57 protein-coding genes (1 of these 57 cut by a window edge) are annotated in these 56799 nt (G+C 61.4%); 31 read left to right on the forward strand and 26 right to left on the reverse strand.

Going from position 1 to position 56799, the window contains the following annotated elements:
- Positions 1–60 precede the first annotated feature (60 nt).
- Positions 61–270 carry a cold-shock protein gene (locus WH87_RS12540; RefSeq protein WP_046137439.1) on the forward strand — a complete coding sequence of 70 codons (210 nt, stop codon included), beginning with the start codon at positions 61–63 and terminating at the stop codon, positions 268–270.
- A 679-nt stretch (positions 271–949) separates the two neighbouring features.
- Here the strand turns inward: WH87_RS12540 and proC are convergent.
- From proC to WH87_RS12560, 3 genes are all read right to left on the reverse strand, one after another.
- Positions 950–1777 (reverse strand): pyrroline-5-carboxylate reductase, encoded by an 828-nt coding sequence (proC, locus tag WH87_RS12550; protein ID WP_046137438.1) that lies wholly within the window; start codon positions 1775–1777, stop codon positions 950–952.
- Positions 1774–2274 (reverse strand): type III secretion system chaperone family protein, encoded by a 501-nt coding sequence (locus WH87_RS12555; protein WP_046137437.1) that lies wholly within the window; start codon positions 2272–2274, stop codon positions 1774–1776. The genes proC and WH87_RS12555 overlap by 4 nt, the downstream gene beginning before the upstream one ends.
- A gap of 452 nt (positions 2275–2726) precedes the next feature.
- Positions 2727–2978, reverse strand: coding sequence for an accessory factor UbiK family protein (locus WH87_RS12560; RefSeq protein ID WP_046137436.1), 252 nt, complete (start codon positions 2976–2978; stop codon positions 2727–2729).
- A gap of 107 nt (positions 2979–3085) precedes the next feature.
- On the opposite strand from WH87_RS12560, the gene lgt reads away from it, so the two are divergent.
- The 5 genes from lgt (at position 3086) to WH87_RS12585 (ending at position 7395) form a co-directional block, all read left to right on the forward strand.
- The gene (gene lgt, locus WH87_RS12565) at positions 3086–3910 is read left to right on the forward strand and encodes a prolipoprotein diacylglyceryl transferase (protein ID WP_046137435.1); all 825 of its coding nucleotides are present in this window, start codon (positions 3086–3088) and stop codon (positions 3908–3910) included.
- Between the two features lie 170 nt (positions 3911–4080).
- Complete coding sequence (locus WH87_RS12570; protein WP_046137434.1) at positions 4081–5163, forward strand: class I SAM-dependent methyltransferase; 1083 nt, start codon at positions 4081–4083, stop codon at positions 5161–5163.
- The gene (gene pgeF / locus WH87_RS12575; protein WP_046137433.1) at positions 5160–5930 is read left to right on the forward strand and encodes a peptidoglycan editing factor PgeF; all 771 of its coding nucleotides are present in this window, start codon (positions 5160–5162) and stop codon (positions 5928–5930) included. Before WH87_RS12570 ends, pgeF begins: the two co-directional genes overlap by 4 nt.
- Before the next feature lie 112 nt (positions 5931–6042).
- Positions 6043–6975: a ribose-phosphate pyrophosphokinase gene (locus WH87_RS12580; RefSeq protein WP_046137432.1), complete on the forward strand. Its 933-nt coding sequence runs from the start codon at positions 6043–6045 to the stop codon at positions 6973–6975.
- Positions 6976–7035: 60 nt separating this feature from the next.
- Positions 7036–7395: a YciI family protein gene (locus tag WH87_RS12585; protein WP_046137431.1), complete on the forward strand. Its 360-nt coding sequence runs from the start codon at positions 7036–7038 to the stop codon at positions 7393–7395.
- A 66-nt stretch (positions 7396–7461) separates the two neighbouring features.
- On the opposite strand, the gene WH87_RS12590 is transcribed toward WH87_RS12585, so the two are convergent.
- Positions 7462–7890, reverse strand: a complete 429-nt coding sequence (locus tag WH87_RS12590; protein WP_156458217.1) for a hypothetical protein — start codon at positions 7888–7890, stop codon at positions 7462–7464.
- 251 nt (positions 7891–8141) lie between these two features.
- Between WH87_RS12590 and WH87_RS12595 the strand changes: the two genes are divergently transcribed.
- The 3 genes from WH87_RS12595 (at position 8142) to WH87_RS12605 (ending at position 11073) form a co-directional block, all read left to right on the forward strand.
- Entirely contained in the window at positions 8142–8759 is a 618-nt protein-coding gene (locus tag WH87_RS12595; protein WP_046137601.1) for a 50S ribosomal protein L25/general stress protein Ctc, read from the forward strand.
- Positions 8760–8831: 72 nt separating this feature from the next.
- On the forward strand, positions 8832–9533 hold the full coding sequence (gene pth, locus WH87_RS12600) for an aminoacyl-tRNA hydrolase (RefSeq protein WP_046137430.1): 702 nt from the start codon (positions 8832–8834) through the stop codon (positions 9531–9533).
- Positions 9534–9606: 73 nt separating this feature from the next.
- Complete coding sequence (locus tag WH87_RS12605; protein ID WP_052726172.1) at positions 9607–11073, forward strand: multicopper oxidase family protein; 1467 nt, start codon at positions 9607–9609, stop codon at positions 11071–11073.
- A 156-nt stretch (positions 11074–11229) separates the two neighbouring features.
- Here the strand turns inward: WH87_RS12605 and WH87_RS12610 are convergent, their stop codons facing one another.
- Positions 11230–14043 carry an autotransporter family protein gene (locus WH87_RS12610; RefSeq protein ID WP_046137429.1) on the reverse strand — a complete coding sequence of 938 codons (2814 nt, stop codon included), beginning with the start codon at positions 14041–14043 and terminating at the stop codon, positions 11230–11232.
- Between the two features lie 313 nt (positions 14044–14356).
- Positions 14357–15631, reverse strand: a complete 1275-nt coding sequence (locus WH87_RS12615) for a PQQ-dependent sugar dehydrogenase (RefSeq protein WP_407060047.1) — start codon at positions 15629–15631, stop codon at positions 14357–14359.
- Positions 15632–15808: 177 nt separating this feature from the next.
- Between WH87_RS12615 and ychF the strand changes: the two genes are divergently transcribed.
- Complete coding sequence (gene ychF, locus WH87_RS12620) at positions 15809–16906, forward strand: redox-regulated ATPase YchF (protein WP_046137428.1); 1098 nt, start codon at positions 15809–15811, stop codon at positions 16904–16906.
- 405 nt (positions 16907–17311) lie between these two features.
- Here ychF and WH87_RS12625 read toward each other — a convergent pair whose 3' ends face one another.
- Positions 17312–18235, reverse strand: a complete 924-nt coding sequence (locus WH87_RS12625) for a helix-turn-helix domain-containing protein (RefSeq protein ID WP_046137427.1) — start codon at positions 18233–18235, stop codon at positions 17312–17314.
- A gap of 162 nt (positions 18236–18397) precedes the next feature.
- Between WH87_RS12625 and WH87_RS12630 the strand changes: the two genes are divergently transcribed.
- The 5 genes from WH87_RS12630 (at position 18398) to melA (WH87_RS12650) (ending at position 25810) form a co-directional block, all read left to right on the forward strand.
- Complete coding sequence (locus WH87_RS12630; protein WP_046137426.1) at positions 18398–20494, forward strand: ABC transporter substrate-binding protein; 2097 nt, start codon at positions 18398–18400, stop codon at positions 20492–20494.
- A gap of 63 nt (positions 20495–20557) precedes the next feature.
- Positions 20558–21565 (forward strand): ABC transporter permease, encoded by a 1008-nt coding sequence (locus tag WH87_RS12635; RefSeq protein WP_046137425.1) that lies wholly within the window; start codon positions 20558–20560, stop codon positions 21563–21565.
- Positions 21562–22761: an ABC transporter permease gene (locus WH87_RS12640; protein ID WP_082092675.1), complete on the forward strand. Its 1200-nt coding sequence runs from the start codon at positions 21562–21564 to the stop codon at positions 22759–22761. The genes WH87_RS12635 and WH87_RS12640 overlap by 4 nt, the downstream gene beginning before the upstream one ends.
- An 11-nt stretch (positions 22762–22772) precedes the next feature.
- Positions 22773–24428, forward strand: a complete 1656-nt coding sequence (locus WH87_RS12645) for an ABC transporter ATP-binding protein (protein ID WP_046137424.1) — start codon at positions 22773–22775, stop codon at positions 24426–24428.
- A 14-nt stretch (positions 24429–24442) separates the two neighbouring features.
- Positions 24443–25810 carry an alpha-glucosidase/alpha-galactosidase gene (gene melA / locus WH87_RS12650; protein ID WP_046137423.1) on the forward strand — a complete coding sequence of 456 codons (1368 nt, stop codon included), beginning with the start codon at positions 24443–24445 and terminating at the stop codon, positions 25808–25810.
- 218 nt (positions 25811–26028) lie between these two features.
- Here the strand turns inward: melA (WH87_RS12650) and WH87_RS12655 are convergent, their stop codons facing one another.
- Positions 26029–26616, reverse strand: a complete 588-nt coding sequence (locus tag WH87_RS12655; RefSeq protein WP_046137422.1) for a LysE family translocator — start codon at positions 26614–26616, stop codon at positions 26029–26031.
- A gap of 56 nt (positions 26617–26672) precedes the next feature.
- On the opposite strand from WH87_RS12655, the gene WH87_RS12660 reads away from it, so the two are divergent.
- Positions 26673–27674, forward strand: coding sequence for an ABC transporter substrate-binding protein (locus WH87_RS12660; RefSeq protein WP_046137421.1), 1002 nt, complete (start codon positions 26673–26675; stop codon positions 27672–27674).
- Between the two features lie 26 nt (positions 27675–27700).
- Here WH87_RS12660 and WH87_RS19085 read toward each other — a convergent pair whose 3' ends face one another.
- Positions 27701–29242: a tryptophan halogenase family protein gene (locus WH87_RS19085; protein WP_052726171.1), complete on the reverse strand. Its 1542-nt coding sequence runs from the start codon at positions 29240–29242 to the stop codon at positions 27701–27703.
- Between the two features lie 751 nt (positions 29243–29993).
- On the reverse strand, positions 29994–31448 hold the full coding sequence (gene melA, locus WH87_RS12670) for an alpha-glucosidase/alpha-galactosidase (RefSeq protein ID WP_046137420.1): 1455 nt from the start codon (positions 31446–31448) through the stop codon (positions 29994–29996).
- 113 nt (positions 31449–31561) lie between these two features.
- Between melA (WH87_RS12670) and WH87_RS19635 the strand changes: the two genes are divergently transcribed.
- From WH87_RS19635 to WH87_RS12715, 9 genes are all read left to right on the forward strand, one after another.
- Positions 31562–32434, forward strand: coding sequence for an AraC family transcriptional regulator (locus tag WH87_RS19635; protein ID WP_046137419.1), 873 nt, complete (start codon positions 31562–31564; stop codon positions 32432–32434).
- 386 nt (positions 32435–32820) lie between these two features.
- Entirely contained in the window at positions 32821–33297 is a 477-nt protein-coding gene (locus WH87_RS12680; protein ID WP_046137418.1) for a MaoC family dehydratase, read from the forward strand.
- Positions 33294–33851 (forward strand): MaoC family dehydratase, encoded by a 558-nt coding sequence (locus WH87_RS12685; protein WP_082092677.1) that lies wholly within the window; start codon positions 33294–33296, stop codon positions 33849–33851. Before WH87_RS12680 ends, WH87_RS12685 begins: the two co-directional genes overlap by 4 nt.
- 31 nt (positions 33852–33882) lie before the next feature.
- Positions 33883–34227, forward strand: coding sequence for a hypothetical protein (locus WH87_RS12690; protein WP_046137417.1), 345 nt, complete (start codon positions 33883–33885; stop codon positions 34225–34227).
- 180 nt (positions 34228–34407) lie between these two features.
- On the forward strand, positions 34408–35427 hold the full coding sequence (locus WH87_RS12695; RefSeq protein WP_046137416.1) for a TerC family protein: 1020 nt from the start codon (positions 34408–34410) through the stop codon (positions 35425–35427).
- A 329-nt stretch (positions 35428–35756) separates the two neighbouring features.
- A complete protein-coding gene (locus WH87_RS12700; RefSeq protein WP_046137415.1) occupies positions 35757–35951 on the forward strand; it encodes a hypothetical protein in 195 nt (64 codons plus the stop codon).
- A 152-nt stretch (positions 35952–36103) separates the two neighbouring features.
- Positions 36104–36382, forward strand: a complete 279-nt coding sequence (locus WH87_RS12705; RefSeq protein WP_046137414.1) for a hypothetical protein — start codon at positions 36104–36106, stop codon at positions 36380–36382.
- Positions 36383–36495: 113 nt separating this feature from the next.
- Entirely contained in the window at positions 36496–36888 is a 393-nt protein-coding gene (locus WH87_RS12710; RefSeq protein WP_046137595.1) for a VOC family protein, read from the forward strand.
- 68 nt (positions 36889–36956) lie between these two features.
- The gene (locus tag WH87_RS12715) at positions 36957–37358 is read left to right on the forward strand and encodes a GFA family protein (protein ID WP_046137413.1); all 402 of its coding nucleotides are present in this window, start codon (positions 36957–36959) and stop codon (positions 37356–37358) included.
- 145 nt (positions 37359–37503) lie between these two features.
- Here the strand turns inward: WH87_RS12715 and WH87_RS12720 are convergent, their stop codons facing one another.
- The 5 genes from WH87_RS12720 to petA form a co-directional block, all read right to left on the reverse strand.
- Positions 37504–38037 (reverse strand): adenine phosphoribosyltransferase, encoded by a 534-nt coding sequence (locus WH87_RS12720; protein ID WP_046137412.1) that lies wholly within the window; start codon positions 38035–38037, stop codon positions 37504–37506.
- Positions 38038–38064: 27 nt separating this feature from the next.
- On the reverse strand, positions 38065–38259 hold the full coding sequence (locus WH87_RS12725) for a hypothetical protein (protein WP_046137411.1): 195 nt from the start codon (positions 38257–38259) through the stop codon (positions 38065–38067).
- A gap of 140 nt (positions 38260–38399) precedes the next feature.
- Positions 38400–39272 (reverse strand): cytochrome c1, encoded by an 873-nt coding sequence (locus WH87_RS12730; protein ID WP_046137410.1) that lies wholly within the window; start codon positions 39270–39272, stop codon positions 38400–38402.
- Positions 39273–39289: 17 nt separating this feature from the next.
- Entirely contained in the window at positions 39290–40540 is a 1251-nt protein-coding gene (locus tag WH87_RS12735; RefSeq protein ID WP_046137409.1) for a cytochrome b, read from the reverse strand.
- A gap of 14 nt (positions 40541–40554) precedes the next feature.
- Positions 40555–41121, reverse strand: coding sequence for a ubiquinol-cytochrome c reductase iron-sulfur subunit (petA, locus tag WH87_RS12740; RefSeq protein ID WP_082092678.1), 567 nt, complete (start codon positions 41119–41121; stop codon positions 40555–40557).
- Between the two features lie 206 nt (positions 41122–41327).
- Here petA and WH87_RS12745 point away from each other — a divergent pair, with 206 nt between their 5' ends.
- The 4 genes from WH87_RS12745 (at position 41328) to WH87_RS12760 (ending at position 44088) form a co-directional block, all read left to right on the forward strand.
- Positions 41328–41798, forward strand: a complete 471-nt coding sequence (locus tag WH87_RS12745) for a tRNA (cytidine(34)-2'-O)-methyltransferase (protein ID WP_046137593.1) — start codon at positions 41328–41330, stop codon at positions 41796–41798.
- Between the two features lie 20 nt (positions 41799–41818).
- On the forward strand, positions 41819–42691 hold the full coding sequence (gene hemF / locus WH87_RS12750; protein ID WP_197410806.1) for an oxygen-dependent coproporphyrinogen oxidase: 873 nt from the start codon (positions 41819–41821) through the stop codon (positions 42689–42691).
- Position 42692: 1 nt separating this feature from the next.
- Positions 42693–43841, forward strand: a complete 1149-nt coding sequence (locus tag WH87_RS12755; RefSeq protein WP_046137408.1) for an AAA family ATPase — start codon at positions 42693–42695, stop codon at positions 43839–43841.
- Positions 43842–43902: 61 nt separating this feature from the next.
- On the forward strand, positions 43903–44088 hold the full coding sequence (locus WH87_RS12760) for a DUF1059 domain-containing protein (protein ID WP_046137407.1): 186 nt from the start codon (positions 43903–43905) through the stop codon (positions 44086–44088).
- Here WH87_RS12760 and WH87_RS12765 read toward each other — a convergent pair.
- From WH87_RS12765 to WH87_RS12775, 3 genes are all read right to left on the reverse strand, one after another.
- Positions 44085–45260 (reverse strand): CCA tRNA nucleotidyltransferase, encoded by a 1176-nt coding sequence (locus WH87_RS12765; protein WP_046137406.1) that lies wholly within the window; start codon positions 45258–45260, stop codon positions 44085–44087. The two genes, WH87_RS12760 and WH87_RS12765, sit on opposite strands and share 4 nt — an antisense overlap.
- Positions 45257–45883, reverse strand: coding sequence for a CoA pyrophosphatase (locus tag WH87_RS12770; protein ID WP_046137405.1), 627 nt, complete (start codon positions 45881–45883; stop codon positions 45257–45259). The genes WH87_RS12765 and WH87_RS12770 overlap by 4 nt, the downstream gene beginning before the upstream one ends.
- A gap of 232 nt (positions 45884–46115) precedes the next feature.
- A complete protein-coding gene (locus WH87_RS12775) occupies positions 46116–46673 on the reverse strand; it encodes a GNAT family N-acetyltransferase (RefSeq protein WP_082092680.1) in 558 nt (185 codons plus the stop codon).
- Between the two features lie 350 nt (positions 46674–47023).
- On the opposite strand from WH87_RS12775, the gene WH87_RS12780 reads away from it, so the two are divergent.
- Positions 47024–47983, forward strand: a complete 960-nt coding sequence (locus tag WH87_RS12780; RefSeq protein ID WP_046137404.1) for a glutathione S-transferase family protein — start codon at positions 47024–47026, stop codon at positions 47981–47983.
- 141 nt (positions 47984–48124) lie between these two features.
- Here WH87_RS12780 and WH87_RS12785 read toward each other — a convergent pair whose 3' ends face one another.
- Entirely contained in the window at positions 48125–48595 is a 471-nt protein-coding gene (locus WH87_RS12785; protein WP_046137403.1) for an NUDIX domain-containing protein, read from the reverse strand.
- A gap of 116 nt (positions 48596–48711) precedes the next feature.
- Between WH87_RS12785 and WH87_RS12790 the strand changes: the two genes are divergently transcribed.
- The gene (locus tag WH87_RS12790) at positions 48712–49602 is read left to right on the forward strand and encodes a metallophosphoesterase family protein (RefSeq protein ID WP_046137402.1); all 891 of its coding nucleotides are present in this window, start codon (positions 48712–48714) and stop codon (positions 49600–49602) included.
- Positions 49603–49882: 280 nt separating this feature from the next.
- On the opposite strand, the gene WH87_RS12795 is transcribed toward WH87_RS12790, so the two are convergent.
- From WH87_RS12795 to WH87_RS12825, 7 genes are all read right to left on the reverse strand, one after another.
- Entirely contained in the window at positions 49883–50404 is a 522-nt protein-coding gene (locus tag WH87_RS12795; RefSeq protein WP_046137590.1) for an NAD(P)H-dependent oxidoreductase, read from the reverse strand.
- Positions 50405–50450: 46 nt separating this feature from the next.
- Positions 50451–51374, reverse strand: coding sequence for a nucleoside hydrolase (locus tag WH87_RS12800; RefSeq protein ID WP_046137401.1), 924 nt, complete (start codon positions 51372–51374; stop codon positions 50451–50453).
- A gap of 43 nt (positions 51375–51417) precedes the next feature.
- On the reverse strand, positions 51418–53022 hold the full coding sequence (locus WH87_RS12805; RefSeq protein ID WP_046137400.1) for an FGGY-family carbohydrate kinase: 1605 nt from the start codon (positions 53020–53022) through the stop codon (positions 51418–51420).
- 9 nt (positions 53023–53031) lie between these two features.
- A complete protein-coding gene (locus WH87_RS12810; RefSeq protein ID WP_046137399.1) occupies positions 53032–53760 on the reverse strand; it encodes an SDR family oxidoreductase in 729 nt (242 codons plus the stop codon).
- A gap of 15 nt (positions 53761–53775) precedes the next feature.
- Entirely contained in the window at positions 53776–54846 is a 1071-nt protein-coding gene (locus WH87_RS12815; protein ID WP_046137398.1) for an ABC transporter ATP-binding protein, read from the reverse strand.
- Positions 54847–54914: 68 nt separating this feature from the next.
- Positions 54915–56351, reverse strand: a complete 1437-nt coding sequence (locus WH87_RS12820; RefSeq protein WP_046137397.1) for an FAD-dependent oxidoreductase — start codon at positions 56349–56351, stop codon at positions 54915–54917.
- An 85-nt stretch (positions 56352–56436) separates the two neighbouring features.
- On the reverse strand, positions 56437–56799 hold the final stretch of the coding sequence (locus WH87_RS12825) for an ABC transporter substrate-binding protein (protein WP_046137396.1). Its footprint extends 921 nt past the window's final position; the window shows 363 of its 1284 coding nt (coding positions 922–1284); its start codon lies beyond the right edge, outside the window — the gene reads right to left on this strand; its stop codon occupies positions 56437–56439.

A 56799-nucleotide genomic window follows, 5' to 3' on the forward strand; every position in this document is an offset into this window, starting at 1 on the left:
GTCCGGGTCAATCCTGGCCGGGACTGCCTACAGCAGCGACTGCACGAGGGAACGCGCATCATGGCAACTGGCACCGTAAAGTGGTTCAACGGCCAAAAGGGCTTTGGCTTTATTCAGCCCGACGAAGGCGGGGCGGACGTCTTCGTCCACATTTCCGCCGTCCAGCGGTCGGGCCTGAACGGGCTCGATGAGGGGCAAAAGGTCAACTACGAGATCGTCAAGGACAAGCGCACCGGCAAGTCCGCCGCCGACAATCTCTCCCCAGCATAAGTTTCAAAGCCAATCCATCAAGGCGCGTTCCTCGGGAGGGGACCGCGCCTTTTTTGTTGGGGCGGACGTTGGGCGCCCCGTAGACCTCATCCTGAGCCCGTCGAAGGACGAGGTCGTAGCTCCCTCACCACCACCAACCACCGCTCCCTCCCCCGTCACCACCCGGCTGGTCCGGGTGGTCCATGGAGCGCACCACAAGATGGATTGCCCGGACAAGCCGGGCACTGACGGTGGTGGAGGTATGACGGATCAAATCCGTGGACAGCGACTGTCGGTGCGAAAGCGTGCGGTCTAAGGGACGACGCGACACAAGCGCCCATCCCCACCAACCGACCTCCACTCCCGCCCCATCGTCACCACCCGGCTTGTCCGGGTAGTCCATGGAGCGCACCACAAGGTGGATTGCCCGGACAAGCCGGGCAACGACGGCGGTGGAGGTGTTGGCGTGGAGATATGACGGATCAAATCCGTGGCCAGCGACTGTCGGTGCGAAAGCGTGCGGTCTAAGGGACGACGCGACACAAGCGCGCTTCACCACCAACCACCACCCCTCCCCCATCGTCACCACCCGGCTTGTCCGGGTGGTCCATGGAACGCACCACAAGATGGATTGCCCGGACAAGCCGGGCAATGACGGTGGCGTGTAGTGGCGTGTGAAATGAAACCGCGGCGGGGAAGCCTAACCCCGACCGAGTTCTTCGCTGCGGCGCTTGGCGGCGTCGACCGTCCGGCCGATCAATTGCACCAGACCATCCTGCTCGGCCATCAACACAGCAAGACCAGCCGCGGTCGTGCCGTTGGGCGAGGTCACATTCTGCCGCAGAATCGATGGTGCTGCGGAATCAGCCTCCAGCAAGGCTGCCGAACCGATCACGGTCTGACGCGCCAGTTGCTCGGCAACGGCATTAGGCAAGCCCTGCTGCTTGGCTGCAGCGGCGAGCGCCTCAACCAGATAGAACACATAGGCCGGACCCGAGCCGGACACAGCCGTGACCACATCGAGCTGGGCCTCATCATCAAACCAGACCACAGGCCCCGCAGCACTGAGAAGTGCCTCTGCGGCCTGCCGGTTTTCCGCGCTGACATCATCGCCGGCGACAGCGCCGGTAATGCCCTTGCCAATTTGCGCGGGGGTGTTGGGCATGGTGCGGATCACGCGGCCCATGTCCAGCCCAGCCGAAAGCCGTGCCAGATCAATACCCGCAGCGATCGAGATGGCCAGCGTACGCGGCCCGACGATCGGGCGCAGCGACGTCAGAACCGCATCGATAATCTGCGGCTTGACCGCCAGCACCAGCACATTGGGCAGCAGCCCCAGCGCGTCGGTGTTGAGCGTCAGGCCATAGTCTTCGGCCAGTTCCAGCGCAGCCGGACCGGGCGACGGGTCGACGAGAATAAGATTGTTGGGCGGCAGCCCCGCATCAAGCCAACCCCGCGCCAGCGCGATCCCCATCTTGCCGGCGCCAACCAGCATGACCGGACCAATGCTGGCCAGGTCGGCGCTCATGCCTCACCAACCGTTTCGAACATCACATGGCTCATCGCGTCAGCGGCAGTCTTGCCGGCCCACACGACGAACTGGAATGCCTGATAATAGAGATCGCAGCTATCGGTCGCTGAGCGCAGCAGCGCTTCGCATTGCTGGGGCGAGACTTCAGCGCCACCGGTCAAAAGGTGCGAGTTGCGGAACAGCACCACGCCTTCCTTGTTCCAGATGTCGAAATGACCGATCCACAGCTGCTCATTGATCAACGAAATCAACTGCTTGATCTCGTTGCGCCGTCCCTCTGGCACCTTGAGGTCGAACGCCGACGCGATGTGTAGCGATTCCAGATCTTCCATCCAGTTGAAGGATACGTGGTAATCGCACCAGCCGCCGCGGACCGAGATCGAAATCTCGTCGGCATCCTGCCGTTCGAAATTCCAGTCATTGATCGATGCGATGTGCTCGATGATGTCCACCGGGTGGACAACGCGATCGGGCTCGACTTGGAGGAGTGACATCGACGACTTCCGTCCTGACAACGCGTGGCTCAAGTTGATGCGACCAGAATCTGGCCGGCAAAATGGGGTACTCAGGGAACTGGCCGCACGCACGAAGGCTTACGAATCGTCCTGATGAAGAGACCCTACACCTCCCTTTTGATTCAGGGGACGCGAGGCAGGCCAAGGACGGTAATCTCTTGTGGATGATCAGGCAGGAAGTGTTAACAGACTGTTAACATCGAGAAGGACGAGACCCGCGCAAGACTTGAGGTTTCGTTTACTTTTCGGGGGCGCAAAATCACCCCGATTTGATCGTTTATTCCGATCATGGATCAATGCTTGTGCCAACTCGGCACAGATGTTGACCCGGAGGCCGGTGCGGCGGCGGCCGACACGTCGGGGTCACAGCCCCGCCGGAACGCAGCCCAGCCGGATCGGCCGGGCCACATCATTTTGCTTGTCGAAAAAGCTTAGTTCTTGGCTGGCGCGCCACGCAGCGCGGCAACTTCCTTTCGCAGCGCGTCGATTTCTTCGCCCTGCACCTGAACCAGCTCGCGCAGGGCGTCGAAGTCCTCGCGCTTGACCAGGTCCATATCGACCACGATCCGCTGCGCCTGCGACTTCACGACAGTTTCGACCTCGCGGCGAACGCCATCGGCAACACCGGCGGCCTCGTTCATAACGCGGCCCAGTCCGTCGAAGATCCTGTTGTTCTGGCTCATCGCAATTCCATCCTGTTTGGCTTTGGATGATATTTAGGTGATGGGGCCCGACTTGACCAGAGTGGCCGAAGCGGCAATGGTCCGCCGCAACGTCGCAGGAGCCAGCTTTGCCCTTCCCCGATATTGATCCAATCGCCTTTGCCATCGGTCCCTTCGCGGTGCGCTGGTATGCCTTGGGCTATCTGTTCGGCGTCGGCCTCGGCGCGCTTTATGGCTATCGCCTTCTGTCCAACAAGCAGCTCTGGGCCAAGGGTGAGCCGCCCTTTGAAGCCAAGGACATCTGGGACTTTGCCTTTTGGACCATGCTGGCCATCGTACTCGGCGGTCGCATCGGCTATGTGCTGTTCTATAACCTGCCCTATTACCTCTCCAATCCGCTCGAGATCATCAACACGCTTGATGGCGGCATGTCCTATCATGGCGGCATGTTGGGACTGATGCTGGCGGTGATCCTGTTCACGCGCAAAAAGGGTGGCAACTGGCTGAGCGGGCTCGACCTGATCGCCTCGGTCTCCACCATCGGCATCTTCCTCGTGCGCATCGCCAACTTCATCAATGCCGAACTCTATGGCGCGCCGACCAATGCACCCTGGGGCGTCATTTTCCCCACCGATCCACTGCAAGTGCCCCGCCACCCCAGCCAGCTCTATGAAGCCGCGCTTGAAGGCCTGCTGCTGTTCATCGTCATCCGCATCTTCACCCATGTGTTCCACAGCCTGCGCCGCCCCGGCATGGTCGCCGGCATTTTCGGCATCGGCTATGGCCTGGCACGGATCACCGTGGAATTCGTCCGTCTGCCCGACGCCCAGCTTGGCTACCTCTACGGCACCGGCTGGATCACCCAGGGCATGGTGCTGAGCGTGCCCATGGTCATCGCCGGCCTTGGCTTCGTGATCTACGCCGCCACCCGCAAGCAAAGTGCGCTGCGCTAGTTCTTCACCTCTCCCTTTGGGGGAGAGGTCGGCGCGCAGCGACGGGTGAGGGGGCCTGTCGCGGAACCACACCCAGTAAAGGCCCCCTCACCCGCCCTAAAGGGCGACCTCTCCCCCAAAGGGAGAGGTGATGTTGCGGCTCCATTCGAACTCATGCGAAACGTCTTGTTATGACCGAAACCGCCCCCACCCTGCCCGAACTCATCGACATGCAGATCCGCACCACCGGTCCGATGTCGGTAGCCACCTATATGGGGCTGTGCCTGACGCACCCGTCCAAGGGCTATTACAAGAACGCCGATCCGCTGGGCGCCAAGGGTGACTTTGTCACGGCGCCCGAGATCAGCCAGATGTTCGGCGAGCTGGTCGGGTTCTTCTTCGTCAACCTCTGGCAGCAAATGGGCCAGCCCAAAGAGTTCACCCTGCTCGAACTCGGCCCCGGTCGCGGCACGCTGATGGCCGATATGCTGCGCGTCGCCTGCCGCGCCGAAGGGTTTCGCGACGCGCTCGACCTCAGGCTGTTTGAGACCAATCCGACGCTGATCGCCGAGCAGAATGCCCGCCTCGCCGCCTATGATCCCAAATGGATCGACGCCTTTGACAAGGTCGGCGATGGCCCGCTGCTGGTGGTCGCCAACGAGTTTTTCGACGCCCTGCCCATTCGACAGTTCGTCCGCGCCGCCGATGGCTGGCATGAGCGCGTCGTCGGCCTCACCGAGGGCAAGCGCGCCTTTGGCATGTCGCCCACGCCTTTCCCGGCCGATGCCATGCCCGCTGCGCTGGCCAATGCCGTCCCCGACAGCATTCTCGAAGTGGCTCTGGCCGGTGCCGAAGTCGTCAACCGGCTGGCCGACACCATCTCGACCCAGGGCGGCGCGATCCTTGCTATCGATTATGGCTATGAGCGCACCCAGACCGGCGAGACGCTGCAAGGCGTGCGCCGCCACGCCTATGCCGACGTGCTGGAAGCCCCGGGCGATACCGACCTGTCCGCCCATGTCGATTTCGAAGCGCTGGGCAATGTCGCGCGCATCCAGGGCCTCAATGTCCAGCCGCTGCTCGGCCAGGGCGAGTTCCTCAATCGCTTGGGCATCAGCGACCGCGCCGCGACGCTCAGCGCCGCCAATCCGGGGTCTTCGGCTGATATCGCTGCCGCCAAGGCCCGCCTCACCGCCCCCGATCAGATGGGCACGCTGTTCAAGGTGTTCTGCGCCGCCAGCCCCGGCCTTTATCCTCCGGCCTTCACCGAATGACCCGCCCCTTCGTCCAAAGCCCCCGCCTCGGCGCTGTCGCCGAAATTCGCCACGGCTTTTTTGGCCGCGAAGGCGGTGGCTCGTTGGGTGAGTTCGCCTCCAACAACATGTCGACCAGCACGGGCGACAGCGCCGATCTTGTCACGGCCAATCGCGCCGGGGCCACTGCCGCGCTGGGTTTTGACCCCGCCAGCCTCTGCGTCCTCAAGCAGGTCCACTCGGCAAAGGTCGTCGTCGTCGACGCCATGCCCGCTCATGGCAATGCGATCGAGGCCGACGCCATGGTCACGCGCCTGCCCGCGCTCGCGCTGGGCATCCTCACCGCCGACTGTACGCCGATCCTGTTCGCGGATCCGCAGGCCGGCGTCATTGGCGCGGCCCATGCCGGCTGGCGCGGCGCGGTCGATGGCATAGTCGGCAACACCATCGCGGCCATGATCGACCTCGGCGCCCGGCCCGAGCGCATCATCGCCGCCATCGGCCCCACCATATCGGGCCCCAACTACGAGGTTGGCGAGCAGTTCCGCTCCGATTTCCTCGCGCTTCATCCCAACGGCGAGCATGTGTTCCACACCCCGCCCGGCGGCAAGGTCCACTTCGATCTGCCCCGGTTTGTCGCCGAACAACTCGGCGCTGCTGGCGTGTCGCAGATCGATTCTGTGGGGGGCTGCACCTATGGGCAGCCCGAGCGATATTTCTCCCATCGCTATGCGACCCATCAGCAAACGCGCACCGGCCGACAGATCGCCATCATCGGACTGACGTAATTCTTTCATCATCCGCCATTTGTCGCGTTGCGAGTCTCGTCCGCACCCGCTAAAGGTGCCCGCGAAACTGGAAACGCCCGGAATTCGGGCGCTGTTGAGACAGGATCGCGCAATGAAGCTGGTGACTGGCAACTCCAACCGTGCCCTTGCACAATCCGTCGCTAGCTATCTCGAATTACCCCTGACCGATTGTACGGTGAAGCGCTTCGCCGACAAGGAAGTCTATGTGGAAGTGCACGAGAACGTGCGCGGCGAGGATGTGTTCATCCTGCAGTCGACCAGCTTCCCCGCCAACGACAACCTGATGGAATTGCTGATCCTGACCGACGCGCTGCGTCGCTCGTCAGCCCGCCGCATCACCGCTGTCGTCCCCTATTTCGGCTATGCCCGTCAGGATCGTCGCGCCACAGGCCGCACCCCGATTTCGGCCAAGCTGGTTGCCAACCTGATCGCGGAAGCCGGCGTCAACCGCGTCATCACGCTTGATCTGCATGCCAGCCAGATCCAGGGCTTCTTCGATATTCCAACCGACAACCTCTATGCCGCGCCGATCATCACGCGTGACATTCTCGACAACTACAAGCTCGAGAACACCATGATCGTGTCGCCCGACGTTGGCGGCGTGGCCCGCGCCCGCGCTGTGGCCCAGCGCCTCGGCACCGATCTGGCCATCGTAGACAAGCGCCGCCCCAAGGCCGGCGTGTCCGAAGTGATGAACATCATCGGCGACGTCTCCGGCCAGGCCTGCATTCTGATCGACGATATCGTCGACTCGGGTGGCACGCTGGTCAACGCAGCCGAAGCCCTGCTCAAGGCTGGCGCCAAGGAAGTGTCGGCCTACATCACCCATGGCGTGCTCTCCGAAGGCGCGTCTGAGCGCATTGGCGCCTCCAAGCTCAAGGAACTGGTGGTCACCGATTCCATTGAAGCCACCCCAGCCCAGCGCGCCACGGCCAATATCCGCCACATGGGCATTGCCCCGCTGATCGGCGAAGCCATCGCCCGCACCGCCAGCGAGCAGAGCGTGTCGAGCCTGTTCGACTAACCAGCATCTCGCGCACCTGCTGCTCGGGGACTATGATGTCCGCCTGAGAGGAGATGCGCGATGAAATATCTGCTGATGCTCTATGCCGACGAAGCCGCCGGCGCTGCTATTCCCAAAGACCAGATGGACCGCTTCATGGATATGATGCGGGCCTATCAGAGCGAGCTGGAAAAGGCCGGGGCCTTTGTCTCGACCTCGGCCCTGCAACCGACCAGCGCCGCCCGCACGATCTGGACGGAGGGCGGCGCCTTGCGCAGTCATGATGGCCCCTACGCCCAGACCAGCGAACAGCTCGGCGGCTATTACATAATCGACGCCCCCGACATGGAGAGCGCGGTCAGGCTGGCGGGCAAATGTCCCGCCGCCACCTGGGGCAAGATCGAGGTGCGCCCCTATCACCCCGGCTACGCGCCGGGCTGATCGAAGCCAAAACAAAAACGTCCCCGGACCAGCCGAGGACGTTGCAATCACAGCAGGCACCCAACCCTAGAGATTGAGCTTGATCTTGCCCTTGGCAAACGCCGCCGCACAATCGGTCGCATCATGCATGATGTCGTCTTCGATCAGAGTGGTTTCGGTCATGCCCGGCCCGGTAAAGCGCAGGTCATCGCATTCGCCGTCCTTGGCGAATTCACCAGAATCATCGCCAAAGTCGGGCGTGCCATCCTCGGCCACGCCACGCAGGGACAGATTGCCCTTGGCGTAAGCCGCGCCACAATCGCTCGCGTCGCTCAAAATGTCGTCGCTGAGCAGCGGCGTCGCCGTCATGCCGGGCCCCTCAAACCGGGGGTCGTCACACTCCCCGTCATTGGAATACTCCCCGCTATCGTCGCCAAAGGTTACGGTGGGCGCTGCATAGGCATGCCCGCCCAAAAGCGCGAAAAGTGTAACGCCGACAACAAGTACTGATTTCATTGAAATGTCCTGACCAAGCCATAAAGTCGATTGCATGCACAGCATCGCCTTTTGGCGGCATTGTGTCAGCCGCCCCCGGCGCATGCGATTGACCCAGGATAATGCGCGCTAAGCCCTGTCCCCGCGCGACTTTGCTTGCTCCGCGCCCCCCTTTCAGCTATAGCCCGCGCCATGAAGCGCTCGTCACCCCTGGAGGACGGGCGCGTATGTTGTTGTGATGACACATACACCAACCCAGAATGGATATTTCCATGGCTGCGACTACTAAGGTGCTCAGTGCACAGGCGCGTGACGGAGTAGGCAAGGGGGCCGCTCGTGAACTGCGTCGTCAGGGACTCGTTCCTGCTGTTATCTACGGTGACAAGAAGGCCCCCGTCACCATCGCTATCGCGTACAAGGATGCACACAAGTACATCTACGCTGGCGGCTTCCTGTCCCACATCATCGAGCTCGATGTTGACGGCACCAAGCACCGCGTGATCCCACGCGACTACCAGCTTGACCCCGTCCGCGATTTCCCACTGCACGTGGATTTCTTGCGCGTCAGCAAGAACACCAAGCTCAATGTCCAGGTGCATGTGAACTTCATCAATGAAGAAGCAAGCCCAGGCCTGAAGCGCGGTGGCACGCTGAACATCGTGCACCACACGCTCGATCTGACCGTGTCTGCAGACAACATCCCTGAAGAAGTGACCGTCGATCTGACCGGTCTCGACATCGGCGATTCCGTCCACATCTCCAACGTGAAGCTGCCAGCCGGCGCTGTCGACCACAGCCACGAAGAAGACGTGACCATTGCGACCATCGTTGCTCCATCGGCTCTCAAGTCCGCTGGCGAAGCCGACGACGCCGAAGCCACCGCCGAGTAATCGGACCGCTTCGTTTCTGCTACAAGTTCGAGGCGGCCTTCGGGTCGCCTCTTTCATTTTCCGGAGTGCGCTATGAAGTTGATCGTCGGCCTGGGCAATCCGGGCAACCAATATGAAGGCAATCGCCACAATATCGGTTTCATGGCGCTCGACGCGATTGCGCGCGAGTACAACATTACCCAGTTCCGCACCAAGCATGCCGGCGTGCTCGCCGAAGGCAGCATTGGTGGCGAAAAGGTCATTCTGCTCAAGCCGCAGACCTTCATGAACCGCTCGGGCGACAGCGTTCAGCAGGTCGCCAAGTTTTACAAGATCGAGCCCGCCGACATCATCGTGCTCTATGACGAACTCGACCTCGCCCCCGGCAAAGTGCGCGTCAAGATCGGCGGCGGCAATGGCGGGCACAATGGCCTGCGCTCCATCGACCCGCAGATCGGGCTCAACTACAAGCGCGTCCGCCTCGGCATCGGCCATCCGGGCAAGGAATACGTCACCCACCACGTGCTGGGTGATTTCGCCAAGGCCGACAAGGACTGGCTCGACCCCCTGCTCGATGCCACCGCCAAGCACATTGGCCTGCTGCTCAAGGGCGACGACAACGGCTTCATGAACAAGTTGGCGCTGGCCGTCAAAGGCGACGAGCCACCACCCGAAAAAGCGCCCAAACCCGCGCAAAGCCATGTGCGTCAGGCACGCCCGGCCAAGCCTGATGCCAAGGTGCCCGAGTCTGGTCCGATGGCCGACATGCTCAAAAAGCTCTTCGGCGGCAATTGAGCACAGGCCCGATGGGTTGCGCGATCTGATCGCTAACCTATTGTCACCCCAATTGATTTGGGGGGACTACCTGATGGATTCAAAGATTTCTCGCCGGCACCTGTTGGTGTCCGGCAGCGCGATTGTGGCTGCCGGTATGGCCGGCCCTGCCCTGGCGCAACACAACCACCACAACAGCGGCGAACCCGTTATCGCGCCCGAGCGCAGCATCGCCCGCGTGGCCACGACGGCCGGTGACCCGCTGCAGTATCCCGAAGTCCGCCGCAGTGTGGATGGCGTGCTGGAAACGACGCTCCGCGCCGCCTATGGCCCGGTGACCATTGATGGCGCGCCCGCCATCGCCCGCACCTTTGAAGCCAGCTACCCCGCACCCACGCTTGTCGCCAGGCCCGGCGACACGCTGCGCATCAAGCTGATCAATGACCTCGACGAGGTCACGAACCTGCACACCCACGGCCTGCATGTCTCGCCCTCGGGCAAGAGCGACAACGTCTTCCTCACCATCCAGCCCGGCACCGAATTCGACTTCGAGATCGAAATCCCTGCCGATCACCCAGCCGGCACCTATTGGTACCACCCCCATGTCCACGGCCTGACCTATTCGCAGGTGGCTGGTGGTATGGCGGGCGCGCTGATCATCGAAGGTGGGCTGGATGACATCGAGGGCATAAGCGGCCGCGTCGATCAGCTGCTGGTGATCCAGTCGGCCGAGTTCGACGAGACCAACACCATCGTCCCCGCCGATATTCAGGACATCCACCGCCAGACCAAGACGATCAACGGCCAGATCAATCCAACTCTCACCATTCGCCCCGGCGAAGTGCAGCGCTGGCGGCTGGTCAATGCGACCGCAGAGAGCTTCCTGATGATCGGGCTTGAGGGCCACCCGCTCTATCAGATCGCCAAGGACGGCAACCCGATGACCCGCACGCTTAAGCTGGAGCGTCTACTGATCGAGCCGGGTTGCCGCGCCGACATTCTGGTCAAAGGCCATCAGTTCACCGGCAGCTGGGAGCTGCGCAAGATGCTCTGGCTGGGTTCAGACCGCCAGTTCGAGCCCGATGTGCTGCTGGCGACCCTCGTGGTCGAAGGCGAACCCGTCACCGACCACGTGATCCCCGACGCGCTGATCCCGCTCAGCGAAGACCTGCGTGGCCTCGAGGTGGATCGTCACCGCGAAATCCGTTTCGACGTGGATCGTGGCCCCGGCGGCACCAAGTTCCTCATCGACGGCCAGCAGGTCGATATGGGCCGCGTCGATCAGACCGTGCCGCTTGGCGCGTTCGAAGAATGGACCATCCACAATGACTCCACCGACTGGCACCCGTTCCACATCCACGTAAACGATTTCCAGGTCATCGCCGTCAATGGCGAGCCGGTCGATGAACTGCTGAGCTTTGAAGACACCCGCGGCCTCCCCCCGCTCGGTTCCATCACCATCCGCCACCGCTTCCTCGATTACACCGGCAAATACGTCTACCACTGCCACCTGCTGTTCCATGAGGATCACGGGATGATGGGGGTAGTTGAGGTGGTGTAGGCGAAGCATACCCCCACCTAGCCTCCCCCTGAAAAGGGGGAGGAACCGATCGAGGCTTGGGCACTATCGTGGAAACCCACTGCGCGAATTCCTCCCCCTATCAGGGGGAGGCTAGGAGGGGGTACTCCGATCCCTCAGCACAACATGGCAGCCCCCTCACCACTTGATGCTAAGCCCGATATTGGCCTCGAACGCGTGCTGGGACTGCCCACCAAGATTGGTGGTGTAGTCGCCCGTGGCAAACAGGCTAACCGTCTCCGACAGCCTAGCCACCACCCCGCCCCCCAGCTCCAGCGACGTTCCGCCGGTTGCGGTGCTGATAGCGTCGCCGCCAAACGACACCGTGTCGGTGCCGCCAAAGCCATGCCAGAGATTGGCCTTGAGATAGGGCTCAAGCGCGATATCGCCCAGCGTCACGTCGCCCTCCAGCCGCACGCCGATCCGGCCTGTTACGGCATCGTCGAGGCTGAACGACACCGGAGAGAACCTGTCCTCGGTGCTGTTGAGCCCGATATGCTGCCAAATCAGCTGCGCCTGCGGCTCCAGCCGCCAACCATCGGCCAGCGCGATGGGATAGCCACCCTCCAGCGACAGCGTCAGCCCGCCACCATCGAGCCCAATGCCGACGCCGCGCACCGAAGTGGCGTTGCCGCCATACCAGGTGCCCATGGCTACGCCATCGAGGTACCAGCCCTCTGGCCCGACATGGCTCCAATAAGCGCCGAGACTGGTGCCATTAATTCCAACTTTGCCCACGCCCAGATCATTCCAACCCAGCGCTTGGCCGCGAATATTGCCGTTCATACTGGTCACGCCAGCGAAGACGCCGAGCCGGTCGGTATGGCCGTTTTCGTTCTCCCAACCAGCAACATCGGCCCCCGCCTGAAAGCCGAACAGGTTCCCGTCAAAGGTGGGGGCAACCGTGCCGTCCCACTTCATCTCGACATCCTGCCCGAACACCCTGCCCCATAGGCCCGGGCGCTCCTGTTCCTGCTCCAGCAGGGACTGCCTGCCCCGCCGCTCGTGAAACGTGCCGAGCGTGGCCAATCCCAGATAGCGCGCGGATGGCCCCAGTGCCGAATAGGTCGGCACCTCAACGCGATACAGCGGCACCACGAGCCCGGCGACAGGCGTCGCCCCTGGCGTCGGCGCAAAAGCGGTCGTCCCCGGCAGCGGCGGCAATTGCGTCGGCGCAGCCGCTGGCGCCGGTGGCGCCACCAACGGTGGCGGAACCATTGGCGCTGGCGGCGCCTCCGGCACTGGGTCCGTAATCGTCACCGGCGGCGCCGGATCAACCGGATCAGGATCGGCGGGCGTTGCCTCAGGCGGCACAGGCGGCGCGGGCTGCGCTTCTGGTGGCGGTGGCGCTGGCGTCGGATCGGGCGGGAGCACGGGTGGCTCCGGACTTGGCTGCAGCGGCGGCACCGTTGGCGCCAATATCGGCGTCGGCGCGCCCGCTGGCGGGTTCACCAGCGTCGAGCGCAGATACCAGTTCTCCCCGCTCCCCGCCGACACCCCGCCCTTGAACAGGAAATATTCAAACGCCCCCGCTGCCACCGGCCCGCCCAGCGCAAAGGCACCATTCGAGGTCGTCGCGCCATTGATTGCCTGAACGACCTGAATACCATCCTGATTGGTCACAGCGCCAGCACCGCCGACATTGACCACGCCGATGCTGGTCGCGCCCGATGCCACGCCGCCCGAGATCACCAGCCGGTCCGACGCCGAGTTGTCCGCGCCCAACACCGTATCGAGCATGACCATACCGTTATTGCCGACATAGTTCCCATTGATGGTGAAACGGTCGCCCGCCGCGCCATTATTGCTGAGGTCAATTCGTCCCGCGTTGCTGACATTGGCCAGCTGCCCGCCAATCGCCGCGCTCACCGCTCCGTTGAACCCACCGCCATAAACGATGCTGGTCTGGTCGATCGACAGCGCCCCAGTGCCGGTCCCCGCATCGCCCAGAACCAATGTGCCATCGAATATGAGCTGGCTGGCATTGGTCAGCGCAATGCTTTCCCACGCCTGAAAGCGACTAACGCCCGGCGTCGCCACATGATCGAGCACCAGGCTATCCACGCCCAGCCCGCCCGTAATCGCCGGCGTCGCGCCCATATTGGCATTGGTCAGATTGGCCAGCCGCGCCGTGTCATTGTCAGCCCCCATGTCAATGGTGCCGTAGATGATGCCGCCGCCATCCCAGACGAAGCGATCCTCACCTGCGCTCATCAATACGCTGCCACCGACACTGCCGCCGGTCACCGTGACGCTGTCTTTGCCGCCGCTGACGCTGATATTGCCGCCAATCGTGCCGGCCGACAGGATGATGATATCGTCGCCGAACCCGGTTACCAGATTGCGGTCGATGATGCCGCCCGACATGTCGAAGATATTGTTGTCGAGCTTCATATTGACCCGGCCGATACGGCCCCCGGTCATTGTGGCGACGTCACCATCATCAAATGCGTCGATGATGCGCCCACCCGACATAAAGAACGTATCGCGATTGTCGCCCTGATTGAGCGAGCCAATCTCGCCCCCCGTCATGTGGAAATCGTCAATCCCGGCGCCTTGCTGGACATTGCCGACCACAACCCCGCCGGTGATGACAAAGCGGTCCGCACCCGCGCCTTGGTCGACGTCTCCGTCGATCCGGCCCGTATGCATTTCAATGAGGTCATTGCCAATGCCGAACACGACATTGCCCGCAATCACGCCTGTGCCACCGCCATTGGCAAGGGTGGGAAACAGCAGCGTGTTATTGCCGGTGGGATCATTGAGGCTACCGGCATAGGTGCCGAAGTCGCAGGTATAGGCATCAAGGTTGGGAACGTTTAACGCCGAACAATCGGCCCGCGCCTCGCCGGTGTGCCACACGACGACCGCCAGAGATGCTGAAATCAGCAGGATCAGGTGAGTTGACGACAAGGCAAGGCCAGTCAGTCGGCGTCGAGTGGGATACCGCATCGTCCCCCCAAAACATCACAATGTTTCAAGAGCAAGTGACGCTGCATGCCCTCGGGTAAGACTATAATCCCAAATATTGAGGACACACAACCCAAGGGCGTTTTGGGGCTGGGGCGAAGGATACCCCCACCTAGCCTCCCCCTGAAAAGAGGGAGGAATACGTTCCGTGCTCGGGCACGATTTCACCCAATCCACCGGCAGGTCCCTCCCCCTATCAGGGGGAGGTTAGGAGGGGGTACTCCGATCCCTCAGCACAAACAAAAAGGCCACCCCGCTCACACGGGATGGCCTCAAGAGTGAACCCCAACGCGACCTACGCCGCCGTCACCCGCCAGATCGCGTCACCCACGTCGTCCACCGCGAGCAGTGCGCCGTCCTTGGCGATCGCTACGCCGACCGGGCGTCCATGCGAGTGCTTTTCGTCGGAGGCAAGGAAGCCGGTGAGAATGTCGACCGGGGTGCCGGTGGGCTTGCCGTTGACGAAGGGCACAAAGATGACCTTGTAGCCGCTGAGCTTGCTGCGGTTCCACGAGCCGTGCTGGCCGATGACCATACCGGCGCTCAGTCCCGGCAATGTGCCCTCGGGCAACCAGCAGAGACCGAGCGATGCAGTGTGGCCGCCCAGCGCATAATCTGGCGCAATGGCGCGCGCGACCAGTGCCGTGTCCTGCGGCACGCGGTCATCCACCACGCCGCCCCAATAGCTATAGGGCCAGCCATAAAAGCCGCCATCCTGCACCGAGGTCAGGTAGTCGGGTGGCGTCTCGTCGCCCAGGCCGTCGCGCTCGTTGACCACGGTCCAGAGCGAGCCTTTGCTCGGCTCCCAGGCCATGCCCACGGGATTGCGCAGGCCGCCGGCAAAGATGCGGTTCTCGCCGGTCGTCAGATCGAGTTCATAAATGCAGGCGCGGCCTTCTTCGGCCTCCATGCCGTCATCACCAATATTGCTGAGCGAGCCGACCGCCACATAGAGCTTGCTGCCATCGGCGCTGGCGATGAGATTGCGCGTCCAGTGCCCGCCGGGCTTCATCGTCATCAGCGTCTTGCCAGCAGCGGTGATGCTGGTCTGGCCGGTCTCATAGGGATAGGCCACCACGCTATCGGTGTTGCCGATATAGAGCGTGCTGCCGACCAGGGCCATGCCGAAGGGCTGGCTGAGATCCTTCAAAAACACTTCGCGCACTTCCGGCACGCCATCGCCATCGGCGTCGCGCAGCAGGGTGATGCGGTTGGCGCTTGGGCGCGTGGCCCCTGCCCGGTTCATCACGCGGTTCATCGCGTAATCGCGGAACCCCTTCACATCGGCGGGGAGCGACGCAGACTCGGCCACCAGCACGTCACCATTGGGCAGAACATAGGCCCAGCGCGGGTGCTTGAGGTTAAGTGCGAACGGCGTGACCTTGAGCCCGGCCTTCACACTTGGCTTCTCGCCCGGGCCCCAGCCCTTGGCGGTTGGCATCTTGAGCATGGGCACCGGGCCCTGCGATTTGGGCGCAGGAATGGCAGGCGAATTGCCCACAGCTTGCGCAAACGCGCCCACATGGCGGCCGCGATAATAATACCAGGCTGCGGCGGCAAGCACTGCCACCCCGATAATCAGTGTAACGAGAACGGCCACTTTTCCCCCAAAGGAAGTTCGAAAACTTGTCTAGTAATGGCTAATAGGTCGCATGGGCGTTGACCGCAAGGTGGCGATGCCCCGCCACGCATTGACTTCTCGGCCCATCTCACCGATGTCAGGGCCAACAGTTTTCCGGAGTTCCCCATGGGTTTCAAGATGGGCATTGTCGGCCTGCCAAATGTGGGCAAGTCGACCCTTTTCAATGCGCTGACGCGCACCGCCGCAGCAGCAGCTGCCAATTTCCCGTTCTGCACCATCGAGCCCAATGTGGGCGATGTGCCGGTTCCGGACGCGCGTCTGGGCAAGCTGGCCGAGATTGGCAAGTCCGTGAACGTGCTGCCCGCACGCATGAGCTTTGTCGATATCGCCGGTCTGGTGAAGGGCGCATCCAAGGGCGAAGGTCTGGGCAACCAGTTCCTCGCCAATATCCGCGAATGCGACGCCATCGCCTATGTGCTGCGCTGCTTTGAAGACGGCAACATCATCCACGTCGCCAACAAGGTCGACCCGCTCGCCGACGCCGAAGTCGTCGAAACCGAGCTGATGCTGGCCGATCTCGAAAGTCTTGAGAAGCGCCGCACCGGCGTGGAAAAGAAGGCCAAGGGCAATGACAAGGACGCCAAGCTCACGCTCGAGCTGATCGACCGTTCGCTCGTGCTGCTGCGCGAAGGCAAGTCCGCCCGCTTCGTCGAACGCTCAGCCGAAGAGGAAAAGGCGTTCCAGGAGCTCCAGCTCCTCACCTCCAAGCCCGTGCTCTATGTCTGCAACGTCGATGAAGGCTCCGCCGAAAACGGCAATGCGATGAGCAAGCTGGTCGAAGACTACGCGCACAAGAACGATGCTGGCGTGGTCATCATCTCGGCCGAGATCGAAAGCCAGCTGGCCCAGCTGCCCGACGCAGAACAGGCCGAATATCTGGAATCGCTTGGCCTCCACGAAGCTGGCCTCAACCGCCTGATCCGCGAAGCCTATACCCTCCTTGGCCTGCAGACCTATTTCACGGTCGGCCCCAAGGAAACCCGCGCCTGGACCATCCACAAGGGCGACAAGGCCCCTGCCGCCGCTGGCGTCATCCACTCCGATTTCGAACGCGGCTTCATCCGCGCCCAGACCATCGGCTACGAGGACTTCGTGACCCTGGGTGGTGAAGTGGCCGCCAAGGAAGCCGGCAAAGCCCGCGACGAAGGCAAGGAATACGTCGTCAAAGACGGCGACGTAATGCTGTTCAAGTTTAATACTTAAGACCGGCCGCTGCGCGGCGAAATCGCCCCAGTGGGGCGATTTCAGGTCTTAAGGCCATGAGAGCTACGCTCGAATGGCCCAGATGTGCCCCACCCACAATGTCATTCCGGCGCAGGCCGGGATGACCCAGTGCGAGCTTGCCGACGCGGCGCTAAACTTCCCCAAAACCTCATGGTGAGCTTGTCGAACCACGAGGTCGCGCGAGTGGAGCGCTCAACGCCACGCCCTCGTCCTTCGACAGGCTCAGGATGAGGTCTGCTGGGTACCCGTTGCGGGCAACCCTTGCCCCCACCCACAGATCGTCACCCTCGGGCTTGACCCGAGGGCTCTTTGCTTGGGTCCCTAAAAACAATTGCAGTCCCCTCGGGTCAAGCCCGAGGGTGACGATCCGGTGATAGACTGCCCCTACCCCTCAATCGTATCCTTGCGCATCTGGCTCGGGGTCATGCCATAGGCGGCGCGGAAGTGTTCGTAGAACTGGGTTTGGGACACGAACCCGGATTGAAACGCCACGTTGGCGATCGACAGACTCCCGTCGAACAGCAGTGAACGCGCCCGGATCAACCGCATCCGCGTGACGAATTTCTGCACCGAGATGTGCATCACCTTGGTGAAGAGGTTCGTCGCGTAGTTGGGGTGCAGTCCCACCACTTTGGCAATGCTGTCCGCGCTCAATGGGTCGGTGATGTTCTCCACGATATGACGCACCATGCGCACCACATAGCGCACCGGCGATCCCGTGCGCGTGCGCGTGCCCGTGTCCTCCACCCAGGCCGGCAACAACTCATCCCAACCGGTGATCGCCGCACGGCGGAACATCGTGCCGATCTCGGCGCGCGCGATATCGGTGCGCATGGCATTGCCGCTACGATAGTCCTGGTGCCAGCGCTCCAGCGTTTCGAGCCCCACACAATCCGGATTGAGCTGGATGACACCGCCGCCCATCAACGTCTCGGTCAAGCGCCCCAGCTGCGGCATTTCCAGAAATGCATCCATCGGCAGATAGATATTGAGCTGGCGCCCGCCGATCGTGTCGGGGCTCAGCCCGATGGTCTGATGCGGAATGCCCGCCCAGAAGGCCACCAGCCGCCCCGCGCCAAGGATCACCGGGCCACCATCGAACATGTATTGCATGCTGCCCTGGGTCAGCCAGTTGAATTCGATATGGCCATGGCTGTGCGGTTGGCGCATGATCTGGGGGGCAAAGGACCGGATACCGAAGCGCCCGAAGGCCTTGCCCGAGGAGTAAAAACTGCGATCCGGACGCGGGGTCGGACGCGGAGCTTTTTCGCGGACCGGCGGGATCGATCCCACAGTTTCATTGATCATACTAATCCGTCCAAATCTTAGAAACCCGGAACAAGTCTCTAGCATTCCGGATTGCTTCGCCCATGGCAAGCGATACCATTTTAACCAAGCACGGAACCTGAAACCGGAAAGGGATGTCCGGTCGGCGGCAGCAAATGCCGTTCCGTTGCGAAGGGAGGATTTATGAGAAAACTAAGGATTGCCCTTGGTGGGGCAGGATTGATGCTGGGCGTTTCGCTGATCTCAGCGCATGCCCAGACCATTACGCCCACCACGACCCCGCCCACGCCCGCCAAGTTCGACGCCCAGCAGACCCCGACCTTTGTCGGGATCAAGGACATTCTCGAATTCAAGGCGCTGCCCGAATATCACGAGCCCGAATTTGTGAAGGCCTTCGTTGACGCCGGCAAGCTTCCGCCCGTCGCAGAGCGCCTGCCCAAGGAGCCAATGGTCTACAAGACCGGCAATATGCCCGACGGCGTCGGCACCTATGGCGACGTGATCCGCCACGTCATCGGCGGTCGCCCTGAAGGCTGGAACTACAGTGCCGGCCAGTCCCAGGGTTGGGGCGGCATCGACATCGGGCTGTCTGAATGTCTGACCCGCACCGGTCCTCTGTTCCAGGTCAAGGCCGAGGAACTCGAACCCCTGCCAAACCTGGCCAAGAGCTGGGAATGGTCCGAAGACGGCCACACCCTCACCATGCACCTGATCGAAGGCGCCAAGTGGTCTGACGGTGCGCCGTTCAACGCCGACGACCTGATGTTCTACTGGAACGACATCCTGCTCGACCCACAGGTGACCCCGCTCAACGGCGCTTCGCCGGAGACCTTCGGCGTTGGCACCACGCTGGAACGCGTTGACGACTACACGGTCAAATGGACCTTCAAGGAAGTCAAACCGACCCAGTATCTCTACGCCATGGCCTACGGCAATTTCTGCCCCGGCCCGAGCCATCTGCTCAAGGCAGAGCATCCAAAATACAAGGACGGCGCGACCTACGACCAGTTCAAGAACGCCTTCCCACCCGAATACCTGAACATGCCCACCATGGGCGGCTGGGCTCCGGTGGAATACCGCGCTGACGACATCGTCGTGATGCGCCGTAACCCCTATTACTGGAAGGTCGACGAAGCCGGCAATCAGCTGCCATACCTCGACGAAATGCAGTACCGCCTGTCCACCTGGGCAGACCGTGACGTGCAGACCGTTGCCGGTTCGGCAGATCTTTCCAACCTGGAACAGCCAGAAGGCTTCGTTGAAGCCCTGCGCCGTTCGGCAGAGGAAACCGCTCCGGCCCGCCTCGCTTTCGGCGCCCGCACGATTTCCTACTCGATCTATCCAAACCTGTCCGGCAACGGCTGGGGTGAACCCGATGCTCGCGGCCAGGCCGTGCGCGAACTCAACCGTAACGAAGATTTCCGCAAGGCGATCAGCTACGGCCTGGATCGTGTCGCCCTTGGCGAAGCTCTGGTGAAGGGGCCATTCACGTCGCCTTACGCAGGCGGCCTGATGCCACCAACCAGCTACTATGATGATGCTTCGACCGTGTTCTACCCCTACTCCGAAGAGAGCGCCAAGGCGCTGCTCGAAAAGGCAGGGCTCAAGGACACCGACGGCAATGGCTTCGTCAACTTCCCTGCCGACGTGCTGGGTGGTGCTGACGTTGAAATCACGCTGCTGGCAAATACCGACTACCAGACCGACAAGAGCCTGGCAGAAGGCGTGATTGCTCAGATGGAACGTCTTGGCATTCGTGTCATCGCCCAGTTCCAGGCTGGCAACCAGCGCGATGCCAACGTTCTGGCTGGCAAGTTCGACTGGCAGCTGACGCGTAACGGCTCTGACCTGATCACTGTGGTGCAGAACACCCAGAACCTGGCCCCAACCGGCCCGCAGATCAGCCAGGCCCACCGCGCCGGTCCAGATGGTACGCAGGATCTGCTGCCGTTCGAACAGCAGATGGTCGATGCCGTCAACGCCTTCGTCGCCACGGCCGATCCGGCAGAGCGTATCGCGCTGATGAAGACCTACCAGCAGCTCACCACCGAGAACATCTACGCTATTGGTCTGACCCAGTATCCCGGTGCTCTGATTATCAATAAGCGCTTCGCCAACGTGCCGGAGGGTACGCCAATCCTCCAGTTCAACTGGGCCGAAGACTCGCTGATCCGTGAACGCATGTACGTACCGGCGGATAAGCAGTCGAGCAACGAACTGCACCCAGACACGCTGCCAGGCGCTCCCGGCAAGGGCAACGCCCCGATCAAGAGCAACTAAGCACGTCACGTCCGGCGGGGGGCTTCGGCCCCCCACCTTTCCCCCGAACTGCGAGCCGGCCCGATGATCCGTTTCCTGCTATCGCGCATATTATCGGCGATACCGATCCTTATACTTTTAAGTATTGTGACCTTCGCCATTATTCAGGCGCCTCCAGGCGACTACGGCGATTACATCCGCACAATGGCCATCAATCAGGGCGGCGCTTCGTTCGCAGCCGCCAACGCCCAGGCCGAGGCCTACCGGGCCGCCAATGGCCTCAATGACCCGCTTCCCCAGCAATACATCAACTGGCTCTGGGGCATCCTCACCCGCTTCGATTTCGGCCATTCGCTCTATTTCAACAAGCCTGTTGGCGCGGTTGTCGCCGAGCGCCTGCCCGCCACCATCATGCTCGCGCTGACCTGCCATATCCTGGCATCGGCCCTTGGCATTGGCATGGGCATTGTCGCCGCCACCCGTCAGTATTCATGGGTCGACACGCTGTTTGGCTTCATCTCTTTCCTCGGCATGACCATCCCGCGCTTTCTGCTCGCCATCGTCATCATGTATGTCCTGGTGTTCCGCATGGGCGTTCAGGATGTGGGCAACTTCTTCTCGGCCCGCTATGGCGGCGCGCCGTGGAGCTGGGACAAGTTCGTCGATCTGGTCAAACACGTCTGGCCGGTCATCGCCATCGCCACCTTTGGCGGTCTCGCCTACAACATGCGCGTCATGCGGGCCAATCTGCTCGACGTGCTGAACGCACAATATGTCGAAACCGCCCGCGCCAAGGGGCTCAGCCGTGGCGCCGTGGTGATGAAGCACGCCGTGCCGAATGCCCTGCACCCACTGATTGCCTATCAGGGCGTGGCACTGCCCTACATGCTGACCGGTGAAATCGAAGTCGCCATCGTCTTCGGCCTCGCCACCGTTGGCCCCGCCATTACCGGCTCCATGGCCGTCGGCGACGTCTGGGTCACCGCTACCTTCATGCTGGTGCTCGCCACCACGCTTATCATCGGCAACATCATCTCTGACGTGATGCTCGCCCTGGTTGATCCTCGTATTCGCCTGGGAGGTGCATCATGAGCCGCGACGGTATCGATAGCTCCATTCCCCTGCCCCCCGATGCAGGTGGACCCGCACCCACCCCTGCCACCGAGGCCCAGCACACTCAGCACGCTCCGGGCAGGATTGACCCGCGCTATGCCAATGGCGAAAGCTATCTGGCGCTGGTCTGGCGGCGTATGCGCAAATCCGTCATGGGCATGATCGGGCTGACGCTCGTCTCGCTGATGATCTTTGTCGCCATCTTCGCCGATTTCTTTGCGCCGCTTGATCCCAAGCAGCCCTATATCGGCTTTGCGCCGCCCGACACGATCAGCTTTTTCCGGGCTGACGGCAGCTTTTCGCTGCTGCCAACGGTCTACCCGATCGCCGAAGGTGGCGACCTCGATCCGATCACCTTCCAGCCAATCGTTGGCCCGGACTATGAAAACCCGACCGATCTCGGCTTTTTCGTGAAGGGCTATAGCTACAATATTTTGTGGCTCATTCCGGCCGATATCCACTTCTTCGGCGCGCGTGACCCAGCCAAGACCTTCCACTTGCTCGGCACCGACAAGTTCGGTCGCGATATCCTGTCGCGCGGTCTGGTGGGCGCACGTATCTCGCTGACCATCGCGCTGATCGTGACGCTGTTGACCACGGTCATCGGCACGACGGTGGGCATTACCTCGGGCTATCTGGGCGGACGCTTTGACGCCTGGACGCAGAAGTTCGTCGAGTTCGTGCTGGCCTTCCCCCAATTGCCGCTCTATCTCGCGCTGACCTCGCTGATCCCGATCACCGCCCCGTCCAATGTGTTCATCGCCTTCGTGATCGGCGTTATGGCGGTGCTGGGTTGGGCCCAGCTCAGCCGTGAAGTCCGCTCCAAGACGCTGTCGCTGTCGCGCATCGAATATGTACGCGCCGCCGTAGCCATCGGCTCGTCCGATGCGCGCATCATCGGTCGCCATATCCTGCCAAACGTGCTCAGCCACATCATCGTCGCCGTCACCCTGTCGGTGCCGGCCGTGGTGCTGCTCGAAAGCTTCCTCGGCTTCCTCGGCTTTGCGGTGAAGCCACCGCTGATCTCCTGGGGCCTGATGCTGCAGGACACCGGCTCGTTCTCGGTCATCGGGTCTTATCCGTGGATCCTGAGCCCCGTGATTTTCGTGCTGATCACCGTCTTTGCGTTCAATGCGCTGGGCGACGGCCTGCGCGACGCTATCGATCCATATTGAGGAGCGCCGCGATGACCTCTCCCATCTCCAATGAACGTCACGATCTGGGCTCCCACGGCCGCGAGCTGATCCTTGATGCGCGCAATATCGGCGTCGATTTCAAGGTCGAAGACGGCGTCGTCCACGCCGTGCACGATGTCTCCTTCCAGCTGCACAAGGGCGAAACCATTGCCCTTGTGGGCGAAAGTGGCTCGGGCAAATCCGTCACTGCCCGCACGCTAATGAAGCTGTTGACCAAGCGCGCCACCATCCTCAAAGACAGCCGCATCACGCTGTCCGGCAAGGACATTGTCGCGACCAGCGAAAGCGATATGCGCAAGCTGCGTGGCAATGACATTGCCATGATTTTTCAGGAGCCCATGAGCTCGCTGAACCCGGTCTATACGATTGGCCAGCAGATCTGCGAAATCCTGCACCTGCACAATCGCATGAGCCGCAAGGATGCCATGGCCAAGGCCGAGGCCCTGCTCGAAGAAGTGCAGATTCCCGAGCCCAAGGCCCGCCTCAACAACTACCCGCACCAGCTTTCAGGCGGCCAGCGCCAGCGCGTCATGATCGCCATGGCCCTCGCCAACCGCCCCGACGTGCTGATTGCCGACGAACCCACCACCGCGCTCGACGTGACCGTGCAGGCCCAGATCCTCAATCTGATCAAGGACCTCAAGGACAAATACGGCATGGCGGTGATCCTGATCACCCACGATCTGACCGTGGTGCGTCAGTTCTCCGAATATGTCTATGTCATGCAGAATGGCCGGGTGCAGGAGCACAACACCACCGAGGCGCTGTTCGCCAATCCGCAGCACGCCTATACGCGACACCTGCTGGCGTCCGAACCCAAAGGCGTCGCCCTGCCCCTCGCCGACGGCCACGACACCGTGCTCGAAGGCAGGAACGTCAAGGTCAACTTCACGCTCAAGCGCGGCGGCTTCTTCAACCCGGACTTCTTCGAGCTCAAGGCCGTCGACAATCTCAACATCAAACTGGCGCGTCACGAAACGCTGGGCATTGTGGGCGAGTCAGGCTCGGGCAAGACCACGTTTGGTCAGGCACTGATCCGCCTCATCAATACCCAGGGCGGCGAGATATTCTTTGATGGCGAGCCGATCCACGACAAGGATCGCGCCGCCATGCGCCCCCTGCGCAGCCGCATGCAGATCGTGTTTCAGGACCCGTTCTCCAGCCTTAACCCCCGCATGTCGATCCGCCAGATCATCGAGGAAGGGCTGATCGTCAACGGCATCGGTGCCAATGGCAAGGAACGCATCGACCGCGTCCGGCAGGCGCTCAAAGACGCCGGCATGCCCGAGGGCATTCTCAGCCGCTTTCCACACGAGTTCTCGGGCGGCCAGCGTCAGCGTATCGCCATCGCGCGCGCCATTGCGCTGGAGCCCGAATTCATCCTGCTCGACGAGCCCACTTCGGCGCTCGATCTCAGCGTGCAGGCCCAGATCATCGACCTGCTGCGCAAGCTGCAGGACGAAAAAGGCCTCAGTTACCTCTTCATCAGCCACGACCTCAAGGTCGTGCGCGCCCTCTGCCATCGGGTCATGGTCATGCAACACGGCAAGATCGTGGAACAGGGCCCGGTGAGTGAAGTCCTCATCAATCCTCAAACCGAATATACGGCACGTTTGGTGCGTGCCGCCTTCGAAATAGCCGCCTAGCTGGAGCAGTTCTAATGGCAAACCCAAACATCACTTTCATCGGCGCCGGTTCGGCCGTGTTCATGAAGAACATCGTCGGTGACATCCTGCAACGCCCCGCCCTCGCCGGCGCCAATATCCGCCTGATGGACATCAATCCGACCCGTCTGGAAGAAAGCGAAATCATCGCCAAAAAGCTGATCGCCACTCTGGGCGTGCCAGCCACGGTCGAGACCTTCTCCAACCAGCGCCAGGCGCTGGATGGCACCAATTTTGTCGTCGTCTGCTTCCAGATCGGCGGCTACGAGCCATCGACGGTCATCGATTTCGACATCCCCAAGAAGTACAATCTGCGCCAGACCATCGCCGACACCCTTGGCGTTGGTGGCATCATGCGCGGCCTGCGCACCGTGCCCCATCTCTGGAGCATCTGCGAAGACATGCTACAGGTCGCGCCCGACGCGATCATGCTGCAATACGTCAACCCGATGGCCATCAACACCTGGGCCATTTCCGAGAAGTACCCGACCATCAAGCAGGTCGGTCTGTGCCATTCGGTGCAGGGCACAGCCATGGAACTGGCGCACGACCTCGACATTCCCTACGAGGAAATCCGCTACCGCTCGGCCGGCATCAACCACATGGCCTTCTACCTCAAGTTTGAGCATCGCCAGCCCGACGGCTCCTATGTCGATCTCTATCCAGCCCTGCACCGCGCCTATGCCGAAGGCCGTGCGCCCAAGCCAGGCTGGAACCCGCGCTGCCCCAACAAGGTGCGCTACGAGATGATGACGCGCCTCGGTTACTTCGTCACCGAAAGCTCCGAGCACTTCGCCGAATACACCCCTTACTTCATCAAGGAAGGCCGCGAAGACCTGATTGAAAAGTTCGGCATTCCTCTGGACGAATATCCAAAGCGCTGCGTCGAGCAGATTGCCAAGTGGAAGAAGACCTCGGACGATTACCGCAAGGCCGATCGCATCGAAGTCCAGCAGTCCAAGGAATATGCTTCGTCCATCGTCAACTCGGTCTGGACCGGCGAACCTTCGGTGATCTACGGCAATCTGCGCAACAATGGCGTCATCACCAGCCTGCCCTACAACGCCGCCGTCGAAGTGCCATGCCTGGTCGACGACAACGGCCTGCAGCCGACCTATATCGGCGAGCTGCCACCCCAGCTGACCGCCCTGATGCGCACCAACATCAACGTGCAGGAACTCACCGTCCGCGCGCTGATCGAAGAAAATCGCGAGCACATCTATCACGCCGCGATGATGGACCCGCACACCGCCGCCGAACTCGATCTCGACCAGATCTGGAACGTGGTGGACGACCTGCTCGAAGCCCATGGCACCATGCTGCCAGAATGGGCCCGTGGTTCCCGGAAGCAGCGCGTGGCGTAATTCGCGGCGCAACACCTCCCCTGCTTCCAAAAGCGGCCCCGGCGCACCAGCGCTGGGGTCGTTTGGGTTTTGTGGGGAGACGGAAGCATCGGAGTACCCCCACCTAGCCTCCCCCTGACAGGGGGAGGAACCGGGCGGCGGGTGGGGTGAGATTGCGCCCGAGCACCAGACGTATTCCTCCCCCTTTTCAGGGGGAGGCTAGGTGGGGGTACTCTGCCCTAAATCAGCCCCTGCACGGTCTGCCCCGCCAACACCACTCCAAACACCGCCAGCGCAATTGCCGTCACCCGCTCCACCCGCGACGACGTCAGCAATCCCGCCGAGCCCCGCGCCGCGACGCTGCCCAGCGTCATCCAGCCCAGCGCCGTTGTGATCACCAGCCCCGCGAACACCGCCAGATAGGGCACCCGCTCGACAAACCCCACATGGGGAAAGATCGCAAAGGCGAATACCAGCCCCTTGGGATTGATCAGCGTCGTCGCAAACACCCGCCCCAGCGTGATCCCGCGTTGGCTCAGATCAGCCCGCCCCGCATTGGCCCAAAGCTTCCATGCCGACCACACCAGAAACGCCGCCGCGATCAGCTTGGCCACCACCGGCACCAGCGGCTGGCTCGCCGCCGCCGCGCCCACCAGCTCGATCCACACCGTGATGGCGATGAAATAGCCGCCCAGCTCGCCCGCCATCAGCGGCAGCGATGGAACAACGCCGCGCTGCGCCCCAGACGCCGCCATCAGGGTATTGGTTGGCCCCGGAACCGCCAGCAAAGCCAGCACCGCGAGCACAAATGGAACCACGTCGATCATAAGTTGACAATCTTAGTCATCAATATACAAATCCTGCAGCTTGTCCGGGGACCATCATGTTTTCACGTCGTATCTTCATAGCCTTAGCCGCCGTTGCGGCGCTTGTCGCGCCCGCCGCCGCCCAGTCATTTCCCATCACGCTGGAGAACAGCTATGGCACGGTGACCATCCCCGCCCAGCCCAAGCGCGTGGTGTCGGTCGGCTGGCATGAGCAGGATTTCCTCTATGCCCTCGGCGTTGCCCCGGTTGGCGTCACCAACTGGTTTGGCGAATATCCCTACGCCACCTGGCCCTGGGCCGAAGCCGCGCGCAAGTCCCTTGGCGCCGAGCCATCCGTGGTCGAAGCCGACCCGACAAATCTGGAATGGGTGCTGGCGCAGAACCCCGACCTCATCGTCGCCATCTACCTGCCGATGGATAGCGGGCTCTACGCGGAGCTGTCCAAGATCGCGCCCGTCATCACCACTCCTGCCGGGTTCGACGATTGGGGCGTGCCGTGGCAGGTCGAGCTGCGTTACATCGATCAGGCCGTCTGGGGCAGCACCGAGCGCTCCGACGCCATCGTGGCCGATATTGCCAGCCGCGTCGCTGCCGCCCGCGCCGCCTATCCTGAGATCGAGGGCAAGACCGCCAGTAATGTCTACTACGAAGCGCCCAATTTCACCGCCTGGAGCAGCAAGGATCTTGGCACCCGCTTCCTGACCGATCTCGGCATGGTTTTCCCCGCCGACCTCGACGCCAAATCCGATCCGGACAACCGCATCACCATCGGCCCGGAAAACTTCGCCATGCTCGATCTCGACGCCGTAGTCCTGCCCATCGAAGGTGGCGACGCCAATGGCAAAAAGACCATCGAGGCCATGCCCCTGTTCAAGTCCAGCCGCATGGCCAAGGAAGGTCGCGCCATTTGGCTCGATGATCCCGAAGGCATCGCCTATGCCGCCATGAGCTGGCAGACCCCGCTGTCGTTGGAATATCTGCTCGACGCGCTGCCGCCCGCGCTGGCAGCAGCCGTCGACGGCGATCCCACAACCGTGCCGCACGTTCCGGCGCCCTGACCTTTGGGGATGGGGCGCCAGGCGCCTCATCCCATCTCCTGCACCAGTTGCAGAAATTCGGCATGCCCCAGCGCCTGATCGGCCGCCGCCTTATATTCCTTCACCAGACTGTTGAACGTCTCCTGCGCAAAGCGCTTGAGCTTGGGGTCACGATCCATTTCCGCCCGCGCCAGCGACTGGTCCAAAAGCCCCAGCCCGCTCAGCACCGGATAATGCAGCTGCGTCTCGATATGCGGCAGCCCGCCCAGATAGTTTGGGAAGTTCTCGTGCCGCGGCATCTGCCGCTTCCAGTGCGCCAGCCGCTCTTTGGTCTCGGGGTGGATGCGGTTGGCCCGCACCTCACGCCAGAACGGCGTATCGTCCCGCTCGGTCACATAATGGGTGTTCACAAAGGTGCGGAAGTCATCCACCTGCCGCCCGACCCGCTGGTTGTAGTCGGCGCGATCTTCGTCCGTCATCGCTTTGGGATCTTTGAGGTAATGCTGAGAAAATAGCATCATCTGTACGATCGTCCCGTGGATCGACGTGGATTCCAGCGGCTCCAGAAAGCTTGAGCTCAGGCCCACGGCAATGCAATTGCCGATCCAGGCATTTTCCAGCCGACCGATCTGGAACCGGATATCGCTGCGCGCCTCAATCTCGCGACCCAGCACCCGCTCCACTTCGGCCTTGGCCTGTTCGGGCGTCGAAAACTCGTCAGAATAGACATAGCCGCAGCCATAGCGCGTCCGCGTCGGGATCTGCCACATCCAGCCCGAACTCTGCGCCCAGGCCAGCGTGTAATTGGCCAGCTCCTCGCCCGGCTTTTTCTCCAGCCAGAACGGCAGCGCCCGGTTCACCGGCAGCTCATGAGCATAGGATTTCCAGGGCGCGTTCAGCTCCTTGACGATGATCTGCTTGCGGAACCCGGTCGCGTCGATGACGAAGTCGGTTTCGATGGTCTTGCCATCGTCCAGCACCAGCGCCGTGATCGCCCCGCTCTCGCCGTCGCGCTCCACCCCGGCCACCGTGGCGTCGATAATGTCGACCCCTTTGGATTTGCTGGCAAAGAACTTGCCCACCAGCGCCTGATCGAAATGATAGGCATGGTGAAACGGCCCCAACGCAATCAGCGAGCCGTCGGCCTTTCGGGCATAGGGGGCCTTTTTCTGCTCCAGCAGCGGCTGGAACATGTGCATTTCCTGCACTGCCCGCCCCGCCGCCACCGCATAGACATTGAGATAATCCGAGGGCGCGCCGGCGGGTGGCTGGATCACCTGATGGGGATCATCGATCGGCCCATAATAGGTGTAGCCCGGCCGCCGCCAGTCCTGATGGCGAATGCCCAGCTTGAAGCTGGCGTCGGTTTTGCGGAAAAACTCGAACTCATCGATCTTGAAGTGCTTGAGCAGCACCCGAAACGCCGCCGTCGTCGCCTCGCCGACCCCCACTGTGGGAATCTTGGACGATTCCACCACCGATATCTTGATATCGAGCCCCTTGCGCCGTGCCTCGTCCTGAATGACGAACGCCGCAATCCAGCCCGCCGTCCCCCCGCCCACAATCACAAAATGCGCTGGTTTTTCCATCGCTTGTTCTCCCTTGAGGGGAGCCTATTGGGGCGTGTGGGGTCGGGCAAGATGGGGATGGCGCAAGGCGGCACAATCTGTGAAACCCGGATTTCTTTGAGGGAAAATCGGAGGGTGAGGAAGGGTACCCCCTCCCAACCTCCCCCTGAAAAGAGGGAGGAGCAGATCCGGGCATGGGCACCATCCCGCCCACTCACCGCCGGTATTCCTCCCCCTATTCAGGGGGAGGCTAGGTGGGGGTACTCTTCCCTTCGCCCGCTCCTAATCCCTCAGTCGTCACCCTCGGGCCCGACCCGAGGGCTCTTCCTGCCGGAGCTTGAGTAAGTGCAGTCCCCTCGGGTCAAGCCCGAGGGTGACGAGCGGTGGGGAGGGAACCTTGAATGCCCATCTAGACAGTCCCGACTGACCTGCATACGCCTATTCTCCACCCACCGCCGCTGCCCTCGGACTTGATCCGAGGGCCATTCTCCACACGGCACAAGCGGACAGTGACCCGCGGATCAAGTCCGCGGGAAGCGCGGTGGTGGTGGAGAGAATGCTGCCCATTCGCAGAAAGGGTACCCCCTCCCAACCTCCCCCTGAATAGGGGGAGGAGCAGATCCGGGCATGGGCACCATCCGACCCCACCCACCGCCCGGTTCCTCCCCCTTTTCAGGGGGAGGCTAGGTGGGGGTACACTTCCCTCCCCCCAAACAAGAAGACCCCCGGATCACTCCGAGGGTCGACCAGCGCATGGGAGGATGCGTGGTGGTTAGTGATGGCCGCCGGTCATTTCGCGCAGCTCTTCGACCGAGCGGACGCGCTTGCGGGCGGCGCCTTCCCAGTCGCGCGTCTTGACCGTCGACTTGGCAACGCGCTCCTTGGCGGCGGGCACCGCGTCCGCATATTGCGGCAGCCACTGGGCCTGCGCCACGACCATTTCGTCGACCATGGCCCAGACTTCATCGGGCGTGCAGATGGCGCCGACCAGCGGATCATGCAGCACGGCGAGCTTGAGCGTGTTGATGTCCCCCGTCATTGCCGCTTCCACAGACAGGCGCTGCACCGAGACCGACACCGAGCAGGTTGCGGCGCATGCCGTTGGCAGGGTGATGCCTTCGACCATGTTGATGCCGAAACGATCGACAAAACCGGGGCTTTCGATGATCGCGTCATCCGGCAGATTGGTGATGATGCCGTTGTTGCGGCGGTTGAAGTGGCCGCGATAGGTGCGGCCGGTTTCCATCGCCTCGATGATGTAGCTGGCATGTTCGCTTGTGCGCTTGTGTTCGGACAGCGGCTTGTTGGCCTGTTCCTTGAACATCGGGAAATCGGTCTCAAACCAGTTGCGACGCTCGGTCGAGTGGCGGAGATAGCCGCCGGTCTCGCCGTGGATCCAGTCGCTCATATCGATCCACTTGCCGATCTCTTCCGGACGCTTGCGATACCAGGGCAGGTATTCGCTGAGATGGCCATTGGACTCGGTCGAGTAGACCCCGAAGCGCTTCAGCACGTCGATGCGCACCTTTTCCTGCTTGGAATAGACCGGGTGCTTTTCAAAGCCTGCGATCAGCTCGTCGGCCTCGATCTTGCGGCCCTTGGCGCGGATATCGATGTACCAGGTCTGGTGGTTGATGCCCGAGCAGACATAGTCCAGCTCGCTGTCATCCACGTCCAGCACCTGCGCGATCTGATGGGCGCCATGCTGCACGCCGTGACAGAGACCCACCACATTGACGCCGCCATACATGTCGGCCGCCCAGGTGTTCATCGCCATCGGGTTGGCATAGTTGAGGAACAGCGCGCCGGGCTCGGCCACTTCGCGGATATCCTTGCAGAAATCCAGGATCACCGGGATGTTGCGCTGGCCATAGAGAATGCCACCGGCGCAGATGGTGTCGCCCACGCACTGGTCCACGCCGTATTTCAGCGGGATCTGAATGTCGGTGGCAAAGGCCTCGAGCCCACCGACGCGGACGCAGCTCATCACATAGCGCGCGCCGGTGATGGCCTCACGACGGTTCGTCGTCGCTGTCACCTTGGCTGGCAGTTTGTTGACCGAAACGATGGTCTCGATGATCTGTCTGGCCATGTCGAGGTTGGCCGGATTGATGTCGGTGAGCGCAAATTCGCAATCGACGAATTCGGGCACCTTGAGCAGGTCGGAGATCAGCGTTTTGGTGAAGCCGATCGATCCAGCGCCAATCACTGTAACCTTGAATGCCATGCGAAATGTCCTCCCTGTGGCCCGCTTTGGCTGGCCTCGCATTATCCCGCCTAATTGCTAGCCGGAGAGTCGCATTTCGTGTAGAGAAACCTTGTGCCAATGAGGGTAATTTTGTGCTCAATCAGTTGATCGACTACGGCCACAAAGTGCGTGCCCTGTCCCTGCCAAAAAGCGCCGCGCCGCTCCATTGCATGGCCATCAGCGCCGGCTATGAGCAGCGCATAAACGAGGTCTATAACTGGGACGGATTGCAGCGCGGAACCGCGCCCTTCCTCGTTATTCAGCACACTCTGGTCGGCGAAGGCCGGCTTGATTTCGCCGGCACGCAATACCGACTTACCCCCGGCCAGACCATGGTCCTTAGCCTCCCCCACGCGCACCGCTACTGGCTCGAACGCGGCCAGCGCTGGGAGTATTTCTGGATGGTCCTAAACGGCCGCGAAGCCCTCCGTTTAGCCCGCGAAATCATCGATTCCGCAGGCCCGGTTTTGACCCTCGCCGAGCCCGTCATCGACCGTCTGGCCGACGCCTGCCTCACCCTGATTGACCGCTCGCCGATCACCCCAGGCGAGGCTTCCGCTGCCACTTATGCCGCCATGGCAGCCCTGCATGACGGGGCCTTTGCCACGGTCAATCCCCCCGACCGCGCCCTGCCGCCCGCCTTCGCCCGCGTCGTGGCGCATATCGACGCCAACCTCACCACCACGCTACAGGTCGACCGTCTCGCGGCCATCGCCGAGCTGAGCCGCGCCCACTTCGTCCGCGCGTTCACCAAAGCCACCGGCAGCACCCCGTCGGCCTTCGTCATGAACCGCCGCATCGAGCGCATCGAACGCCTGCTGCTCGCCACCGATATGAGCGTCGTGGCCATCGCGGCGGCAACCGGGTTCAGCGACGCCAACTACCTCTCCAAAGCCTTCCGCCGCTACCACGCCATGACACCGCTGGACTACCGCACCGCCATGCGACTGGCGGCAGGGACGTAGGTCGGGAGAGTTCATGCTGAGCCCGTCGAACCACGAGGTCGGGTGTGCAGATCGTGCCACGCCCTCGTCCTTCGACAGGCTCAGGATGAGGGCTACCGGCGCGGGCGATAGGTGCGCAGTCCGCAATTTACTCAGATCCATCAGTCGACACCCTCCCCCTTGCGGGGAGGGATCAAGGGTGGGGGTATAGTCAAGAGCGCCGCGCTTGCGGAGCCATACCCCCACCCGGCTCGATCACGGCGTTAGCAAGCTAACGCCTATCTCGCTTCCCTCCCCGCAAGGGGGAGGGTGTCGACTGAGATGCTAGTGCCCCGATCCTCTCGCAATCCCCCTTGCCCCCACGGCCAAAAGGCGCGAGAACGCTCGTTGACGTATAGGGCAAGCAAATGACCAATCCTGTAACCGAAAATCGGCGGCATTTCGAAGATCTGACGCTCGGTGAAGTCATCGACCTGGGCCACACCCTGGTCACCAAGGACATGATCACGAGCTTTGCCCGCGAGTTCGATCCGTTCCCGTTCCACCTCGACGAAGCCGCCGCCAAGGCCTCCCTGCTCGGCGGGCTCGCCTCGAGCGGTTGGCAGACCGGCGCGCTGAGCCTGCGCATGCTGGTCGATAGCTTCCTCTCCAAGCTCGCCTCTGCCGGCGGCCTCGGCTTCACCGATCTGCGCTGGAAAAGTCCTGTCATGGTGGGCGACACCATTGGTGGCACGGTTACCATCGCCGAACTGCGCCGCTCGGAAACCCACCCGCAATGGGGCATCATGGCGCTCGACTTTGACGTCAGGAACCAGAACGGCAAGCAGGTGATGACGATGCGCCTCGCCAATATGGTAGAAACGCGCGAGGGAGCAGTCGCATGACCCGTTGGTTCGAAGACATCATCCTCGACGAAAATTTTGATCTCGGCAGCCACACGTTCAATGCTGATGAAATCATCCGCTTCGCCACGCTATACGATCCGCAATATTTCCACCTCGACGCCGAAGCCGCCAAGCACAGCCATTTCGGCGGCTTGGTCGCCAGCGGGTGGCACACGGTCAGCATCGGACATCGCAAGATGGTGGACACGCTCTTCGCCGAAGAGGACCGCCTGCGCGCCGAGGGCAAGGAGCCCGGCGTGTCCGGCCCCTCCCCTGGCGTTAATTCCATGGAGTTCAAGGCGCCCGTCCGCCCCGGCGACACCGTGAGCTATCAACTGGTCGTCACCGACAAGCGCGCGTCCAACTCCATTCCCGGCTGGGGCCTGCTGTTCAACCGGCTGACAGCGGTCAATCAACGGGGTGAGCTGGTTTACAGCGCCGATCTCGTCGGCTTCTCCAAGCTGCGCGATTACACCATGCCGCTCAAGCTTCGCGTGTTGCTCGCGCTCACCAAACTGCCGGTTATCGGGCCTTTGCTCAAGCGCCGCTCTTGAAAGCGACGCAGTCGCCCTGCACTGTCAATCCATGCGCCGATTCGCCCTCACAGCCTCACTCATCGCCCTCACCGCCACCCCGGCATTCGCCCAATCGTTTCAGGGCAATTGGGGCTGTCGCGACGACACCGCCTCCAAGGCGGGGATCCTGACCATCTATGGCGGGGTCTATGGTTTTGCCTCGACCACGGTGGGCGATAAATCGTCCGGCACCGGCACGGTTACCGGATATCAGGATGGCGTTCAGTTCAACGATGGCGGCCTCAAGGACGCCCGCTCGATCCAGGCCGGACGCGTTGTGCCCGATCCCAATTTCGGCATGGCACTGCAGCTCGAAACAGCCAATGCCATCGTGATGCTGTGCACCCCGCACTAAGCCGATAACGCCTTCCCTGCCTGCCCCTCTGCAGCCCCCAAATGCGATTTTGTCGCGGGGGCTTGAACTTTTCAACCGTTCAGGCATTTTGTCGGTGCGGCGCCGGGCCCCTCTGGCGAGAGTGACTTATACTCTCGTGATGTCGGAGCTGCTCCAACTTAACATGGAGAAGGTCCGGCGATGGAATCGCTTCTTGGCGCCCTTATGGGCGATTTTCTCGGTACTCCCGTCTATTTCTGGGTCGCGTTCCTCGCGATCGTCATTGGCTTACTGGTTTTCGATCTGGGCGTCCTGCACAAGGATGAGCACGAGATCGGGGCCAAGGAGAGCCTGACGCTTTACGGCTTCTACGTGGCCATTGCCCTGGCCTTTGGCGCCTGGGTTTGGTGGCAGCGCGGCGCAGAAGCCGGGCTCGAATTCTACACCGGCTACCTGCTCGAACAGTCGCTGGCGATGGACAACATGTTCGTCATCGCGACCATTTTCGGCTTCCTCGCCATCCCCCGCATCTACCAGCACCGCGTGTTGTTCTGGGGCATTCTGGGCGTCATCCTGTTCCGCGCAGTGCTGATCGGCGTCGGTGCGGCCTTGGTCAACCAGTTCAGCTGGATCCTGCTCGGCTTTGGCGCCTTCCTGGTGTTCACCGGCATTCGCATGTTCAGCCACAAGGACGAAGAGGCCAATCTCGACGACAACAAGGTCTTCCAGTTCATCTCCAAGCGCTTCCGTGTCACCAAGGAACTGCACGGCCGCAATTTCACGGTCAAGCAGCCCGATCCCAAGACCGGCAAGATCGTTACCTGGCTGACTCCCCTGGCCGTGGCGCTGATCATGGTCGAAGTCGTCGATCTGGTGTTCGCCGTGGACTCCGTGCCGGCGGTCTTCGCCGTCACCCAGGACACGTTCATCGTCTACACCTCGAACATCTTCGCCATCCTGGGCCTGCGTTCGCTCTACTTCGCGCTCGCCGCCGCCATGAACCGCTTCCGTTACCTTCAGGTTTCGCTGGCCATCATTCTGGTGCTGGTGGGTATCAAGATCTCGCTCGTACCGTTCCACATCCACATCGACACCCTGCTGTCGCTGGTCGTGACGCTGTCGATCCTGGCCGGTGGCGTGATCTTCTCGCTCTACAAGACCCGCAACGAGGTCAATGTGAGCGTCGATGAGAAGCCCGAAATCGGCCGTCTCGAACCATAACAATCCCGCAAACGGGCCGGCGGTTGACGCCGGCCCGTTCTGCTTTTAGATTTTGCGCCTACCCCAGATGAGGTTTCGCACGAAAATGATCTGATATTTCGCCCCGGACGCCCGACGAGCCGACTGTTCCACGCCAGCGTGTGACCAGTTCTGCGTGGTTGCCGCTCCAGCGAAGGTCAGTTTCATGTGCGCCCTGCCACACTGATGGCACCGCTCATCCCCTCCTGAACGACAGCCCCGGCGTCCCACCAAAACCACGCTTCATCGCGCGGCGCTTTGCGCTGCGCCGTTTTCAAACCCCGCCGCTGCGTTGAAAGCGCCGGACGGGGATGAAGAAAGGCTTTGTCATGCCCAAAAACATGTTCCAGCGTCCTCAGCAGGTCGCCCACTCCAACAACGTGCCGCGCCACGGTGCCCCGATCCCCACCCGCAAGCCGGATGCCAAGAAAATCGTACAGCCTCCACGCGATACGATCACCTTGCCTTCGCTGGGGGATCTACTTGGCAAATTGCCCAAGTCCTAAGGTCAAATCCGCCCCGGCGTTTCGGCGCCGGGGCCTTGGCGCGAGGAGGAACAAATACAAGGGGGACTTGCGGAAATTTACTGTGATGACGGGCACTTGCAACCATTTGGCCGGCCAACCACTTGTTCTTTACAATGAAAGGAGTCCTCAAAATGAAATCAAAATTTGCTCTCGCCCTGGTCTCCGCTCTCGCCCTGAGCGCCGCCATGCCTGCCGTTTCTTTTGCTGAACAGACACGTGATCGCGGCGGTGACAGCCAGCGGGATTTCTCCACATTCCGGTCTGACGCCATTTTGCGCGAACTGCAGGACCGCGGAATTAACGCCACGTCCGTTGAGCCATGGGGCGGCCTGATCCGCGCCTATGTGCAGACTGACCACGGCATTATCATGGAATTCTTCAATCCCGGCAGCCTCACCCCTGCACAATAAACACCAGCCCTGCGCGCCGGGTTCAGCCGGCGAGCAGGGCCGTTTGCTCGCTTGCACCAGTCTCGCCGCATTTCGGGGTTAACCGAGTCGGCTACGACAGCAAGGAGATGACCATGGGTGCCATCCACGAAATCGTATTCGACTGTGACAAGCCCGCGCTTCTGGCCCAGTTTTGGGCGGAGCTCCTCGATGGCTATGCGGTGCGCGACTATGACCAGGCCGAGATCGCTCGGCTCGCCACGCTCGGCCTGACGCCGGAAACCGACCCAACCGTGATGGTCGATGGCCCCGGCCCTTCAATCTGCTTTCAGAACGTCGAAGGCCGCCGCCCCGATAACAATCGCGTCCATTTCGATGTCGAAGTGGCCCAGCGGTCCGATGAAGTCGAGCGCCTCAAGGCCAATGGGGCCGAGATCGTCCGCGTCCTGCCCACCTACACTGTGATGCGCGACCCAGAGGGCAACCAGTTCTGCCTCGTCGATCAGCGTCAGGCCATCGCCGCCTGACGCTACTGACATGCCCTGTCAGCCGGTTTGGACTAGGCTAGGCCCGTCACCAGAACGGAGCGACAGCCATGCCCCTCATCGCGACCTGCCACTGCGGCGCCAGCCAGATCGAGCTGCCCTACGCCCCCACAGCGGCTACCGAATGCAATTGCAGCTTCTGTGCCCGCACCGGCGCCATCTGGGCCTATTTCGCACCCGGCGAACTCAAGTTCATTTCGCAAGCTGACGACAAGACCTATTCGGCCAGCGGCGGCATGAACGCTCATCACTTCTGCAGCACATGCGGCATCCAGACCTGGGGCGACTCGCCTGACTGGGCGTCGATGTACAACAACGACGGGACCTCCAAAACCGGGGACCCCAACGCCATGCCCACCACCCGCATCGTCGGCCTCAACCTGCGGCTAATCGATGATCTGGATTGGTCGACCGTGACGATCACAAAAGTGGATGGACGCACGAGCTGGTAGCGCGTCAAGTCGCTAACGGCCCTGCCCAACACGGTCTCACCCAGAACACCGCGCTGCGCTCGGACCTGATCCGAGCGCCACTATCAGCGTGTGAAATATGGAGAGAGCCCTAGGGGTAGAGCCGGAAACGACTGATGTTTGTGGCTCAGTGCCCTTCAAACGCCATCAGTGCCGTAACCGTTACACCCTCGGCCCCGAGTTTGGCGGCCCCGCCAATATCAGGCAGATCAATCGCGAAGGCCGCTTTGTCAACGGTCGCGCCGGTGCGGCGCAATAGCCCCACTGCGGCGATCGCCGTGCCGCCCGTTGCGATGAGGTCGTCGACCAGCAGAACCTGATCACCCGACTCCAGCACATCGGCGTGGATCTCGATGGTGTCGACGCCATATTCGAGGGCGTAGTTCTGCCCGATGGTCTCGCCAGGCAACTTGCCCTTCTTGCGGATCGGGATGAAGCCGACGCCCAGCGCAATAGCCACGCCAGCACCGAAGATGAACCCACGCGCTTCAATGCCAGCGACATGGGTAATGCCCTGTCCGCGATACAGCTGCGCGATGCGCTCGATGCTTTCCTTGAAGCCTTCGGGATGCTCGATCAGCGTGGTGATGTCGCGGAACAGGATGCCCTTCTTGGGATAGTCCGGAATCGTGCGAACGAGGGCCTTGAGGTCAAGCGACATGGCAGTCCTAAGCTGAGATAGAAAGAATCAGGGAGCCCGGCGGCCCATGAGATGGCGGGCAATAACGCCGGCATTGTAGGCGGCCGAGCGCGTCACGGTGATCGCGGTCTCCCGGGCCTTGGGATTGCTCGCAACGGCCTGAATTCCGGCGCGAACGGCGGGGTGACGGCTCATGGTGAGCGCAGCGCCGACGACTGTAACGGCGATCCGAATTGCAGACATGGCTTCTCCCTTCGTCCCGAAATTGCGAACGCCCCATATTGCGGGCTGAGGCCAGATTGGCAAGGGGTTGAACCCTGTGTGATGGCCTCAAACGACAAAGGGCCCCGAGGGGCCCTTTGCAATCTTTTAGTTCAAGCCGATCAGTGCTCGATACCGCGCCAGATCTTGCGCTTAGTGGCGTACATCAGGCCTGCAAAGACGAACAGGAACAGCAGAACCTTAAAGCCGGTTTCCTTGCGGGCGACGAGGCCAGGCTCAGCCATCCACATCATGAAGGCGGAGACGTCGTGCGAATACTGCTCGACAGTCAGCGGCACTTCTTCGCCGTTCTCACCGGGCTCGTAAGCAACCAGTTCGTCCGACAGTGGCGGGCCCATGCCGATGGCGTGGCCGGGGAAGTAATCGTTGTAGTGCTTGCCTTCGGCCAGCTCAAACGGCGTACCGTCTGAGTTGTGCGGAGCCGATTCTGGCACTTCATCGTGATAGCCGTTGAGCAGCGCGTGGATATAGTCCGGGCCGCCTTCCGAATAACCGGTGAAGTAGTTGGCGATCCACCACAGACCTTCTTCCTTCACGCCGCGGGCCTTGGCCAGCACCGAGAAGTCTGGTGGCATTGCGCCGCCGTTTGCGTCACGAGCGTCCTGCTCGGTGGCGAATGGCGAAGGCCAACGGTCCGCAGCCACACCCTTGCGGGTGCCGCCGTCAGCAGTTGGGTCAGCAATGTCATACTCTGCAGCGAGTGCCTTGACCTGAGCTTCCGAGAAGTTCGGGCCGCCCTTTTCCGAAAGGTTGCGGAACGAGATCAGGCGTGCGCCATGGCAGCTCGAGCACACTTCACGGAACACCTGGAAGCCGCGCTGCAGCTGGTTGGTGTCGTAGGTGCCGAAAATGCCGGCAAAGCTCCAGTTCTGCTTTTCGATAGGAGCGCCACCCTCGGCAGCCTGTGCTGCCGAGACCGATGCGAAGCCTGCGACAAGCGCAATGGCGGCTAGGATAGTCTTTGTGTTGAACATGGTTCCTGCCCCTCTCATCACGCGTGCGACTTGCCGAGGACGCTTTCCGAGATGCTGGTCGGCAGGGGCCGAGGCTTCTCGATGCGGCCAAGAACAGGCAGGATCACGAGGAAGTGGATGAAGTAGTACGCGGTGCAGATCTTGGCCAGGATCACGTAGATGCCTTCTGCCGGTGCTGCACCAAGATAGGTCAGCGCGACAAAGTTGATCACGAACAGCCAGTAGAACCACTTGAACATCGGACGGAAGTTGCCCGAACGCACCTTGGACCGATCCAGCCATGGCAGGAAGAACAGGATGACGATCGAACCGCCGAAGAAGATCACGCCACCAAGCTTGGAGTCGATGAACAGGATGTTGAAGTCGATGGCGCGCAGGATCGCGTAGAATGGCAGGAAGTACCATTCAGGAACGATATGGGTTGGCGTCACCTGGCTGTTGAACTGGATATAGTTATCCGGATGGCCGAGGATGTCTGGTGCAAAGAAGATGAACCACGCGAACGGGATCATGAACAGCACCATGCCGAACGCGTCCTTCATCGTGTAGTACGGATGGAAGGGCAGCGTGTCGCGGCTCGACTTCACGTCAACGCCAGTCGGGTTGTTGTTGCCGGGAACGTGCAGAGCCCAGATGTGGAGCACGATGACGGCGGCAATCACGAATGGCAGCAGGTAGTGCAGCGAGAAGAAGCGGTTCAGCGTTGGGTTACCAACCGAGAAACCACCACGCAGCAGCTCCAGCAGCGGGTTACCGATAACCGGGATCGCCGCGAAGATGTTGGTGATAACGGTCGCAGCCCAGCCAGACATCTGGCCCCATGGCAGCACGTAGCCCATGAAGGCGGTTGCCATCATCAGCACGAAGATCAGCACGCCCAGGATCCACAGGATCTCGCGTGGAGCCTTGTAGGAACCGAAATACATGCCACGGAAAATGTGGATGTAGACGGCGGCAAAGAACATGGAAGCGCCGACGGCATGGGTCGCCTGAATGATGCGACCGCCGTTCACGTCACGGCGAATGTGCTCGACAGAGTCGAACGCCATGGCGACGTTTGGCGTGTAGTGCATGGCCAGGATCACCCCGGTCACGATCTGCACCACAAGGCACATCACGAGGATCGCGCCGAAGGTCCACCAGTAATTGAGGTTCTTCGGCGTGGGGAAATCCATCAGGTGCTCTTTGGAGAACCGGATGATCGGCAGACGTTCATCGAGCCACTTCTCGATACCAGTGCCGGGCGTGTAAGTCGAATGTTCGGACATCGGAAAAGCCCCCACTAACCGATCTGGACCAGCGTATCGCTGATAAATTCATAAGGCGGCAACACCAGGTTAAGCGGTGCGGGGCCTTTGCGGATGCGACCAGCACTGTCGTAGTGCGAGCCATGGCAGGGGCAGAACCAGCCGTCGAAATCGCCCGCCTCACCGATCGGCACGCAGCCGAGGTGGGTACAGTTAGCGATCATGATCAGCCAGTCTTCGTGGCCGGGCTTGGTGCGCTCTTCGTCGGTTGCCGGGTCCTTCAGATCGGACAGTGGAACCGCCTTGGCTTCGTCGATCTCTTTTTGTGTGCGGTGACGCACAAAGACCGGCAAGCCGCGCCAGGTAATGGTAACCGACTGACCAACTTCAATGCCGGCCAGATTGAATTCGATGCTGGCAAGAGCCAGCGTCGACGCATCGGGGTTCAGCTGATTGATAAGGGGCCAGATCGTGGCAGCGGCACCCACAGCCGCAACCGATCCGGTTGCGACGAAGATGAAATCCCGCCGATTCGTTGAATGTTCTGCTTGCGTTGCCAAGGTCCCGTTCCCCGTACGATGCACATCAGACGCGGCCGGCATTGGCGAGCCTATTCCTGCATACGCACAATAGGCTGCCGTCCGCCCTCAAGCGGCCCGTCAGTTAGGGTCCTTTTTGCACTGTCACAGGCGCTTGTCCAGTGCGGCGCGCAGTGACAGCGAACAAGTGCGACACTATACCCAATCTCATCGCGCTCCCTGCCCGGCTAGTGGCCCCCTGCGCCCTGCCCAACCCTGTGGAACCAGCCATGTCGGTCGATCTTGCCCTCTACCAGCCCGACATTGCCAACAATACCGGCACCCTCATTCGTTTAGGTGCCTGTCTGGGCGTTACCATCCATATCATCCACCCCACAGGCTTCCCGTTTTCTGCCAAAACGCTGGCCAGGGCGGGCCTCGACTACGTCGACCACGCCGCCGTGACCGAGCACAATAGCTGGACCCAGTTCGACCAGTGGCGGCGCGAGGCTGGTCGGCGACTCGTTTTACTCACCACCAAGTCTGAAACCTCGGCCTATGCCGTCCCCTTTGCTTCCAATGACATCCTGATGGTTGGCCGCGAAAGCGCCGGCGTTCCCGATGCCGTCGCCGCTGCAGCAGACCTCAGCATACGCATTCCCATGCGCGACGGTTTGCGCTCGATCAATGTGGCGCTCGCCGCGACGCTTATTCTGGGGGAAGCAAAAAGACAGACGGACGGGTTTACAGGGCTCCAATGACGGTTCATGTGACAGATATCATGACACTTCCTCCCAATATCGACGACAAGAAGGCCACAGCACAGGCCTGGTTCCGCGCACTTCGCGACCGCATCTGTGCCGAGTTCGAGGCCATCGAAGCCCAGGTTCAGGGCCCCAATGCCGACATGCCTGCGGGCAAGTTCGAGATCACCCCATGGGACCGCGCCGCCGGCGGCGGCGGCGAAATGGGCATGATCCATGGCCGGGTCTTCCAGAAGGCAGGCGTGCACATCTCGACTGTCCACGGCGAGTTCTCGGCTGATTTCGCCAAGCAGATGCCGGGCACCGAGGCGGGCGCCCAGTTCTGGAGCTCGGGCATTTCGCTGATTGTGCATCCCTGGAACCCCAACGTTCCGGCCGTGCATATGAACACGCGCATGATCGTCACCGGTAAGCAGTGGTTTGGCGGCGGCGCCGACCTGACCCCCGTGCTCGACCGTCGCCGCACCCAGGACGATGTTGATACCGTCGACTTCCACGCTGCCATGCGCGCGGCCTGCGAAAACCGCCCCGGCGTCGACTATGACCGCTACAAGCAGTGGTGCGACGAGTACTTCTTCCTGCCCCACCGCAACGAGCATCGCGGCACTGGCGGCATTTTCTATGATCACCATAATAGCGGTGATTGGGACGCCGACTTCGATTTCACCAAGGCAGTTGGCGAAGCCTTCCTCGGCATTTATCCGGAGCTGGTTCGCCGCAACTTTGAAACGCCATGGACCGATGCGGATCGCCACGAACAGCTGGTGCGCCGTGGCCGCTATGTCGAGTTCAACCTGCTCTATGATCGCGGCACGACCTTCGGCCTCAAGACCGGTGGCAATGTGAACTCGATCCTCTCCTCCATGCCTCCAGAGGTTCGCTGGCCCTGATATGACGCTCACTGCCGTTGACATCACCGGCTACCGATCTGTCCGCGCCATCCATTTTCCGGTGCGGCAGCTCTCGGTGCTGGTGGGTGCCAATGGCGTGGGCAAAACCAATCTCTATCGCGCCCTTGAACTGGTTCACGCCGCAGCAACCGGAACCCTGGCCGAAGACATCGCCAGCCAGGGCGGACTGGGATCGGTATTCTGGGCTGGAGAACGCAAGGCGTCGGAAACGCCGCGACTGACGCTGTCGGTCAGCCTTGACGATATCGGCGGCGGGCCGCGTGACTACGCCGTCGAACTCGGTTTTGCGCCAAGCTACGAAGTTGAAATCGGCTTCCGCGCGCCAGCCACCGCCGCCTTTCCACTTGAGGCCCAAATAAAGGCCGAGCGCCTGACCCTCAAGGGCGGCGCGCGCCCGACAGTGCTGATGGAGCGCAAGCAGGGTATGGCCTGGGCGCGTGACGCCGAAGGTCGCCGTGTGGTGGCCGATGAGAACCTGTTGTCCAACGAAACGGCGCTGTTTGCACTGCGTGGCTACCCCGAAATTGACGCCGTGCGTGAAACACTGGCCGCCTGGCGCTTTTTCCATGGCTTCCGCACGGACGCTGGCTCGCCATTGCGCCAGCCCGGGCTCGCCGTGACCTCGCCGCTCCTGGCCGCCAATGGAGCGAATCTGGCGGCCGTGTTCGCCACGCTGCGGCACATCCGCGAAGACAGCGTCGACCTCGATACTGCAATCGACGACGCATTTCCCGGCGCCGTGCTCGATGTTCCCCTGCCCGAGCAGAACAGCAGCTTCAGCCTGACCTTTCCCGATATGCCCAAGCGCGCCTTCGGGGCAGCGGAGCTTTCGGACGGCACGCTACAGTTCCTCGCCTTAATGGGCGCATTGCTCTCTTATCGTCTGCCTCCACTGATCGCCCTCAACGAACCCGAATCGAGCCTTCACCCCGAATTGCTGCCCGCTCTGGCCCGCGTCATCGCCAAGGCGGCGCAACGCACGCAAATCTGGGTGGTGACGCACTCAACCATTCTCTCGGACGCCATCGCCGCCGAAACCGGCATCCTGCCGCGCGAAGTGATCCGCAAGGACGGCGGTACCTGGCTCAAGGGGCTCAACACCATCGGCACCTTCGCCGACGACGACTGAGGGGAACCCTTCAGCGCTCCCTACCGTTGTGCCACAGGCACATCATCAAGGGAGATCACTGATGAAACGCTTTGACTCAGCCTCGCTTATTCCCGGATCGACATGGCATGCGGAGGCCGAATCCGAGGCCGAAGTTGTCCGCCGCGCCGTGGAAAACCTCCGCAACATGCATGGCGAGACCGAGATTCGCCCCGACATGATCGAACGCATCAAGGAACGCATCGTCGACGTTCCAACCAAGCACTAGCGTTCGAGCATCGCCAGCAGGTCTGATTTATCGAGGGCAAAGCCGCTCTCGATAAACACCCGCTCCAGGCGCGCCAATTCTTGCCCCATCCTCGGTCCCGGCACCACGCCGAGATCGGCTAAGTCGCGACCATTGATGGGAAACGGCTGCACAACCGTCGCGGCCAATTCGCGCGCAGTTTCTGCCAGTAGCGCCCTGCCCCAGGCTCCACGCGCCGCCGCCATTGCAAGGCCTTCCACCGCCATATCGGCATGGCGATAAGCGGCTTCGCCCACCCGACCATCGGCGATCAGCGCCGCCGCAGCCAGAACCTGCCGAGCGGACTTCACGACCTCGCCAGACAGCCGCCAACGCGACTGAGCGCCCTCGAGATCGTCGCCCGCTAAAAGGGCTAGCCGTCCCGTCGGTGATGATCCACCGATCAGCTCATACCCCACCAATGCGTTCAAATCGGTCGCGTCGATGGCCAATAGGCCAATTTCGACCATGCGCGTCAGCGTCAGTGCCACCTTAGGCAGACCTAACATGCGCAGTAACTCACTGCCCACCCGCTCCGCGGACAGATGCTCAAGCTTGCCCGCAGCGGCGGCACAGGCCACCAGTCCTGGCTCATCGAACATTTCTGCGCCATGGCTCGCCGTGAAGCGGAAGAAGCGATAGACGCGCAACCCATCTTCTTCGATCCGTTGATCGGCATCGCCAATGAACCGCACACGGCCCGCCAACGCATCCTCAACGCCCTTGAGCGGATCAAACAGCGTACCGTCCGCCGCGCAATAAAGCGCATTGAGGGTGAAATCACGCCGACTGGCGTCCTCGACCCAGCTGCTGCCGAACGCGACCACCGCATGGCGGCCATCGGTCTCGACATCGCGCCGCAGCGTCGTCACCTCCGCCAGCGTCTCGCCGAGCTTTAGTGTCACCGTGCCATGCTCGATGCCGGTTGGGTAATGTGCAATCCCCGCCGCCTTGGCCCGCGCAATCACCTCGTCGGGCAGCAATTCCGTCGCCAGATCGATGTCCGGATTGTCTCGCTGGCGGCCCAGAATAGTGTCGCGCACCACTCCGCCCACAGCCCGGGTCCGGCGTTTGGCACCATCGAGAGCGGCGAAAATCGCCTGTGTCTCGGGCCGCACCAGCCACTCCGCCGCTTCGAGCGCCTTGATACTCATGCCGCAGCCTCGTCCATCGCCAGGTCGCGGAAGCGCCGCGTCAAATTGGCGGTAATGCCCCAGATGCGATGCCCGTCATGGTCGATCTGCCAGGTGCGATGCTCCTTGCCATCCCGCTTGATGCGGAATTCGCCATAGGTCTGCGGATTGAGAATCCGCGACAGTGGCACTTCGAACACCGAATGCACCTCGCCCGGGTTGGGCACAAATGGCCCGCTCGGCTCAACTACCGCCACGACAGGCGTAATCAGATAATTGGTGCCGGTGAAATAGGTCGGCATGAAGCCCAGAATGCGCGCATCGCGCCGCTCCATCGCCACTTCCTCAAACGCCTCGCGCAACGCGGCAGCGCCCGCATCGCTGTCTCCGGCATCCACCTTGCCGCCCGGGAACGCCACCTGCCCCGAATGGGCCCGCAGATCGGGCGAGCGCTCGGTATAGAGCACCGTATGGCCCTCAGGCCGTCGAATCAGGGCGATCAACACCGCCGCTGGCACCGGCGGGCGCGCAAATGGCCGCTCCGGCGCCCAATCTGGCACCAGGGTTTCTGCCGCTGGCAGCTCCGGCGGCACACTCAGCAGCCGCGTTACAAGGCGATCAATAATTGCGTCGTCAGCCGACAAGGCCACACCAGAATATGTTTCGTTGCACCCAGCTTAGGCGACCTCGCAGCCCACCGCACCTGTTTTGGGATCAACACAAGTATTCGATGGGCCCGTTACCCATCTACCCCACCCACCGGCGCTGCCCTCGGACTTGATCCGAGGGTCACTCGTAACCCGGCACAAGCGGACAAAAGCCCTCGGATCAAGTCCGAGGGCAACACGGTGATGGAATTAGAAATGACGGAAAGCCTCAGCCCTGCTGAAACGCGCCGATCTTGCCGGAAAGCGTGGTCGCCAGCGACTTGTCTTCGGCAAACACCAGCACGCGGGTTGGATCGACCGGACCGGGGAATTCGATATTGCCAGGCACGGTTGGCTCCCAGCCAAGCGGGCAGTAATAGTCGCGGTCGCCTACCAGCATGACGAACTGGCCTTCGCCCCGTGCCAGCGTCCGCTTTGTCACTTCGCGCGCCAGCAGCTTGCCGGCGCCGAGCTTGCGGAAATTGGGATGGGTGGCCAGGGGGCCGAGCATGTAGCCGTTAATGCCGCCAATGCTGATCGGGGTCATCCAGACCGAGCCGCAAGGCGTGCCCTCAACCTCAGCAACAAGGCTCAGGCTCTTGTCGATGGGGAACTGCTCGCGAATGCGAAACGCCGTGCGCGCAAACCGACCGGGACCAAAGGCAATCGCCTGCAAATCCTCGATGAACGCATCATCGGCATCCGTCGCTGGGCGCACGGTGGGAACTTTGGCAAGAGTCGAAGGAGCGATGGCGGCGGCAGCCGAAGTCTGAGCGACAGAGGTCATCACAATGATCCAGGATGGAGATGCGTAGGACAAACCCGGCGCTAAAAAGCACCGTTCAAAGGACCACTTATGGTCGTCGTGTCACCAGCAAAACCTTTACCATCCTGGGCGCCTCCGACGCCTGATTTCCGCATTAGCACCACAGGGACCTCGCGTAAACAAAAACTCATGTCCGCACCCCGCTATTTCAAATCGATGTTCGGCCTCTGTGTTCAAAATGCACAACACTTCGTTGCGTCATCCCGGCCTTATCGTTCTGGCTACCCAAGGCTATGTCTCAGGCAACGCAATTCGACGCTGGGGAGTTAGCCTCCCCAACACGTCCAGAACATGACGGAAAGGGTACGATCTTGGGACAATTGATCGACGGAAAGTGGTCCACACAGTGGTACGATACCAAAAAGACCGGCGGTAAATTCGAGCGTGCCCAGGCGGGCTTCCGCAACTGGGTCACCGCCGACGGCAGCGCCGGCCCGACGGGCGAAGGCGGCTTCAAGGCCGAGGCCGGCCGCTATCACCTCTATGTGTCGCTGGCCTGCCCCTGGGCGCACCGCACGCTGGTTTTCCGCAAGCTGAAAAACCTCGAAGACCTGATCTCGGTCTCCATCGTCTCACCCAAAATGCCCGACGAAACCGGCTGGAGCTTCGACAAGCAAACCGGCTCGACCGGCGACGCGCTGTTTGGCCATGACTATATGTGGCAGATCTATACCCAGGCCGTGCCTGACTATACCGGCCGCGTCACCGTGCCCGTGCTCTGGGACAAGCAGACCGGCAAGATCGTGTCGAACGAAAGCTCGGAAATCATCCGCATGTTCAATTCGGCCTTCAACGAGCTGACCGGCAATGATGATGACTACTATCCTGAGGCCCTGCGGCCCCAGATCGATGCCATCAACTCACGCGTCTATGACGACATCAACAATGGCGTCTACAAGGCCGGCTTTGCCACCACGCAGGAAGCCTATGAGGGCGCTGTCACCAAGCTGTTCGACGCCCTCGACTGGGTTGAAGGCATCCTTGGCGAAACCTCATACCTGACCGGCGACACCATCACCGAAGCCGATTGGCGCCTGTTCACCACGCTGGTCCGCTTCGATGCCGTCTATGTCGGCCACTTCAAGTGCAATCGCCAGCGCATCGCCGACTACAAGAACATCTCGCACTATCTCAAGGCGCTCTACGAAGTGCCCGGCGTCAAGGAAACGGTCGATATCGACCACATCAAGACGCACTATTACTGGAGCCACATCACGATCAATCCAACCCGGATTATCCCGCTCGGGCCGGAGCTGCCATTTTTGAAGTAACGCTTCTTCACCTCTCCCTTGGAGGAGAGGTCGACGCCCTATGGGTCGGGTGAGGGGGCCTTTTCTGGGCGAGGTGCGTGCGAAATGCCCCCTCACCCGCCGCTGCGCGCCGACCTCTCCTCCAAGGGAGAGGTGAAGCCCTCAATACCCCCAGACATCCCGCTTGGGCTGCTTGTCGAAATACTCGTCGATCCGTTGCGAGGTAGCTGGCGTCACCTTCTCAGGCAGCGCATGCCGATCAAACCACGCGACCTCGGAAATCTCGTGGTCAGCCTTGCGGTCGAACACCTTCTCGAAATTCTTGGCGACATAGAAAGCCACGTGGTCACGGTTCGTCACCGGGCTCGTATTGTGATAGATGCCGAACAATTCCATGGAACCGATCACGCGATAGCCGGTTTCTTCGAGTGTCTCGCGCGCGCCAGCAAACTCGAGCGTTTCACCCGGGCTGACGCCACCGCCGGGGAATTGCCAGCCCGGCACATAGGTATGGCGAATGAGCAGCACCTTGTCGCCATCCACCACCATCACGCGGGAGCCAACGGTCATCCGGTGCCACAGGCCCTTGAGGGTCAGGAACACCTTGGCGCGCCACTGCTGAAAGCCATTCATTTGCATCACTTAATCCCTTTGAGCCCCACCGGTAGCAGAGGTTTGATCACGACAAAATCGCCCTGCATGCCGATTGACCGTTTTCTTGCCCTTCGCCTTCTGGCATTACCCGCTTAATGACAACTCTTGCCCACATCTCCGACATTCATTTGTCGCCCATGCCTGAGGTCGCTCTGCGCGATCTTTTGGGCAAGCGTTTGACCGGCTATCTGAACTGGAAGCTGAAGCGGCACGACGAGCTTAACAGCGAAACGCTGGCGAGCCTTGTCACCCATCTTCAGCAACAGAATGCCGATTTCACCGCAGTCACCGGCGATCTCGTCAACTTGGCCATGCCCGTCGAAATCGAGCGCGCAGGGCGCTGGCTCGATGCACTGGGCCAGCCTGACCGGGTCTGCGTCTCCCCCGGCAATCACGACGCCTATGTCCCCGGCGCGCTGGAAACCGCGCAACGGGTCTGGGGCCCCTATCTCCAGGGCGAGACGCTCGATGGCGCGGTTTTCCCTTTCGTGCGCCGCGTCGGCGACGTTGCCGTCATTTCCTGCTCCAGCGCGGTGCCCACCCGTCCCTTCTTGGCCGTGGGCCGGTTCGATGAAGCCCAGGCCGACCGCTTGGGGCGCATCCTGCGCGTCATGGGCGAGGCCGACTATTTCCGCACCGTGCTGATCCATCACCCGCCCAATCCTGAGCTGCAGCACCCCTCCTTTGGCCTCAAGGGCCACAAGCTGTTCCGCCAGGTGATCGCCGAGCACGGTGCCGAACTGATCCTGCACGGCCACACCCACCGCTCCTCGATCCACTCCATCCCCGGCAAGGGCCATGAAGTGCCCGTCGTCGGCGTGGCAGCCGCCAGCGCCGCCCAGGGCGGCACGCTGGACGACCCTGCCCGCTACAACCTCTTCAAAATCGAACGCTCCGGCACCAGCTGGACCTGCACCATGCGCGAATACGGCTTCCAACGCCTCGGCAACGAAATCGTCATGCGCCTACAAATGCGGATCTACTAGACGGTTCGCCGAGCGTTGCACTTACTCGGCGCCCATAGTTCATTCTCTGGATCTAAGTGGCTCAAAAAACGCAGCAGCACTGGTGAAAGTCGCGCAGCGTTGCGCTTGAGACTTCCCAAAGGCGGGTAGCCTCTGTTGATCGGCTTCACAAAGAAACAGACGATTACGGCTTCGTTAATATCGCGCCGGGCTCTTCGAATAGCTGGCTTTCTGGGCTAAGGGGTATCGTTCGGCGACCTGATGTCGACTTAGAAGAGTGCGTCACAAGACCAAGCGTATTTCAAAATGCCTCCCCGAACAGCATAGTGGCGCGCTCAATTCGCTCCCGCAATTTGTCAGCGACTGGCACATAATTAACGAACTCGTCGTCGACCGCGAAGATTGCATAGGCTGAGATCTGGGCCGAAAAGAACCCAAATAGCGGGCGCAACTGATGCTCAACGACAAGCGAATGGCGCTGACTTCCGCCGGTGGCGCTCAGTAGCACAGGCTTTCCTGCCAATGCCCTCGGATCGACGAAGTCGATAAGATGTTTGAACAGCCCAGGATAGGACCCCTTGTAAACCGGTGTCGTCACCACGATCGCGTCAGCGTTTTCAATGGCCTCGACCACGGCGCGCGCCTCGGTTGATAGTTCATCGCGTGTATAGGCTCCGCCCAAAGACCGTCCGGCATCCAGCAGGTCCAGCGACAAGAGTTCTACATCGGCATGTCGCGCCAGGCTTCGCCCTATGAACGCCGCCAGGGCGCGTGATTTGGAAGGTCGTTGCGTATTGCCGGATAGCAACACGACCTTTGCCACGCCCGTGCGCGATACAGTCTTGGCCTCGCCGAGGGGCCCCTGCCCATTATCGGGCAAAGGTCTGCAACTTTGCGAAAAAGTCGGACATGATGGCATTGCGGTCAATCCGGTGCACATAGCGCATCAGATGCCGGCTGCGATCACTGCTCCAGGTGGGAATATCGGTGAGAATTGGCGTTGGCACGAGCACGCTGGGGCACCAGTCTGGGTCAATCAACCAGGCAATTGCGGCCATGTCCCAAATAACCTTGCTCCAGCCAGCCTGGTTTTCTCCCGCATACTCCTTGAATCGCAGCGACAAGAAGCGACCGATTTCGCCATATGGCTCCACATATCGCTCGATCTCTGGCACCGTACTTACCAGGTGCGAAACCACACCTCGGCAGGGCACGAGAACCAACGGCACGCCACTGTTCAACAGCACCTGCGCCCCGCCAACATCCTGTTGCAGGTTGAATTCGTTGGTATCGGCCCATTCCAGCGCATGGCCGCCCAGCCACACCACAACGATGCGGTCAATGATTTCTGGAGCCTTGAGAAGGGCCGAAGCCACATTGCTGATCGCAGCAATTGCGACCACATAGAGCGGGTCTTCCGGTGTGGACAGCCGCGCCCGCTGTATCAAGTCATTAACGGCATCGGCCTCCTGCGCAACCTTGGTCGGGCCCACGAAATCGGTGACGCCGCGGAAGACGAAGCCGTCGGCAGAGCGCCCAAGCCTATCGAGCAGGCGTTTAATCTCACCAAAGCTGAGTTCCATGCCGTGGCCCGGGCTATTGGAACGCGGATTGAGAAATGGCGCGGCATAGATCGCCTCGGCTGCGATGCGATCGGCCGATAGCAGCATTTGAGTCAACGCAAACTGATCGTCAATTTCGTTGAACGTATCTGTGTCCAGCACCGCCCGGATTTTGCCGCGCGGCGGCTCCAGCAGCTTCAGCCTCTGGGCTTCAGTCAGCTTGAAAACCATGTCATGTCCTCTTTCGATAGCCGTTGGGCGATCACCAAATGCCTTAGTGGTCGCGCATGTCTCGGTAGACCGCCTGAAGTTTCAGGAAGGTCTGATGTCGACGTTGATGGATGGAACGCGACGCATCATCAGGGTTGATGACATCATCGACCCGGGACATATCGGCCATGACGGATTCCACGTTGGGTGCCTGCCCTGACGCGACCTTGGCAAGCATCGCTGAGCCCAACAGCACTGGCTCGTCAGTTCTTACGGTGGCTATGGCGATCCCCGCGGCATCGGCAAGCATGCGCCGAACCAGGCGGCTTCGCGCTGCTCCGCCACTGACAACGACAGTGGAAATATCGATATTCTTGGCACGGAGCGTGTCGAGTATCTGGCGGAGGCCGTAACCAATCGATGCCAACCCCACAAGATAGAGGCGGACCAAACTGGCTTCGTCGGCTTCAAGACTTAGACCCGCGATGATGCCCCTTGCCTGCGGGTCGGCAAAAGGCGCGCGATTACCCAGAAACTCAGGGACAACATGTAGCCCTTCGATCAGGTCTGTCGGCGCACCTCCCGCCAGCAGCACCTGCGCACGCTGGTCGAGCCATTGAGTAAGACCGACTCCCGCCAGTTCCGCTTGGCGGAGCGCTTCGGGGGCGTAGGGATGAAGTAGCACCAGATGATCAATGGCAGCCCCTGCCGCCGATTGCCCACCTTCATTCAGCCACATGCCCGGCATCAAAGCCGAGTAATACGGCCCCCAGATTCCGGGAACGTGAACCGGTTCACGGGTCACGTTCAGGGTGCAGGCCGAGGTTCCGAAGACGTATGCTAACCGCTGTTCTACAGCGCCCGGCAGGCCAGCGGCGCCCAATGTCCCGATGGCGCCTGCATGAGCGTCGATGATGCCTGCGGCAACGGGTGTGTCCGGTGACAACCCAAGTTCGGTGGCCGCCTGCGCGGTCAGGCCAGATGCCAGGCTGGTGCCAGGATCGACAATCTGGTTGCCAATGCGCGCGAAGCCATCAGCCTTGAACGCACTGAGGCCGATCCTGTCAAAATAGCTCTCATCCCAGGCGCTCTCATGGGCAAGATAGGTCCACTTGCACGTAACCGTGCAGGTGGAGCGCACAAGGCTTCCAGTCGCCTTCCACGTGAGAAAGTCGGCAAGATCCATAAGGTGGGCAGCACGAGCAAGGCCGTCCGGTAGGTGGCGTGCCAGCCACAGGATTTTGGGCGTCTCCATCTCGGGCGAGATGCGTCCCCCGACATAATCGAGCACACGCGCGCCACTCTGATTGATCTCCTCGGCCTCGAGGGTCGCGCGCTGATCCATCCACAGGATGATGTTGCGGTCGTCCTCTCCGTCGGCATTGACTGCAACGGGTCCACCGGCACCGTCCACCACCACCAGTGAACACGTTGCATCAAACCCGATGCCAGCCACGGTGTCAGGCGTTATCCCTGAATCATTCAGAACAGCCCGTACCGACGCACAAACCGCCTGCCAGATATCCCGGCTAGACTGCTCGGCGTGCAGGGCCCGTGGCCGCCATATCTGGATTGGCCGACTGGCCGTTGCCAAGAGCATGCCTTCGCTGTCGAAGAGCCCGGCGCGGGCCGAGCCGGTGCCAACGTCAATGCCGATAAAGTGCGCCATTGCCAAATCCTAGAGATCCAGACTGCGTGGAATAATCACCAGATCGCGAATGGTGACTTTGGGATTGCGCGTCAGCATGAAAATCACGGCCTCCGCCACCTCATCGGCTCCCATCAGACTGCCATTGGAGAGCGCGTCCTCCAGCTTGGCCTTTGGCCAGTCATCGATCAGCGGCGTTACCACCGGACCCGGCAAGACCGAGCCAACGCGCACGCCCTGAGCCGCAACCTGACGGCGAACGGTATGGACGAACGCCTGCACGGCGTGCTTGGACGCGGTGTAGATTGGCTCCCACATAACCGGGACGACGCCGGCAACTGACGATGTCACGATGACATCGCCAGACCCATTGGCGATCATATGGCCCAACACGGCATGAACGGAACGAAAGACCGCGTTGACGTTGAGGTTGAGCATGCGATCCCATGCGTCTGGATCACCCTCAGCTACGAGACCACCAACATATGAGCCGGCGTTCGCGTGAAAAATGTCCAGGCGATCTGTATGCTCAAGGATAGCGGGCAACATCTGGGCCTGGCTCTCAGGCGCCAGTAGATCCACCTCGATAGGAATTGCGAGGTCACCAAGCTCTTTTGCGCGCGCGGCAAGCGCAGCGCCGTTTCGATCCACCAGGAACGTTTTGACCCCGGCAGCAACGAGATGCTTGGCGCATTCAAATCCAATGCCCGAGCCCGCTCCAGTGATCGCCGCTGTCTTCCCTGCAAGTGTCTGTGCCATAGTCTTATTTCAGTCCTAGTTTTCTAAGTCGCTGGCGGGGAAAAGGCGAACATCCGTATCGGCAAAGCTGAACGAGACATTGGCATCGAGAGCCAACTCGACATCGCCCGGCAAAACCGCCAGAAGCGGCGACCCATCTGCCTGCCGGATACTAATTACGGTCTCCGGTCCCATGCGTTCGACCAGCGTCACCGTTCCGCTGACCTGATGCGGCCCGGGATTAAGTGTCAGCGCCTGGGGGCGCACGCCAAGCAACGCCTTACCGGGCCCTGAGACGCGACCGGATGGAACGACAAGATGTTCGAAGCCCGGTTGGGCGAGACGTACTTTGCCGTCTTCGACAGATGTCACATCCACCTTCAACAGGTTCATTCTGGGGGAGCCGATGAACCCTGCGACAAAGGCGTTACAGGGATTGCGATATAGCTCCATTGGCGCGCCGACTTGCTGCACGACACCGCCCTTGAGCACGACAATCTTGTCGGCCAGCGTCATCGCTTCGACCTGATCGTGCGTGACGTAGATCATCGTCGCGGCAAGGTCGCGATGCAGTTTGGCGATCTCCGTGCGCGTCTCCATGCGCAGCGCGGCATCCAGGTTCGAGAGCGGCTCATCGAACAGGAAGATCGAGGGCTCCCGGACAATGGCGCGACCGATGGCGACGCGCTGCCTTTGCCCGCCTGAAAGCTGACTTGGCTTGCGGTCCAACAGGTGTTCCAGCTTCAGAATGGTCGCCGCCTGCAGGACGCTCTTATCGATTTCCGCCTTGGGCGTCTTCCGCAGAGAAAGACTGAAGCCCATATTTTCGGCCACGGTCAGGTGCGGGTAAAGCGCATATGACTGGAAAACCATGGCAATGCCGCGGTCACGCGACGGCACGTCATTGCTGACCTTGCCGTCAATTTCCAGCGTGCCACCGGAGATTTCCTCCAACCCGGCAATCAGGCGCAGGAGCGTAGATTTACCGCACCCAGAGGGGCCCACGAACACCACGAACTCGCCATCCTCGATGTCGAGTTCCACGCCCTTAATAACCTCGACGCCGCCGAAGTCTTTTTTCACGCCGCTCAGTTTCAATTGAGCCATAAGTTCTCTCCTCTCGCGCAGAGGCGGCCTGCATCATCTGCAGGCCGCAGCGCCTACGCGGCTATGTCTCAGGCAGGAACCGAGACGTCTTCGGTTTCAGGCGTCAGCCGCTCACCTTCGAGACCGCGCAGATAAGCGCCGTTGTCGAGCAGCTTGCGGCGTAGGGCGTGGATATCGACTTCGGACGGCAGGATATCCTGCGTCACCGCAATGCCAGCAGCGCGCCCAGCAGCTTCACCCATGGCCATGCAGGTCGCCATCACCCGGATCGCTCCCATTGCCTCGTGCGTGGCCGAAATCGATCGGCCAGCAACAATCAGGTTTTCGATATGAGCCGGCAGAAGCGAGCGGTAGGGAATGTCGTAGCAATCGCCGCACCAGATCAGTGTGCATCCCTCGTCGCCAGGGCGATGGATATCGATCGGGTAGGATGCAACCGCGATGGCGTCCTCAAAGTGCCGGCACCCCAAGACGTCCTGCTCGTTCATCGTGTAGCGGCCGACAATGCGGCGAGTTTCACGGATGCCCAGGAATGGCGCTGTCTTGGTGAAATGGGCGTCCTCAAAGCCGGGGACATAGTTGACCAGGTACTCAACGATGTCGTCGATCTGACGCCGCGCGACAATTTCACCATTGGTCAAGGAGCGAGCATCGGTACCATCGGTACCGGTAACCCGTGTCATGTTGATCCATACCTCGCCCTTCTTCAGGCCGGTGATGATGATCGTCCGCTCGTTGGGAATCTCAAGATTGCGTTCGGTCCGCGCCTTGGCGATCAGCTCGCGCAGGCCGACGACGATGAACTGGTTGTTCTGGCCGAAATACTCCGCAGGAATGAAGTCGGTCAGATAGGTGCGCTTCTCGACAGCGATCGAGGTCCGCAGCTTTTCAGTGTCAACATTGGACAGGCAGAACATCAAAGTTGGTGGCTGCATGCCGCCGTGCTCGTTGCCTTTTTCAGTTGCAACGCCGGCTCGATAGGCGACATCGGCATCGCCGGTGCAGTCGATCACCACCTTGGCGATAACGACATTGCGGCCGCTCTTGCTCTCGGTGATTACCCCGCGAATGGCAGAGCCATCATCGCTCATGATAACCCCGGCCACGAAGGTGTAGAAAACCACGTCGACACCGGCCTCAGTGAGCATTTCAAGACCGACTGTCTTGACGGCCTCGGGCTCCACCAATGTGATGCCCATATGCAACGGGCAGGGACGATGTTCGGAAGCAGCGTCGCGAACCTTCAAGCGATCAATAAACTTCTGCGGCAGGCCATAGATGACCTGATTGCCCTTCTGGCCCAGAAAGCCCAGCACCGGCAGCCCGATCGTCATGTTGCCGCCGACAAAACTGCGGCTTTCGAGCAACCCAACCTTGAGACCATCTTCGGCCGCAGCCAGCGCCGCCGTCAGCCCTGCCGGGCCACCTCCAACAACAAGGACATCATATTCAGCGCTGACTTCGAGTTCGCGCGCCGGTTCGGTAAAGGTCAGAGGGGTGTCCATGACATGGATCCTGGGTACATGAGCTTAAGAAGGGGGTGGAGGCGAGGTGGTGAGGGACGGCCAGCGCCGCCCCTCACGGGCATGGTTACGCTGGCAGCAACGGCTGAATGCGCGCCTGCATGGAAGCGACTGCGTCCTGCGGCGACTTGCGGCCCAGCACTGCGAGCTGGACTTCCTCGATAAAAATCTGCTGGGCACGAGCAGCTTCGGCGAAGGGCGGGAACGCGCCGCGCGCATTGGCCAGAACCTGAGACTCGATCTCGGCAAGAGCATTCTTGGCGGTCAGTTCGGGCTCAAGGAACGTCGAAACGCGGGCCGGGCCGTTGCCGTTGAGCGCCATGCCCAGTGTGTTCTTCTTGGATGAGACTTCCTTGATGAACTGCCAGGCGAGGTCCTTGTCGACAGCATTGGCAGGAATGGTCATCGCCCAGGCTTCCACCACAGCGGA

The sequence above is a fragment of the Devosia epidermidihirudinis genome (assembly GCF_000971295.1).
GTDB classification, from domain to species: domain Bacteria; phylum Pseudomonadota; class Alphaproteobacteria; order Rhizobiales; family Devosiaceae; genus Devosia; species Devosia epidermidihirudinis.

Coding starts and splice junctions, on each gene's coding strand:
- WH87_RS12595 (WP_046137601.1), top strand. CDS start 8,142: ATGGCTGCGACTACTAAGGTGCTCAGTGCACAGGCGCGTGACGGAGTA.
- WH87_RS12815 (WP_046137398.1), bottom strand. CDS start 54,846: ATGGCTCAATTGAAACTGAGCGGCGTGAAAAAAGACTTCGGCGGCGTC.
- WH87_RS12625 (WP_046137427.1), bottom strand. CDS start 18,235: ATGATCAATGAAACTGTGGGATCGATCCCGCCGGTCCGCGAAAAAGCT.
- WH87_RS12660 (WP_046137421.1), top strand. CDS start 26,673: ATGTTTTCACGTCGTATCTTCATAGCCTTAGCCGCCGTTGCGGCGCTT.
- WH87_RS12785 (WP_046137403.1), bottom strand. CDS start 48,595: ATGAATGGCTTTCAGCAGTGGCGCGCCAAGGTGTTCCTGACCCTCAAG.
- WH87_RS12690 (WP_046137417.1), top strand. CDS start 33,883: ATGCGCCGATTCGCCCTCACAGCCTCACTCATCGCCCTCACCGCCACC.
- WH87_RS12715 (WP_046137413.1), top strand. CDS start 36,957: ATGCCCCTCATCGCGACCTGCCACTGCGGCGCCAGCCAGATCGAGCTG.
- WH87_RS12730 (WP_046137410.1), bottom strand. CDS start 39,272: ATGTTCAACACAAAGACTATCCTAGCCGCCATTGCGCTTGTCGCAGGC.
- WH87_RS12645 (WP_046137424.1), top strand. CDS start 22,773: ATGACCTCTCCCATCTCCAATGAACGTCACGATCTGGGCTCCCACGGC.
- WH87_RS12805 (WP_046137400.1), bottom strand. CDS start 53,022: ATGGCGCACTTTATCGGCATTGACGTTGGCACCGGCTCGGCCCGCGCC.
- WH87_RS12580 (WP_046137432.1), top strand. CDS start 6,043: ATGAAGCTGGTGACTGGCAACTCCAACCGTGCCCTTGCACAATCCGTC.
- WH87_RS12745 (WP_046137593.1), top strand. CDS start 41,328: ATGTCGGTCGATCTTGCCCTCTACCAGCCCGACATTGCCAACAATACC.
- WH87_RS12760 (WP_046137407.1), top strand. CDS start 43,903: ATGAAACGCTTTGACTCAGCCTCGCTTATTCCCGGATCGACATGGCAT.
- WH87_RS12820 (WP_046137397.1), bottom strand. CDS start 56,351: ATGGACACCCCTCTGACCTTTACCGAACCGGCGCGCGAACTCGAAGTC.
- WH87_RS12700 (WP_046137415.1), top strand. CDS start 35,757: ATGAAGAAAGGCTTTGTCATGCCCAAAAACATGTTCCAGCGTCCTCAG.
- WH87_RS12765 (WP_046137406.1), bottom strand. CDS start 45,260: ATGAGTATCAAGGCGCTCGAAGCGGCGGAGTGGCTGGTGCGGCCCGAG.
- WH87_RS12585 (WP_046137431.1), top strand. CDS start 7,036: ATGAAATATCTGCTGATGCTCTATGCCGACGAAGCCGCCGGCGCTGCT.
- WH87_RS19085 (WP_052726171.1), bottom strand. CDS start 29,242: ATGGAAAAACCAGCGCATTTTGTGATTGTGGGCGGGGGGACGGCGGGC.
- ychF (WP_046137428.1), top strand. CDS start 15,809: ATGGGTTTCAAGATGGGCATTGTCGGCCTGCCAAATGTGGGCAAGTCG.
- melA (WP_046137423.1), top strand. CDS start 24,443: ATGGCAAACCCAAACATCACTTTCATCGGCGCCGGTTCGGCCGTGTTC.
- WH87_RS12630 (WP_046137426.1), top strand. CDS start 18,398: ATGAGAAAACTAAGGATTGCCCTTGGTGGGGCAGGATTGATGCTGGGC.
- WH87_RS12570 (WP_046137434.1), top strand. CDS start 4,081: ATGACCGAAACCGCCCCCACCCTGCCCGAACTCATCGACATGCAGATC.
- pth (WP_046137430.1), top strand. CDS start 8,832: ATGAAGTTGATCGTCGGCCTGGGCAATCCGGGCAACCAATATGAAGGC.
- WH87_RS12605 (WP_052726172.1), top strand. CDS start 9,607: ATGGATTCAAAGATTTCTCGCCGGCACCTGTTGGTGTCCGGCAGCGCG.
- WH87_RS12540 (WP_046137439.1), top strand. CDS start 61: ATGGCAACTGGCACCGTAAAGTGGTTCAACGGCCAAAAGGGCTTTGGC.
- WH87_RS12560 (WP_046137436.1), bottom strand. CDS start 2,978: ATGAGCCAGAACAACAGGATCTTCGACGGACTGGGCCGCGTTATGAAC.
- melA (WP_046137420.1), bottom strand. CDS start 31,448: ATGGCATTCAAGGTTACAGTGATTGGCGCTGGATCGATCGGCTTCACC.
- WH87_RS12735 (WP_046137409.1), bottom strand. CDS start 40,540: ATGTCCGAACATTCGACTTACACGCCCGGCACTGGTATCGAGAAGTGG.
- petA (WP_082092678.1), bottom strand. CDS start 41,121: ATGCCGGCCGCGTCTGATGTGCATCGTACGGGGAACGGGACCTTGGCA.
- WH87_RS12655 (WP_046137422.1), bottom strand. CDS start 26,616: ATGATCGACGTGGTTCCATTTGTGCTCGCGGTGCTGGCTTTGCTGGCG.
- WH87_RS12695 (WP_046137416.1), top strand. CDS start 34,408: ATGGAATCGCTTCTTGGCGCCCTTATGGGCGATTTTCTCGGTACTCCC.
- WH87_RS12610 (WP_046137429.1), bottom strand. CDS start 14,043: ATGCGGTATCCCACTCGACGCCGACTGACTGGCCTTGCCTTGTCGTCA.
- WH87_RS12800 (WP_046137401.1), bottom strand. CDS start 51,374: ATGGTTTTCAAGCTGACTGAAGCCCAGAGGCTGAAGCTGCTGGAGCCG.
- WH87_RS12725 (WP_046137411.1), bottom strand. CDS start 38,259: ATGTCTGCAATTCGGATCGCCGTTACAGTCGTCGGCGCTGCGCTCACC.
- WH87_RS12810 (WP_046137399.1), bottom strand. CDS start 53,760: ATGGCACAGACACTTGCAGGGAAGACAGCGGCGATCACTGGAGCGGGC.
- WH87_RS12775 (WP_082092680.1), bottom strand. CDS start 46,673: ATGACCTCTGTCGCTCAGACTTCGGCTGCCGCCGCCATCGCTCCTTCG.
- WH87_RS12790 (WP_046137402.1), top strand. CDS start 48,712: ATGACAACTCTTGCCCACATCTCCGACATTCATTTGTCGCCCATGCCT.
- proC (WP_046137438.1), bottom strand. CDS start 1,777: ATGAGCGCCGACCTGGCCAGCATTGGTCCGGTCATGCTGGTTGGCGCC.
- WH87_RS12640 (WP_082092675.1), top strand. CDS start 21,562: ATGAGCCGCGACGGTATCGATAGCTCCATTCCCCTGCCCCCCGATGCA.
- WH87_RS12710 (WP_046137595.1), top strand. CDS start 36,496: ATGGGTGCCATCCACGAAATCGTATTCGACTGTGACAAGCCCGCGCTT.
- WH87_RS12590 (WP_156458217.1), bottom strand. CDS start 7,890: ATGAAATCAGTACTTGTTGTCGGCGTTACACTTTTCGCGCTTTTGGGC.
- WH87_RS12755 (WP_046137408.1), top strand. CDS start 42,693: ATGACGCTCACTGCCGTTGACATCACCGGCTACCGATCTGTCCGCGCC.
- WH87_RS12705 (WP_046137414.1), top strand. CDS start 36,104: ATGAAATCAAAATTTGCTCTCGCCCTGGTCTCCGCTCTCGCCCTGAGC.
- WH87_RS12635 (WP_046137425.1), top strand. CDS start 20,558: ATGATCCGTTTCCTGCTATCGCGCATATTATCGGCGATACCGATCCTT.
- WH87_RS12720 (WP_046137412.1), bottom strand. CDS start 38,037: ATGTCGCTTGACCTCAAGGCCCTCGTTCGCACGATTCCGGACTATCCC.
- WH87_RS12685 (WP_082092677.1), top strand. CDS start 33,294: ATGACCCGTTGGTTCGAAGACATCATCCTCGACGAAAATTTTGATCTC.
- WH87_RS12555 (WP_046137437.1), bottom strand. CDS start 2,274: ATGTCACTCCTCCAAGTCGAGCCCGATCGCGTTGTCCACCCGGTGGAC.
- hemF (WP_197410806.1), top strand. CDS start 41,819: ATGACACTTCCTCCCAATATCGACGACAAGAAGGCCACAGCACAGGCC.
- WH87_RS12680 (WP_046137418.1), top strand. CDS start 32,821: ATGACCAATCCTGTAACCGAAAATCGGCGGCATTTCGAAGATCTGACG.
- pgeF (WP_046137433.1), top strand. CDS start 5,160: ATGACCCGCCCCTTCGTCCAAAGCCCCCGCCTCGGCGCTGTCGCCGAA.